The sequence below is a fragment of the Streptomyces arenae genome (assembly GCF_022343545.1).
Taxonomy (GTDB): domain Bacteria; phylum Actinomycetota; class Actinomycetes; order Streptomycetales; family Streptomycetaceae; genus Streptomyces; species Streptomyces humi.
Genome location: NZ_JAKQYH010000010.1, coordinates 228,390 through 286,060, shown reverse-complemented (window position 1 = coordinate 286,060; position 57,671 = coordinate 228,390). Strand labels below are relative to the sequence as shown.

General features: G+C 72.8%; 43 protein-coding genes, 1 pseudogene and 2 riboswitches. Of the genes and pseudogenes, 17 read left to right on the top strand and 27 right to left on the bottom strand.

Translation table 11 applies throughout. From position 1 onward, the window contains the following. The first annotated feature begins 108 nt into the window (after nt 1-108). Nucleotides 109-218, top strand: a riboswitch (SAM riboswitch). A 251-nt stretch (nt 219-469) separates the two neighbouring features. The 8 genes from MB828_RS06115 (at nt 470) to MB828_RS06080 (ending at nt 10,836) form a co-directional block, all read left to right on the top strand. Beyond that, nucleotides 470-2,119: an ABC transporter substrate-binding protein gene (locus MB828_RS06115; RefSeq protein WP_301647257.1), complete on the top strand. Its 1,650-nt coding sequence runs from the start codon at nt 470-472 to the stop codon at nt 2,117-2,119. Next, nucleotides 2,116-3,198, top strand: coding sequence for an ABC transporter permease (locus tag MB828_RS06110; protein ID WP_133023091.1), 1,083 nt, complete (start codon nt 2,116-2,118; stop codon nt 3,196-3,198). The genes MB828_RS06115 and MB828_RS06110 overlap by 4 nt, the downstream gene beginning before the upstream one ends. 3 nt (nt 3,199-3,201) lie before the next feature. Then, the gene (locus MB828_RS06105; RefSeq protein ID WP_301647256.1) at nt 3,202-4,149 is read left to right on the top strand and encodes an ABC transporter permease; all 948 of its coding nucleotides are present in this window, start codon (nt 3,202-3,204) and stop codon (nt 4,147-4,149) included. Further along, a complete protein-coding gene (locus tag MB828_RS06100) occupies nt 4,142-5,809 on the top strand; it encodes a dipeptide ABC transporter ATP-binding protein (protein ID WP_301647255.1) in 1,668 nt (555 codons plus the stop codon). Before MB828_RS06105 ends, MB828_RS06100 begins: the two co-directional genes overlap by 8 nt. Beyond that, entirely contained in the window at nt 5,806-7,026 is a 1,221-nt protein-coding gene (locus MB828_RS06095) for a dipeptidase (RefSeq protein WP_301647254.1), read from the top strand. Before MB828_RS06100 ends, MB828_RS06095 begins: the two co-directional genes overlap by 4 nt. Nucleotides 7,027-7,463: 437 nt before the next feature. Next, nucleotides 7,464-8,564: an LLM class flavin-dependent oxidoreductase gene (locus MB828_RS06090; protein WP_301647253.1), complete on the top strand. Its 1,101-nt coding sequence runs from the start codon at nt 7,464-7,466 to the stop codon at nt 8,562-8,564. Then, nucleotides 8,561-9,958, top strand: coding sequence for an NtaA/DmoA family FMN-dependent monooxygenase (locus tag MB828_RS06085; protein WP_301647252.1), 1,398 nt, complete (start codon nt 8,561-8,563; stop codon nt 9,956-9,958). The genes MB828_RS06090 and MB828_RS06085 overlap by 4 nt, the downstream gene beginning before the upstream one ends. A 53-nt stretch (nt 9,959-10,011) precedes the next feature. Further along, on the top strand, nt 10,012-10,836 hold the full coding sequence (locus MB828_RS06080; RefSeq protein WP_301647251.1) for a DUF1684 domain-containing protein: 825 nt from the start codon (nt 10,012-10,014) through the stop codon (nt 10,834-10,836). A 63-nt stretch (nt 10,837-10,899) separates the two neighbouring features. On the opposite strand, the gene MB828_RS06075 is transcribed toward MB828_RS06080, so the two are convergent. Next, nucleotides 10,900-12,231 (bottom strand): MFS transporter, encoded by a 1,332-nt coding sequence (locus tag MB828_RS06075; protein ID WP_301647250.1) that lies wholly within the window; start codon nt 12,229-12,231, stop codon nt 10,900-10,902. Between the two features lie 349 nt (nt 12,232-12,580). Further along, a riboswitch (SAM riboswitch) is annotated at nt 12,581-12,693 on the top strand. 34 nt (nt 12,694-12,727) lie between these two features. Here MB828_RS06075 and MB828_RS46635 point away from each other — a divergent pair. From MB828_RS46635 to MB828_RS06045, 7 genes are all read left to right on the top strand, one after another. Next, entirely contained in the window at nt 12,728-12,856 is a 129-nt protein-coding gene (locus tag MB828_RS46635; protein ID WP_343236152.1) for a putative leader peptide, read from the top strand. A gap of 267 nt (nt 12,857-13,123) precedes the next feature. Next, nucleotides 13,124-14,743 carry an ABC transporter substrate-binding protein gene (locus MB828_RS06070; protein WP_301647249.1) on the top strand — a complete coding sequence of 540 codons (1,620 nt, stop codon included), beginning with the start codon at nt 13,124-13,126 and terminating at the stop codon, nt 14,741-14,743. A 2-nt stretch (nt 14,744-14,745) separates the two neighbouring features. Continuing rightward, nucleotides 14,746-15,705 (top strand): ABC transporter permease, encoded by a 960-nt coding sequence (locus MB828_RS06065; RefSeq protein WP_133023082.1) that lies wholly within the window; start codon nt 14,746-14,748, stop codon nt 15,703-15,705. Further along, entirely contained in the window at nt 15,702-16,643 is a 942-nt protein-coding gene (locus MB828_RS06060; RefSeq protein WP_133023081.1) for an ABC transporter permease, read from the top strand. Before MB828_RS06065 ends, MB828_RS06060 begins: the two co-directional genes overlap by 4 nt. Then, nucleotides 16,640-18,448 (top strand): dipeptide ABC transporter ATP-binding protein, encoded by a 1,809-nt coding sequence (locus MB828_RS06055; RefSeq protein ID WP_301647248.1) that lies wholly within the window; start codon nt 16,640-16,642, stop codon nt 18,446-18,448. The genes MB828_RS06060 and MB828_RS06055 overlap by 4 nt, the downstream gene beginning before the upstream one ends. Nucleotides 18,449-18,461: 13 nt before the next feature. Further along, nucleotides 18,462-19,517: an LLM class flavin-dependent oxidoreductase gene (locus MB828_RS06050; RefSeq protein ID WP_301647247.1), complete on the top strand. Its 1,056-nt coding sequence runs from the start codon at nt 18,462-18,464 to the stop codon at nt 19,515-19,517. Continuing rightward, nucleotides 19,514-21,514, top strand: coding sequence for an alpha/beta hydrolase domain-containing protein (locus tag MB828_RS06045; RefSeq protein ID WP_301647246.1), 2,001 nt, complete (start codon nt 19,514-19,516; stop codon nt 21,512-21,514). The genes MB828_RS06050 and MB828_RS06045 overlap by 4 nt, the downstream gene beginning before the upstream one ends. 76 nt (nt 21,515-21,590) lie before the next feature. Here the strand turns inward: MB828_RS06045 and pntB are convergent, their stop codons facing one another. Both pntB and MB828_RS06035 read right to left on the bottom strand, forming a co-directional pair. After that, nucleotides 21,591-23,057, bottom strand: coding sequence for a Re/Si-specific NAD(P)(+) transhydrogenase subunit beta (gene pntB / locus MB828_RS06040; protein ID WP_301647245.1), 1,467 nt, complete (start codon nt 23,055-23,057; stop codon nt 21,591-21,593). A 6-nt stretch (nt 23,058-23,063) separates the two neighbouring features. Continuing rightward, nucleotides 23,064-24,620 carry a Re/Si-specific NAD(P)(+) transhydrogenase subunit alpha gene (locus tag MB828_RS06035; protein ID WP_301647244.1) on the bottom strand — a complete coding sequence of 519 codons (1,557 nt, stop codon included), beginning with the start codon at nt 24,618-24,620 and terminating at the stop codon, nt 23,064-23,066. A gap of 412 nt (nt 24,621-25,032) precedes the next feature. Here MB828_RS06035 and MB828_RS06030 point away from each other — a divergent pair, with 412 nt between their 5' ends. Beyond that, nucleotides 25,033-25,698 (top strand): phosphatase PAP2 family protein, encoded by a 666-nt coding sequence (locus tag MB828_RS06030; protein ID WP_301647271.1) that lies wholly within the window; start codon nt 25,033-25,035, stop codon nt 25,696-25,698. 60 nt (nt 25,699-25,758) lie between these two features. Here the strand turns inward: MB828_RS06030 and MB828_RS06025 are convergent, their stop codons facing one another. The 21 genes from MB828_RS06025 to MB828_RS05925 form a co-directional block, all read right to left on the bottom strand. Further along, entirely contained in the window at nt 25,759-27,084 is a 1,326-nt protein-coding gene (locus tag MB828_RS06025; protein WP_133023076.1) for a glutamate-1-semialdehyde 2,1-aminomutase, read from the bottom strand. Nucleotides 27,085-27,091: 7 nt separating this feature from the next. Then, the gene (gene rfbC / locus MB828_RS06020; RefSeq protein ID WP_301647243.1) at nt 27,092-27,643 is read right to left on the bottom strand and encodes a dTDP-4-dehydrorhamnose 3,5-epimerase; all 552 of its coding nucleotides are present in this window, start codon (nt 27,641-27,643) and stop codon (nt 27,092-27,094) included. Then, complete coding sequence (locus MB828_RS06015; RefSeq protein ID WP_301647242.1) at nt 27,640-28,866, bottom strand: polysaccharide pyruvyl transferase family protein; 1,227 nt, start codon at nt 28,864-28,866, stop codon at nt 27,640-27,642. The genes rfbC and MB828_RS06015 overlap by 4 nt, the downstream gene beginning before the upstream one ends. Beyond that, a complete protein-coding gene (locus tag MB828_RS06010; RefSeq protein ID WP_133023073.1) occupies nt 28,863-29,810 on the bottom strand; it encodes a glycosyltransferase family 2 protein in 948 nt (315 codons plus the stop codon). The genes MB828_RS06015 and MB828_RS06010 overlap by 4 nt, the downstream gene beginning before the upstream one ends. Further along, nucleotides 29,807-31,114, bottom strand: a complete 1,308-nt coding sequence (locus MB828_RS06005; RefSeq protein WP_430381335.1) for a hypothetical protein — start codon at nt 31,112-31,114, stop codon at nt 29,807-29,809. Before MB828_RS06005 ends, MB828_RS06010 begins: the two co-directional genes overlap by 4 nt. Next, on the bottom strand, nt 31,111-32,394 hold the full coding sequence (locus MB828_RS06000) for a DUF4910 domain-containing protein (RefSeq protein WP_301647240.1): 1,284 nt from the start codon (nt 32,392-32,394) through the stop codon (nt 31,111-31,113). The genes MB828_RS06005 and MB828_RS06000 overlap by 4 nt, the downstream gene beginning before the upstream one ends. Continuing rightward, entirely contained in the window at nt 32,382-33,407 is a 1,026-nt protein-coding gene (locus tag MB828_RS05995) for an NAD-dependent epimerase/dehydratase family protein (protein ID WP_301647239.1), read from the bottom strand. The genes MB828_RS06000 and MB828_RS05995 overlap by 13 nt, the downstream gene beginning before the upstream one ends. Before the next feature lie 3 nt (nt 33,408-33,410). Continuing rightward, entirely contained in the window at nt 33,411-34,058 is a 648-nt protein-coding gene (locus tag MB828_RS05990; protein WP_301647238.1) for a PIG-L deacetylase family protein, read from the bottom strand. Beyond that, the gene (locus tag MB828_RS05985) at nt 34,055-34,840 is read right to left on the bottom strand and encodes a glucose-1-phosphate cytidylyltransferase (protein WP_133023068.1); all 786 of its coding nucleotides are present in this window, start codon (nt 34,838-34,840) and stop codon (nt 34,055-34,057) included. The genes MB828_RS05990 and MB828_RS05985 overlap by 4 nt, the downstream gene beginning before the upstream one ends. Continuing rightward, complete coding sequence (locus tag MB828_RS05980) at nt 34,837-36,072, bottom strand: class I SAM-dependent methyltransferase (protein WP_301647237.1); 1,236 nt, start codon at nt 36,070-36,072, stop codon at nt 34,837-34,839. Before MB828_RS05980 ends, MB828_RS05985 begins: the two co-directional genes overlap by 4 nt. Next, nucleotides 36,069-37,310 carry a glycosyltransferase gene (locus MB828_RS05975; protein ID WP_301647236.1) on the bottom strand — a complete coding sequence of 414 codons (1,242 nt, stop codon included), beginning with the start codon at nt 37,308-37,310 and terminating at the stop codon, nt 36,069-36,071. Before MB828_RS05975 ends, MB828_RS05980 begins: the two co-directional genes overlap by 4 nt. Before the next feature lie 2 nt (nt 37,311-37,312). Next, nucleotides 37,313-38,569, bottom strand: a complete 1,257-nt coding sequence (locus tag MB828_RS05970) for an O-antigen ligase domain-containing protein (RefSeq protein WP_301647235.1) — start codon at nt 38,567-38,569, stop codon at nt 37,313-37,315. Between the two features lies 1 nt (nt 38,570). Beyond that, on the bottom strand, nt 38,571-40,112 hold the full coding sequence (locus MB828_RS05965; RefSeq protein WP_301647234.1) for a right-handed parallel beta-helix repeat-containing protein: 1,542 nt from the start codon (nt 40,110-40,112) through the stop codon (nt 38,571-38,573). A gap of 10 nt (nt 40,113-40,122) precedes the next feature. After that, a complete protein-coding gene (locus tag MB828_RS05960; protein WP_301647233.1) occupies nt 40,123-42,111 on the bottom strand; it encodes a heparinase II/III family protein in 1,989 nt (662 codons plus the stop codon). After that, nucleotides 42,108-44,297 carry a bi-domain-containing oxidoreductase gene (locus MB828_RS05955; RefSeq protein ID WP_301647232.1) on the bottom strand — a complete coding sequence of 730 codons (2,190 nt, stop codon included), beginning with the start codon at nt 44,295-44,297 and terminating at the stop codon, nt 42,108-42,110. The genes MB828_RS05960 and MB828_RS05955 overlap by 4 nt, the downstream gene beginning before the upstream one ends. A 17-nt stretch (nt 44,298-44,314) precedes the next feature. Continuing rightward, a complete protein-coding gene (asnB, locus tag MB828_RS05950) occupies nt 44,315-46,249 on the bottom strand; it encodes an asparagine synthase (glutamine-hydrolyzing) (protein WP_301647231.1) in 1,935 nt (644 codons plus the stop codon). A gap of 3 nt (nt 46,250-46,252) precedes the next feature. Beyond that, nucleotides 46,253-47,785, bottom strand: coding sequence for a Wzz/FepE/Etk N-terminal domain-containing protein (locus MB828_RS05945; protein ID WP_301647230.1), 1,533 nt, complete (start codon nt 47,783-47,785; stop codon nt 46,253-46,255). Further along, nucleotides 47,782-49,152: a Wzz/FepE/Etk N-terminal domain-containing protein gene (locus MB828_RS05940; RefSeq protein WP_301647229.1), complete on the bottom strand. Its 1,371-nt coding sequence runs from the start codon at nt 49,150-49,152 to the stop codon at nt 47,782-47,784. The genes MB828_RS05945 and MB828_RS05940 overlap by 4 nt, the downstream gene beginning before the upstream one ends. Further along, the gene (locus MB828_RS05935; protein WP_301647228.1) at nt 49,149-50,414 is read right to left on the bottom strand and encodes a glycosyltransferase family 4 protein; all 1,266 of its coding nucleotides are present in this window, start codon (nt 50,412-50,414) and stop codon (nt 49,149-49,151) included. The genes MB828_RS05940 and MB828_RS05935 overlap by 4 nt, the downstream gene beginning before the upstream one ends. Then, on the bottom strand, nt 50,404-51,729 hold the full coding sequence (locus MB828_RS05930) for a nucleotide sugar dehydrogenase (RefSeq protein ID WP_301647227.1): 1,326 nt from the start codon (nt 51,727-51,729) through the stop codon (nt 50,404-50,406). The genes MB828_RS05935 and MB828_RS05930 overlap by 11 nt, the downstream gene beginning before the upstream one ends. 73 nt (nt 51,730-51,802) lie before the next feature. After that, entirely contained in the window at nt 51,803-53,281 is a 1,479-nt protein-coding gene (locus tag MB828_RS05925) for a sugar transferase (RefSeq protein WP_301647226.1), read from the bottom strand. 1,030 nt (nt 53,282-54,311) lie between these two features. Between MB828_RS05925 and MB828_RS05920 the strand changes: the two genes are divergently transcribed. Then, a complete protein-coding gene (locus MB828_RS05920) occupies nt 54,312-54,974 on the top strand; it encodes a transglycosylase SLT domain-containing protein (protein WP_301647225.1) in 663 nt (220 codons plus the stop codon). A 32-nt stretch (nt 54,975-55,006) separates the two neighbouring features. On the opposite strand, the gene MB828_RS05915 is transcribed toward MB828_RS05920, so the two are convergent. The 3 genes and pseudogenes from MB828_RS05915 to MB828_RS05905 form a co-directional block, all read right to left on the bottom strand. Continuing rightward, nucleotides 55,007-56,218 carry a cytochrome P450 gene (locus tag MB828_RS05915; RefSeq protein ID WP_301647224.1) on the bottom strand — a complete coding sequence of 404 codons (1,212 nt, stop codon included), beginning with the start codon at nt 56,216-56,218 and terminating at the stop codon, nt 55,007-55,009. 127 nt (nt 56,219-56,345) lie between these two features. Next, a pseudogene (locus MB828_RS05910) lies at nt 56,346-56,768 on the bottom strand (OsmC family protein); the annotation flags it as partial. 27 nt (nt 56,769-56,795) lie between these two features. Continuing rightward, a complete protein-coding gene (locus tag MB828_RS05905) occupies nt 56,796-57,530 on the bottom strand; it encodes a hypothetical protein (protein WP_301647223.1) in 735 nt (244 codons plus the stop codon). Nucleotides 57,531-57,671 lie beyond the last annotated feature (141 nt).

Here is a 57,671-nt window from a genome sequence, read left to right as displayed (position 1 = left end):
CCCGGCCCCCGCACACCGGGGAAGGACGCACCCACGACGCGTACTGCCCGGTCGCGAGGGCAAGTACCGTCTTGACGGCGGGAAATGGGCCGATCTACGGTGTGCGCGAGCCACGAGTTCCGGTGATCAAGCCCTGGCTGGCCGGACGGCAACCCTCGACGCAGCGGGGTGCCCCAGGTGACGGCTCGGCGGATTCTCTCTTTCTGCAAGTGCGCTCACATCGACCGCGCGGTCGGTCCGGGACCTGGAGGATGGCATGGCGAACGCCGTGATGCTGTGCTCCCGGCGCCATGTCGACCTGCTGCTCGTGTCCAGCTGTCTCTGTCAGGGCTGACCCCGCCCCGCGTCCGGTCCGCGACCGGCCGCCCGTGCGCACGATCCCCTCCTCCCCTCGCGCGAACCCGACCGCGGCCGCATGCCCATGCGCCGCGACGGCCGCGCGCACCCCGACGCGGAAGCAGAGACACCCATGGCACTTCACCACCCCGCGACGCCGAACAGACCCCTGCGGTCCGGTCTCGGCGCGCTCTCCCTCGGCACGGCGTTCCTGCTGGCCCTGACCGGCTGCACCAGCAGCAAGGACGGCAGCGCCACGAGTTCCGCCGCCGCGCTCACCGTCGGCACGACCGACCAGGTGACCGGTCTCGACCCGGCGGGGTCGTGGGACGCGGGCTCCGGCACCATCGAGAACGAGGTCTACGCGACCCTGCTCAGCCAGCCGAACGGCTCCGCGAAGGTCTCCCCCGACCTCGCCACCGGGATCAGGCTGACCGGGCCCAAGGAGTACACGGTCACCCTCCAGAAGGGCCTGAGGTTCGCCAACGGCCACGAACTGACCTCCTCGGACGTCAAGTTCAGCTTCGACCGGGACCTGCGGATCGCCGACGAGAACGGGCCGTCCTCACTGCTGTACAACCTCGCCTCGGTCGCCGCGCCGGACCCGACGACCGTCGTCTTCACCCTCAAGTCCGCAGACGACACCCTGTTCCCGCAGGTGCTGTCCACGGCCGCCGGACTCGTCGTGGACGAGCAGGTCTTCCCCGCCGGGAAACTCCTCGACGACAAGGCGATCGTCGCGGCCAAGCCCTGGAACGGCCCGTACGGCATCACGAGTTACGACAAGAACTCGCTGGTGTCCTTCACCGCGAACCCGCGCTACCAGGGCCGGCTCGGCACCCCGAAGACGAAGAACGTGCGGCTCAAGTACTACACCGACGCCAGCAATCTGAAGCTCGACGTCCAGCAGGGCACCATCGACGCCGTCTACCGCACGCTCACCACCGCCGACCTCGACGACCTCGCCAAGCAGAAGGGCGTCGAGGTGCACACCGGATCCGGCAACGGCATCCGCTACATCGTCTTCGACTTCGCCACCCAGCCCTACGGCACGAAGACGAAGAACGCCGACAGCAAGAAGGCGCTCGCGGTCCGGCAGGCCGTCGCGGACTCCGTCGACCGGGCCCAACTCGCCCAGCAGGTCTACAAGAACACGTACCAGCCGCTCTACAGCTCCGTCCCGGACGGCCTGACCGGCGCCAGCCCCTCCTTCAGGTCCCGCTACGGCGACAAGAAGGGCGGCCCCGACAAGGCCGCGGCGGCGGCCCGGCTGAAGGCCGCGAAGGTGAGCACCCCGGTCACCCTCGACCTCCAGTACAACAGCGACCACTACGGGTCGTCGTCCGCCGACGAATACGCCCTGATCAAGAGCCAGTTGGAGGCAACCGGGCTGTTCCGGGTGAACCTCCAGTCCACCGAGTGGACCCAGTACGGCAAGGACCGGGTCAAGCACCTCTACCCGCTCTACCAGCTCGGCTGGTACGCGGACTACCTCGACGCCGACAACTACCTCTCGCCCTTCTACTCGGCCAACAGCTGGGTCGCCAACTCCTACGACGACCCCGCCGTGCGCAAGCTGATCCAGCGGGAGGAGACCGAGACGGACGCCACGAAGCGGACCGGACTGCTGAAGCAGGCGCAGGACCGGGCAGCCGCACAGGTGCCGCTGCTGCCGCTGCTCCAGGGCTCCACCGCCATCGTCACGCGCAGCGACGTCAGCGGGGTGCCGGCCGAACTGGACGCGACGTACCAGTTCCGCTGGGCGGGGCTCGCGAAGAAGTGAGCACTCTGACGCAGGAGACCCCGGGCGCCGTCACCACCCCGGCCGACGGCGCCGCCGGGTACGGGCTCGCCCGCTACCTGGTGGTCCGCTTCCTCCTCATCATCCCCACCGTACTGATCCTGGTCAGTCTGGTCTTCTTCCTGATGCGGCTGACCGGCGACCCGGTCAGCGCCGCCTTCGGCGACCGTCTCACCCCGGACCAGCTCCAGGCCAAGATCCATCAGGCGGGCTACGACCGGCCGTTGCTCACCCAGTACCTGGACTACCTGCGCTCACTGGCGACCGGCGACTTCGGTCACACCGTCACCGACAACCAGCCGGTGAGCCACGTGCTCACCACCTACGGCGCCGCGACCGTCGAACTGGCCTGCTACGCACTGCTGGTGGCGCTGGTGGTCGGTGTCCCGCTGGGCATGGTCGCGGCCTCCTACCGGGACCGGGCCCCGGACGCGGCACTGCGCCTGTTCGCGATCCTCACGTACGCCACCCCCGTGTTCTTCGTGGGGCTGCTGCTGAAACTGGTCTTCGCGATCCGGCTCGGCTGGCTGCCCTCGTCGGGCCGGGCGGGCACGGGTGTCCAGCTCTTCCTCCAGGACCAGACGAGCACGACCGGCATCTACCTGATCGACGCGCTGCGCAGCGGCGACGGCACGGCGATCGCGGACGTGCTGCGGCACGCCGTACTGCCGGCGGTGACCCTCGGCCTGCTGGTGGCCGGTGTCCTGCTGCGGCTGGTGCGCACGAACCTGATCGGCACGCTCGGCGCCGACTACGTGGACGCCGCCCGCTCCCGTGGCGTGGCCCCGCTGCGCCTGGTCACCCACCACGCCACCCGGCCCGCGCTGATCCCCGTCGTCACCGTGCTGGGCCTCCAGGTCGCCGGGCTGCTCGGCGGGGCGGTGCTGACCGAGACCACCTTCGAGTGGAAGGGCCTCGGCTACGAACTGGCCCACTACCTGACGGCCCGTGACTTCCCGGCGGTGCAGGGCATCGTGGCACTGTTCGCCGTCGTGGTGGCGGTGACGAACTTCCTCGTGGACGTGGTCGCCGCCCTGATCGACCCGCGAGTGAGGTACTGAGCCATGACGCTGCTTCTCGTACGACGGCTGCCGTCACGGCTGCGCACGGGCGCGGGGGTGCAGCGGGCGATGCTGCTCACCGGTGCCGTCCTGACCGGCCTGTTCGTCCTCACCGCCGTGCTCGGACCGCTGGCCGCCCCGTACGGCTACGCCCAACTCCGGGAAGGGGCCCACCTGTTCGGCTCCCAGCAGCACCCGGGCGGGGCCCATCCGCTGGGCACCACCATCGCGGGCTACGACGTGCTGTCCCGGACGATCTGGGGCACCCGGACGGCCCTGCTGATCATCGTCGCCGCGCTGCTGCTGTCCGTGCTGCCCGGTACCGTCCTCGGCCTGGTCTCCGGCTACCTCGGTGGCCGGCTGGACCGGCTGCTGGTGGGGCTGGCCGACGCGCTGTACGCCTTCCCTCCGCTGCTGCTGGCCATCGTGATGTCGATCGTCATCAGCGGGGGCAGGTCGAGCCTGGCCGGCGGCCTCGGCGCGGGGGCCTGTTCGGTCGCGGTGTCCTTCGTGCCGCAGTACTTCCGGGTCGTACGGGCCGAGGTGATCCGGGTCAAGGCCGAGCCGTTCGTCGACGCGGCCCGGGTGATCGGCACCGGGCCGTGGCGCATCATGACCCGGCACGTGCTGCGCAACTCGGTGCGCACCCTGCCGCTGATCTTCACGATCAACGCCTCGGAGGCCATCCTCACCCTGGCCGGGCTGGGCTTCCTGGGCTTCGGCATCGAACCCAACTCCGGTGCGGAGTGGGGCTACGACCTCAACCGCGCCGTCGCCGACGTCACCTCGGGCATCTGGTGGACTGCGCTCCCGCCCGGCCTGGGCATCGTGCTCACGGTGCTGGGCACGACCCTGCTCGGCGAGGGCCTCACCGACCTGGCCGACCCACGGCTGCGGCGCCGCTCAGGCACCCCCGCCGCCCCCACGGACGGAGCCGGGGACGATGAGTGACCTGCTGCGCGTCGAGGACCTGCACGTGGACTTCGCCACCGACGCCGGGCGAGCGCCGGCGGTCCGCGGGGTCAGCCTGTCCGTCGCCCCGGGTGAGGTGCTGGCCCTCGTCGGCGAGAGCGGCAGCGGCAAGACCGTCACCGCCCGGTCGGTCCTCGGGCTGCTGCCCGGCACCGCGACCGCCCGGGGCCGGGTACTGCTCGGCGACGGCACCCGCGAGCCCACGGAGGACGTGCTGACCGCGTCCGCCGCCCGACTGCGCGCCCTGCGCGGCACGCACGCCGCGATGGTCTTCCAGGAACCCGCCACCGCGCTGAACCCGGTCCTCACCATCGGCGGACAGCTCACCGAGGGACTGCGTGCCCACGGACGCGGCGGCGGCCGGGCCGGACGGCGGGCCCTCGCCGTGGAATGGCTCGACAGGGTCGGCATCCCCGATCCGGCCGTCCGGGCCGGGCACTATCCGCACCAGCTGTCCGGCGGGCAGAAGCAGCGCGCCGTCATCGCCATGGCGCTCGCCCTGGGCACCCGGCTGATCGTCGCCGACGAGCCGACCACCGCCCTGGACGTCACCGTGCAGGCGGAGATCCTGGAACTGCTGCACCGCTGCCGCACCGACTTCGGCACCGCCGTCCTGCTCATCACCCACAACATGGGGGTGGTCGCCGACCTGGCCGACCGGGTGGCCGTGATGCGTGCGGGCCGTGTGGTGGAACAGGCGCCGGCGCGGAACCTGTTCGCGGCGCCCGCCCATCCGTACACCCGCGAACTCCTCGCCGCCGTACCCGACTTCGGGACGGGCGCCCGGGAGCAGCCGGCCGCGGCGGCGGACGGCGCACCCGTCGTGCGGGCCAGCGGGCTGGTCGTCGAGCATCCGGGGCGGCTCGGCCGCAAGGGCTTCCGCGCGGTGGACGGGGTGAGTTTCGAGATCCGGCCGGGCGAGGTGCTGGGCCTGGTCGGCGAGAGCGGCAGCGGCAAGACCACCATCGGGCGGGCGATCGCCGGACTGACCCCCGTCACGAGCGGTGAACTGGAGCTGTTCGGCGCGCCGTTGACACGCAGGCGCGGATCGGCGGGACGGATCGGGTATGTCTTCCAGGACCCCGCCACCAGCTTCGACCCCCTCCTGACGATCGCCGAGAGCGTCGCGGAACCGCTCGTCGTGCACCGGCGCGAGCTGGGCGCCAAGGAGATCCGGGCGCGGGCCGGGGCGCTGCTCGAAGCGGTGCAGCTGCCGCGCGGCCTCGCGGACCGCTATCCCCACGAGCTCAGCGGCGGACAGCGGCAGCGCGCCGCCCTGGCCCGCGCCCTCGCCCTGCGGCCGACGCTCCTCGTCGCCGACGAACCGACGTCGGCACTGGACGTCTCCGTGCAGGCCAAGGTGCTGGACCTGTTCGCCGAGCTGCAAAGGGAGTTCGGCTTCGCGGCGCTGTTCGTCAGCCACGACCTGGCCGTGGTGGAGCGGGTCGCCGACCGGGTGGCCGTGCTGCACCGGGGCCGGATCGTCGAGGAGGGCTTGACCGGCCAGGTGCTGGGCAGCCCTCGGGACGACTACACCCGCCGGCTCGTCGCCGCCCTGCCCGTGCCGGACCCGGTGCGGCAGGCGAGGCGCCGGCGGCAGGCCTCCGATGTTCTCGAGGAAGGAGTGGCCGGCGCATGACGGACGGCTCACTGATCGACGAAGTACTGCGCGGCACCCCGGTCTTCGACGGCCACAACGACCTGCCGGTGGCGCTGCGCGCACGGTCCGGCGGCAGTGTCGAGGGCCTCGCGGAGGGCCGGCCCGACCTGCACACGGATCTCCCGCGGCTGCGTGCCGGCGGGGTCGGCGCGCAGTTCTGGTCGGTGTACGTCTCGTCCGGGCTGCCGGAGCCCGAGGCCGTGGTGGCGACCCTGGAGCAGATCGACGCCGTCTACCGGCTCGCCGCCCGCTACCCCGACGCGCTGCGGATCGCGTACACCGCTGCCGAGGTCGAGACCGCGTTCGCCGAGGGCCGGATCGCCTCGCTGCTCGGCATCGAGGGCGGGCACAGCCTCGCCGAGTCACCGGGGGTCCTGCGGTCGTACGCCCGGCTGGGGGTGCGCTACGTGACCCTCACCCACAACGACAACACCTCCTGGGCCGACTCGGCCACCGACGAGCCCGTGGTCGGCGGTCTGAACGCCACCGGCCGGGCGATCGTCGCGGAACTCAACCGGACCGGCGTGCTGGTGGACCTCTCCCATGTCGCCGAGTCCACCCAGCGCGCCGCCCTCGCCGTGTCCACCGCGCCGGTCCTGTTCAGCCACTCCTCCGCCCGCGCGCTCAACGACCACCCGCGCAACGTGTCGGACGGGGTGCTGGAGCTGCTGCGGGACAACGGAGGCGTGATCCAGCTGACCTTCGTGCCGTACTTCGTCTCCGCGGCGGCCGCCGACTGGAGCCGGGCGCTCCAGGACGAACGCGCGCGGCTCGGGCTGCCCGCGACACCCTGGGCCTGGCCGCGCGCGCCGCGCCCCGGCGAGGACCCGGAGCGGGTCGCCGAGGAGTACGCGCGGGCCTTCGCGGCGGGGCCCGATGACCGGCTGAAGGGCTGGCTGGACGCCCATCCCCGCCCCGAGGTGACCATCGCGCAGGTCGCCGACCATGTGGAGCACGCCCGTGCGGTGGCGGGCGTGGACCACATCGGGCTCGGCGGCGACTACGACGGGGTGGACCACCAGCCCGTCGGTCTCGCCGACGTCTCGGGCTATCCGGCCCTGCTGCGGGAACTCGCCGACCGCGGCTGGTCCCGCCCCGAACTGGAGGCCCTGACCGGCCGCAACGTACTACGCGTCCTGCGCACGGCCGAGCACCGGGCCACCGAGCCCCTGTGGCCCACGGCCCCGCTGCGCTGAACGACCGCCGGTCGCGGAGGCCCCGGCCGGTGTGGAGTGTGTCGCGTGTTCTTGACAGCTGCCGGGGCGGGGGACGTACGGTGAACCGATCGGTTTTGGACGGGTGGAGGCCCCCTGATGCACGGACCCGGAGCGGCACCGCGGAGTGCGTGCTCCGGCGTGCGGCTGGTCGTCCGCCGGCATGTCGACTACTGCCTCACCTGCTCGGCCGTCTGTTCCTCCGCGCGCCGCTGACCTCGGCCGGCCCGCGCCAGGTCCCCGCGCCCGCTCCGACGGGTCCCGCCGTCGCGGCCCCGTGAGTCCCCGCGCCGTGCCCCCGCCCGTCGGGCACCGCGGTCCGTCTCGTCCTTCCCTCTCCCTGCCAGTACGGCCGTACCCGGCGCTCCGCCGTGGGCCAGCGGTCGTGAACTCCCGTGTCCTCCCGGAAGGAACACCCATTGTCCGGCCCCGCCCTGCACCTCGCCGTCGAGATCGACGGCGACGGCGCCCATCCCGCGGCCTGGCGCCGCGCCGCCCACGCACCCGACCGGCTGCTCTCCCCGCGCCGTGTGGCCGGGCTCGCCACGACGGCCGAGAACGCCGGGTTCACCCTGATCACCCTGGACGACGGGGTGCTCCCGCCGGGGACCGCCGCGGACCCCGTGGGCCGGATCGGCGCCGTGGAGCGGGCGGCCTTCGTCGCCGCGTCCACGAGCACGATCGGCATCGCGCCCGTGGTGGCGGTCACGTACGCCGAACCCTTCCATGTCTCCGGCCAGTTGGCGTCCCTGGACCACATCTCCGCGGGCCGCGCCGGCTGGGTGGTGTCGCAGGAGGAGCACCCCGACGCGGCCCGGGCGTGGGGCCGCCCCCTGGTCGCCGACGCCGACGCGCGCGCCCGGGAGTCACGGGACGGCGTCGAGGTGGTCCGCGCCCTGTGGGACTCCTGGGAGGACGACGCGGTCATCAGGTCGGTGGCCACGAGCCGTTACCTCGACCGCGAACGGCTCCACTACATCGACTTCACCGGGGACACCTATGCGGTCAAGGGCCCGGCGATCGTGCCGCGCCCGCCGCAGGGCCAGCTCGTCGTCCTGGGCCGGCCCGCCGAGGTGCCCGCCGGGCAGCTCGACGTGGCGCTCGTCGAGGGCCGCGACCTCGCGTCGGTCGGCGCGGCCGCCACTGCCGCCGCCGCGCCCCGCGTCTTCGCCGAGGTGGAGGTGGCGCTGGACACCCCGGACGCCTCCGCCACCGAACGCGTCGCCGACCTGGAACGGCACGCTCCGTGGACCGACCGGGGCAGGCTGCGGCACATCGGGCCGGCCGAGCAACTCGTTTCTCTGCTCGGCGAGTTGAGCCGGTACGTCGACGGCGTGCGGCTGCGCCCGCTGGTGCTGGACGAGGATCTGCCGGTCCTGTCCCGGCTCGTCCTGCCGGCGCTGTCCGAGCGCCGTCTCGTCGCCCGGCCGCTGCCCGGCACGTCCCTGCGCTCGACCCTGGGTCTGGAGCGCCCCGCCAACCGTTTCGCGGCCGCGGCCGTCCAGGAGGAAGCCCGATGACCCGCACCGACCCGCTCGACGTCCCCCGGCCGCACGCCCAGCTGCACTTCGGCGTGTTCTTCCAGGGCGTCAACCACTGGACCATCTGGTCCGCCCCCGACAGCGGTTCGCAGATCGACCCCGCCTCCTTCCGGCGGGTCGCCCAGACCGCCGAGCGAGGTCTGTTCGACGCGTTCTTCCTCGGTGAGGGGCTGCGGCTGCGCGAGGTCGACGGCCGCATCCACGACCTCGACGTGGCCGGCCGGCCTGACGCCGTCACCCAGCTCGCGGCACTGGCCGCGGTCACCCGCCGGATCGGCCTGGTCTCCACCTCCAACTCCACCTTCAACGAGCCCGCCGACCTGGCGCGCCGCCTGTCCGGCCTCGACCTGCTCTCCGAGGGCCGCGCCGGCTGGAACGTGGTGACCACGGACAACGCCTGGACCGGCGCGAACTTCCGGCGCGGCGGCTATCTCGACCACGCCGACCGCTACCGGCGCGCCGAGGAGTTCCTCACCGTAGCCCGGGCGCTGTGGGAGGGCTGGGAGGACGGTGCCGTCGCCGGCTCCGCGGACGCCGCCGCATGGTCGGCGCCCGGTGCCGTCCACCGGGTACGCCACCGCGGTCCGCAGTTCGACGTCGACCTCGCCCCGACCCTGCCGCGCAGCGCGCAGGGCCACCCCGTGATCTTCCAGGCCGGTGACTCCGGTGAGGGACGGGACTTCGCCGCCCGCAACGCCGACGTCATCTTCTCCGCGCACGGCAGCGACTTCGACGACGCGCTGGCCTTCGCCGAGGACATCCGGCGCCGGCTGCGGGCGGCCGGACGGCCCGAGGACGACCTGCGGATCCTGCCCGGTACCGAGATCATCATCGGCGCCACCGAGGAGGAGGCCGAGGAGAAGAAGCGCTGGATCCGGCTCCAGCAGGTCACTCCCGCCACCGCGCTGGGCATCGCCGGGCTGCTCTGGGGCATCGACCTGTCCGGCCGCGACGCCGACGGACCGCTGCCGAAGGAGGACCCGGTGGTCGCGGAGAACGACGGCTCGTTCGGGGCCCGGCGGGTCGCCGACGCGCGCACGGTCGTGGCCGAATGGCGGGCCAAGGCGGAGGCACACGGCTGGTCGCTGCGCGAGACCGTGATCGCGCTCGGCCCGCAGCGCGGGCACGTCGGCACCCCGTCAGGCCTGGCCGACAAGTTCGCCCACTTCGTGCGGCACGGCGCGATCGACGGGTTCAACGTCACGCCGTACCTCATCCCCGACGGCCTCGACGACATCGTCGACCTGCTCGTCCCGGAGCTTCAGGAACGCGGCCTCTACCCGACCGAGTACGCCGGGACCACGCTGCGCGAGCACCTCGGCCTGCGCGAGCCCCTCACCCACCGGTCCGCACCCGAGCGGCAGGCCGGCTGACCGCTGCCGCGCCGGCCCCTGTCCGACACCCGCCCGACACCCCAGGGAGAACCATGACCACCGAGGCCACCACGACGGACCTGGAAGCCTTCACCGAGGACTGGCTGGACTGGCAACGCGCCCAGGAGGCCCGCCTCGCCGACCCGCACGGGTTCCTCGCCATCACGAGCCTGCACTTCCTCGACGAACGGCCGCAGCGTTTCCCCGACGCGCCGGGTGCCTGGCGCACCGGTCCGGACGGGGTGGTCGTCGCCCTCGACGAGGGTGAGGAACTGGTCGTCGACGGCACACCGGTGCACGGCGAACACAACTTCGGGGTCCTCCCGGAGCGCGGGGGCGTCGACGCGGTCTGGAAGGACGCCGTGATCGAGGTCGCCAAGCGCGGCGGCAACGACATCGTGCGCCCCCGGCATCCGGACGCGCCGCTGCGCACCGCCTTCACCGGCACCCCCGCCTACGACCCCGACCCGCGCTGGGCCGTGACGGGCCGTTACGTCCCCTTCGAGCAGCCGCGGCCGACCACGGTGGGCGCCGCCGTCGAGGGCCTGGAGCACGTGTACGACGCTCCGGGCCGGGTCGAGTTCGAACTCGACGGGCGTCCGCTGTCCCTCACCGCCTTCCCGGGGCATGGGGAGGGCCGGCTGATCCTGCTCTTCACCGACGCCACCTCCGGGGTCACCACCTACGCGGCCAACCGCGTCCTGGCCCTCGACCCACCCGCCGCCGACGGCACGGTCCGGCTGGACTTCAACCGCGCGGCGAACCTGCCCTGCGCCTACACGGACCTGGCCACCTGCCCGTTGCCGCCGGCCGAGAACCGGCTGCCGGTGGCGGTCGAGGCCGGTCAGACGCTGCCCCGGGAACGCGGCGGTTCCTGAGCCGCCGCACGAACCGAGGTGACGGGCGCCCGGCGGAACCCGCCGGGCGAGCCGGGGTGACGGTCAGTCATGGGGTGTTCCGCCGGTGGAGGGTTCACGGGTGGGTTCCCGGGCGGCCGTGCGGGACGGAGCGGGGTTCGGCCGGGCGACGGCCGGTGCCGTCACCGCGGCGGGCGTGGGCGTCGCGTGCGCCAGCCACCAGGCCACCGCCGCGGCCACGAGGACCGCGACGGCCGCGCCGCCGGCGAGACCCCAGCGCACCCCCACGTGCTGGGAGATCCAGCCGACGGCCGGGGCCCCGACCGGGCTGCCGCCCATCGAGATCACCGTGTACACGGCCATCACCCGGCCGCGCATGGCGTCGCTGACCTCCGACTGGACGAACGCGCTGACGGCGGTGTTCAGCGTCATCAGCGTGAATCCGACGGGCAGCAGCAGGACGAGGAACGCGGGGTACGACGGCATGAGCGCGGCCAGTGCCTCGAACCCGCCGAACAGCAGCGCCCCGACGACGACCGTCCGTACCCGGGGCGAGATCCCGCGGGTCGCGGCCATCGTGCCGGCGACGGTACCGACGGCGAGCGCCGTGTTCATGAAGCCCAGGCCGCGCGAGCCGACGTCGAAGACGCGCCCGGCGAACAGGGTCAGCGTGGTCGGGAAGTTCACCGCGAAGGTCGCGGTGAGCCCGAACACGGTGAACACGCCGACGAGTTCGGGACGGGCGGCCACATACCGCAGCCCCGCCGCTCCCGCCCCCGTCCACGGCGGCCGGTCAGGACCCGGCGCCGTGCCCTGCCGCGGCCGGATCGACAGCAGTCCCGCGAGTACGACGGTGAAGGACGCCGCGTTGAGGGCGAACACCCAGCCGGTGCCGATCGCCCCGATGAGCACACCGGCGATCGCCGGGCCGACCAGCCGGGCGGCGTTGAGGGAGAGGATGTTCAGGCCCGCCGCCTTGGGGATCAGCGGCCGTCCGACCAGTTCCGTGACGAAGGACAGGCGCGCCGGGTTCTCCACCGTGAACACGCAGCCCAGGGCGAAGGACAGGACGTACAGCAGCCACAGCGGGGCGTGGCCGGACAGCACCATCCCCGTCAGCAGCAGCGCCTGCGCCGCGTACAGCGCCTGCGTCCACAGCAGCAGGGTCCGGCGGTCGTGGCGGTCGGCCAGCACCCCGCCCCACAGGCCGAACAGCAGCACCGGGGCGAACTGGAGGCCCGCCACCCAGCCGAGCGCGGTCCCGCTGTGGGTGCGGGTGAGGACGAACCAGTCCAGCGCCACCCCCTGCATGGCGCTGCCGGTGTTCGACACCAGTCCCGTGCTCCAGTAGATCCGGTAGTCACGGACCCGCAGCGCGGCGAACACCCCTGACGGGACAGTGCTGTTGAAGGCCATTGCGGCTCTCTCTGACGGATTTCCCGCCAACCGGGGCGGGGGCGAAGGCGGTTCGCGGACGCACGGGGGCGCCCCGTCGGGCGCGGGCGTCGGGCGTGCGGGGGCCGTGAGCGGCCGGGGTGGGGAGTTCAGCTACAGGTCTGGTCGAACTGGTCGGCGCGGCGGCCCGTCCAGAACGGGTCGAGGAGCACGGTGCGTGCCTGACCTGCGGTCTCCATGGCCGGATCAAAGCACACGGAACAAGGTGCGTCCACCATGCGTCCCGGTACCTGAGACGCTGTGGCGTTTCGAACCGGGCGTCCGGTCACGGCATTGACGTACGACAAGACCGCTCCGTAGCATCGCGTCCGGCATTGAGTGTCAGCGTCAAGCCCTGGCTCGCTGACCGGCAACCCTCCCACGCGGTGGGGTGCTCCAGGTGAAAGCCCGGCGGGGTCACCGAGGATCCCGCAAGCGCGTGGCCCCGGTGGCGGGGCCGGAGAAGGGAGGGACCGGTATGCACGAACTTCATGCGGCGGTGGCCTCCTGTGCCGGTGCCATGGCGTTCTCCAGGCTCTCCCGTCGGCGCCACATCGATCTCAAGCGTTCGACCAGCTGTCTCTGTCGTACGACTCGCCGTCACTGACGAGCCCGCCCCTGGTCGGCCGGCCACATCCGGCGTCGACCCCCGCGTGCCCGGACCGCCGTCAGGCGCCGGCCGTCCTCGCTCGCCCGTGACGCTCCCCCGCCGTTGCCCGCCACCGTCTCCGGTGGCATCTCCCTGACCACCGTCTGATCAGCGCTTCCCCGTCGCCGGTGCCGACCGGCCGGGTCGCACGTCCATGCCCGCCGTGCCGCGTTCCCGACGCCCGGCACCCGGTGCCTGGGTGACACGAGTAGGAGAAAGCCCTCCGTGACCGCACTTCCGGTATCCAGATCATCCCGTTGGGCGCCGCTGGCCGCCCTGCTGACCACCAGTGTGCTGCTGACCGCCTGCGGTTCGGGCGACACCGGTTCCGGCGGCGGCAGCAGCCGGCCGAAGTCCGGCGGCACCCTGACCTTCGCGGTGGGTTCCGACGCCGGCTGCGTGGATCCGCAGCAGGTCGGCAGCAACGACACCATCTACTCGGTCCGGCAGATCGTGGACTCCCTGACCGACCAGGACCCCAAGACCGGCAAGATCGTGCCGTGGCTGGCGAAGAGCTGGGACATCAACTCCGACGCCACCCAGTTCACGTTCCACCTGCGCTCGGGCGTCACCTTCAGCGACGGCTCGAAGCTGACCGCGCAGGTGGTGAAGGACAACTTCGACGCGGTGCCGAAGCTGGGCGCCCTGGGCACCCTCGCCGAGGGCTACCTCAGCGGGGTCAAGAGCACCGTCGCGGTCGACCCGCTCACCGTGAAGGTGACCTTCGCGCAGCCCAACGCCCAGTTCCTGCAGGCGACTTCGACGCACTCGCTGGGCATCGAGTCCGCGGCGAGCGTGCGGAAGACCCCGCAGCAGAAGTGCAGTGACGGGATCGTCGGGTCCGGGCCGTTCGTGCTGAAGGGCTACGTACAGAACCAGTCGGTCACCCTGGCCAAGCGCACCGGGTACGCCTGGGGTTCCAGCCTGTGGGCCAAGAAGGGCGAGGCCTACCTGGACAAGCTGGTGTTCAAGGTGGTGCCCGAGGCGGGCGTGCGCGCCGGAAGTCTCCAGTCCGGGCAGGTCGACGCGATCAGCAGCGTCGGCAAGGCCAACGAGGCCGCGCTCAAGGGCGGTCAGGTCACTCTCGCCCGCCGGGCCAACCCCGGTGTGGTGTTCGGCCTGGGCCTCAACAACGCACGGCCGGTGCTGAAGGACGCGAGGGTACGCCAGGCGATCGAGGTCGCCGTCGACCGCGAGCAGATCGCCGGCACCGTCTTCCCGACCGGCACCCGGCCGGCCGGCAGCGTCCTGGCGCACACCACACCGGACTACACCGACCTCTCCGCGGACCTGTCCACCGACCCGTCCAAGGCGAAGTCCCTGCTGGACCAAGCCGGTTGGAAGGCGGGCGGCGACGGCATCCGCACCAAGGGCGGCAAGAAGCTGAGCCTCACCATCACCTGGTTCCCCAACTCGGCCACCAACCAGCCCGCGCTGGAACTCGTCCAGCAGCAGCTGAAGGCCGTGGGGATCGACGTGGTGCTCAAGCAGCTCCCGGTCACCCAGTTCGCGACCACGCTCCAGGCCGGTGACTTCGACGTCGTGTGGGGCAACGTGACCCGGTCCGACCCGGACATCCTGCGCAGCTCGTTCTCCACCCAGCTGGCCAACTTCTACCACCTGCCCGCCAGTTCGCTGGACACCGCGCTGTCCCAGCAGGCCGCGACGACCGACACCGCCAAGCGCGCGAAGCTGGTCGCCGAGGCGCAGCGGCTGATCGTCCGCAACGCGTACTACGTGCCCGTGGTGGAGTTGCAGACCCAGCTGGGCGTGTCGACGAAGGTGCACGACCTCGACTTCGACTCGGGCAGCCGCGTGCAGTTGCACGACACCTGGATCGGCTAGCCGTGCGGCGCTATGTGATCAAGAGGCTGGCGCAGGCGGTCGGGGTGCTGTGGGCGGCCTACACGGTGTCGTTCCTGGTGCTGGACTTCCTGCCCGGTGACCCGGTCACCGCGATGGCCGGTGCCGGGATGGACTCGGGACAGGTCGACCCGGCCCAACTCGCCGCACTGCGGCACGAGTACGGCTTCGACAAACCGGTGCTCGTGCAGTACGCGGAGTATCTCGGGCGGGCGGTGCGCGGGGACTTCGGCGACGCCGTCGCCAGCGGCCGCCCGGTCACCTCCGTCATCGGCGACGCGCTGCCGGGGACGCTCCAGCTGACGGGGGCGGCGCTGCTGCTCGCGGTGGTGCTCGGCGGCGGACTCGCGGTGGTGGCGACGTACACCTCGCAGCGGTGGCTGCGGCAGCTGTTGCTGTCGCTGCCCCCGCTGGGGGTGTCGGTCCCCACGTTCTGGGTGGGGCTCCTGCTGGTCGAGGCGTTCTCGTTCCGGCTGCACTGGTTCCCGGCGTTCGGCAACGACGGGCTGCGCGGTCTGGTGCTGCCGGCCCTGACGCTGGCCGTCCCGACCGGGGCGCAGGTCGCCCAGGTGCTGGCCAAGAGCCTGCTCACCGCGCTGGACCAGGCCTATGTGGAGACCGCGCGGGCCAAGGGCGCCGGGCGGGGGCGGGTTCATCTGCGGCACGCGCTGCGCAACGCGTCGCTGCCCGCGCTGACGGTCGTCGGCCTGCTGGTGGGTCAGCTGATCGCCGGTTCGGTGGTCGTGGAGACGGTGTTCTCCCGGGACGGCCTGGGGCGGGTGACCGCCGCCGCCGTGACCGCCCAGGACATTCCGCTGGTCCAGGGGGTGGTGGTGTTCGGCGCGCTGATCTTCGTGGCGACGAACCTGGTCGTCGACCTCGTCTACCCGCTGCTGGACCCGCGGATCGTGGTGACCCCGGACAGGAGGGCGAGCTTCGCATGAGTCAGAGCGTTGTCGACGGCACGGCCGGCGCGGCCGACGCGGCCGAGGCCGCCCTCGGTCTCGCCCGGCCGGTGACGGCGGGGCCCGCGCCCGGGCCGGGACGCCGGGCCGACGTGCGGCGGGTACTGCGGTTCCTGGTGCGCCGTCCCGGGCTGCTGGTGTCGGTGGCGGTCCTGGTGCTGGTGGTGCTGGCCGCGTTCTGGCCGGACCTGTTCACCTCGCAGGACCCGTTGAAGGGCGTGCCCACCGAGAACTTCCGCGGCCCGGGCGGCGGTCACTGGTTCGGCACCGACGAACTCGGCCGGGACGTGTTCTCCCGGGTGGTGCACGGCGCCCAGCTGTCCCTGAAGGCCACGCTGATCGCGGTCCTGGTGGCCTTCGTGGTCGGCGGACTGCTGGGTGTGGTCGCCGGGTTCGTGGGCCGGTGGGTGGACGACGTGCTGATGCGCTTCGTCGACGTGCTCCTGTCCATTCCGGCGCTGTTCCTGTCCCTGGCCCTGGTCACCGCGCTCGGCTACGGCACGGTGAAGGTGGCGGTCGCGGTCGGTATCGCCAGCGTGGCCTCGTTCGCCCGGGTGGCGCGCGCCGAGGTGCTGCGGGTGCGGCAGGCGGTGTTCGTGGAGGCGTCCCGCTCGTGCGGGGCCCGCTGGTACTCGGTGCTGGGCCGGCACGTCCTGCCGAACGCGGCCGGCCCGGTGATCGTGCTGGCCACCCTGGACTTCGGCTCCTCGATCCTGGCCGTGTCGGCACTCAGCTTCCTCGGCTACGGCGCGCCGCCGCCGGCCCCCGAGTGGGGCACGTTGATCTCCGACGGCCGCAACTACCTCGCCAACGCCTGGTGGCTGACCGCGCTGCCCGGTCTGGCGATCGCCGCGACGGTCCTGGCCACGAACCGGATCGCGCGGGCGCTGGACGGCGAATGGTCCCGGCAGCGATGACCGACGCACACGAGAACGGCGACGACGTGACCACACCCCTGCTGAGCATCCGCGGCCTGTCCGTGTCGTACCGCACCCGGGGCGGCACGGTACCGGCCGTGCGCGGTGTGGACCTGGACGTATGGCCCGGTCAGGTGACCGCGGTGGTCGGCGAGTCCGGTTCCGGCAAGAGCACCACCGCGCATGCCGTCATCCGGCTGCTGGCCGGGAACGGCGCCATCGACGCGGGCACGATCGGCTTCGGCCGGCACGATCTCGCCACACTGTCGGAGGCGGAGCTGCGGACCGTGCGCGGGGCCCGGATCGGGCTGGTCCCGCAGGATCCCTCGGTGTCGCTCAACCCGGTCAAGCGGATCGGCGAGCAGGTCGCCGAGGTGCTGCGGATCCACGGCAGGGCGACCCGGCGGTCGGCGGCGGCCGAGGCGGTCGCGGTGCTGGACCGGGCCGGGCTGCCGGACGCGGCGGTCCGCGCCCGGCAGTACCCGCACGAGCTCTCCGGCGGCATGCGGCAGCGGGTGCTGATCGCCATCGCCATCGCGGCCGGGCCCGAGCTGATCATCGCCGACGAGCCGACCAGCGCGCTCGACGTCACCGTGCAGCGCGTCATCCTGGACCATCTCCAGCACCTCGTGGAGGAGTCGGGCACCGCGATCCTGCTGGTGACCCATGATCTCGGGGTGGCCGCCGACCGGTCGCAGCGGCTGGTGGTCATGGAGCAGGGCCGGGTGGTGGAGGCGGGCGAGACCCGGTCCGTGCTCGCCGACCCGCAGCACGAGTACACCCGGCGGCTGCTCGCCAGCGCACCCAGCGCGACCTCGGCCGTCCCACGCACCCGAGCGGCGTCCACGGCCGTGGACGCGGTGCCGGGTGCGGTTCCCGGAGCAGCCGCCGGGCCGGACACGCGTCCGGTTCCCGGCGCGGACGCGGTCGCGGTCACGCGCGTGGTCCCCGGTGCGGTTCCGGGCCCGGTCCCCGGTGCGGTTCCGGGTGTGGTCCCGCTGGTCGAGGCGCGGAACCTGGTCAAGGAGTTCCGGCTGCCGCGCGCCGGCGGCGAAAGCCGGACGCTGCGTGCCGTGGACGACGTCAGCCTCACCCTGCACCGCGGCCGGACCCTCGCGCTGGTCGGCGAGTCGGGCTCGGGCAAGTCCACCACCGCCCGGCTGGTCCTCCGGCTGGCCGACGCCACCTCCGGACAGGTCCTCTTCGACGGCACCGACGTCACCGGCGCGGGCCCCCGCCAGGTCCGCGAACTGCGCCGCCGGGCCCAGCTGATCTACCAGAACCCGTACGCCTCCCTCGATCCGCGTTTCTCCATCGGCGAGGTCGTCACCGAGCCGCTGCGCGCCTTCAAGGTCGGCGACCGCGCCTCCCGGCTGGCCCGCGCCCGTGAACTCCTGGACCGGGTGGCCCTGCCCGCCGCGACCCTGGAGCGGCGTCCGGCGGAGCTGTCCGGCGGACAGCGCCAGCGGGTGGCGATCGCACGGGCCCTCGCCCTCTCCCCCGACCTGGTGGTGTGCGACGAGCCGGTCTCGGCGCTCGACGTCTCCGTCCAGGCCCAGGTCCTCGACCTGCTCGCCGAGTTGCAGGACCGGACCGGGGTGGCCTACCTGTTCATCTCGCACGACCTGGCCGTGGTACGGCAGATCGCGCACCAGGTGGCCGTGATGCGGTCCGGGCGGGTGGTCGAGACGGGGCCGCCCGAGGACCTGTTCACCGATCCGCGCCACGAGTACACCCGCGAACTGCTCGCGGCGATCCCCGGCGGCCGGGTCCCCTCCCCCGCCGTCGAGACCACCACCAGCTGAGGACCGGCATCACATGAGCACTCCCACCATCTCCTCGTTGGCCTTCCTCACGCCGGGCAACTTCGCCGACGACGACCCCCGCACCGGCCTGGAGGAGACCCTCCGGCTCTTCGGGTACGGCGAACGGCTCGGCTACGACGGCGCCTGGATCCGCCAGCGCCACCTCGAACACGGGGTCGGCTCGGCCGCGGTGTTCCTGGCCGCGGCCGGGCAGCGCACCGAGCGGATCGAACTGGGCACCGCGGTCATCCCGATCGGCTACGAGAGCCCGTTCCGCCTCGCCGAGGACCTGGCGCTGGCCGACGTGCTGTCCGCCGGACGGCTCCAGGTCGGCTTCAGCACCGGGATGCCGCACGCCGACCTGCTCGGTGACCTGGTGCACGACGGCGACTGGCGCGGCCTCGACCTGTCGTACGGCAGGATCGCCCGGGTCGTGGAGAACCTGCGCGGCGACTACCTCGGTGGCCCGGACACGGTCATCCACTCCCCGGGCAACGTCCAGCGCCCGCGCCTGCAACCGCACAACCCCGGCCTGGCCCGCCGGATCTGGTACGGCGGGGGCAGCCTGCGCTCGGTGCGCTGGGCCGCCGGACAGGGCCTCGGCCTGCTGTCCGGCAACATCGTCACCGGCGAGGGCACCGACGACTTCACCACCGCCCAGCTGGGCCTGCTCACCGAGTACCGCCGGGCGCTGCCCGCGGGCCGGGCCACGCGGGTGGCGCTGGGCCGGGTGATCGTGCCCCTGGACAGCGCCGACGCGCGCACCCGGGCCCGCTACCGCGCCTACGCGGCGAGCCGTCACGAGCGCACCCTCGGCCCGCAGGGACCCAGGCGGACCCTGTTCGCGCCGGACGTCGTGGGCACCGCCGAGCAGATCCTGGAGCAACTGGCCGCCGACCCCGTCCTGGCCGAGGTGAGCGAACTGCGGCTGGAGCTGCCGTACGAGTTCCAGCGCGAGGAGTACGAGCAGATCCTGCACGACGTACGGCACCTGGTCGCACCGGAGCTGGGCTGGCGTCCCGCCGCCGACGGGCCCGTCGCCGTCGCCGCCGGGGAGGCCGGCCGATGAGTTCCGAACCGGAGCCGGGTGTGCGGCTGGAGGTGCACACCCGGGAGCCGTTCGCCGCGGGCCACCGCTTCGGTGACGCGGGGGCCTACGAGGTGGTCACGGCGACCGCCCACTACGCCGTCGACCCGCGGGCGGCAGCCCATCGTGCCGTCCCCGATCTCGGGCTCGCGCCGCGCGACGGCTCCGGGCTGGTGCGCTTCAGCGGTGACGTCGAGATCCTGCGGCCGGTCGGCGGCGGGCGCCGCAGGCTGTTCTTCGACTGGGGCAACCGCGGCAACAAGCGGGCCGTGCAGTACTTCTGCGACGCCCCGCACACCAACCGGCCCCGTTCGCTCGCCGACGCCGGCAACGGCTATCTCTTCCGCCGCGGTTACACGGTGGTCTTCGGTGCCTGGCAGGGTGATCTGCTGCCGGGCGACGGACGGCTGCTGCTGGACCTGCCGGCCGCCCGGCAGGACGGCGGGCCCGTACGGGGCCTGACGACGGCCGAGTTCATCGTGGAGGAGCCGACCGTCTCGCTTCCGCTGTCCCGGTGGTCGAGCACCCGCTCCCATCCGGTCAGCGCGCGAGGCGTGTCCGGCGCGCGTCTCACCCGGCGCCGCTACGCGCACAGCGCACCGGAGGAACTGGCGCCGGGCACCTGGCGGTTCGCCCGGTCGCAGGGTGGCGGCGGCGACCTCAAGGGGCGGTCCACGGCTGTGGTGCCGAGCCGCCACGACCTGTACCTCGACGAGGGGTTCCGGCCGGGCTGGATCTACGAACTCGTCTACGAGGCCGAGGACCCGCTCGTCCTGGGGCTGGGCCTGGTGGCCGTCCGGGACCTGGTCAGCCATCTGCGGCACGATCCCGCGCAGCCCGCCGGGCCGGTCGACTACGCCTACGGCTGGGGGCGTTCGCAGACCGGCCGGGCCATCCGCGACTTCGTCTACCAGGGCTTCAACGAGGACCTTCAGGGCCGGCCGGTCTTCGACGGGCTGCTCCCGCACGTCTCAGGCGCCGGCCGGCTGGGCCTCGAACGCTTCACCAACCTGACCGTCCCGGGCGGCCAGCAGTACGAGGACCACCTCAGCCGGGCCGACGAGTTCCCCTTCGCCTACGCGGAGACCGTGGACCACCTCACCGGCCGGCGCGACGCGATCATGAAGCGGCCCAGCGATCCGAAGGTGCTGCACACCCAGACCGCCACCGAGTACTGGCAGCGCCGCGGCTCGCTCGTGCACACCACTACGGACGGCCTGGACCTGGGGTTCCCTCCCAACGTCCGGGGCTACCTGTGGTCGTCGAGCCAGCACGTGGCCGATCCGGCGGCCGGCGCGCCCGGCAAGGGGATCTGCAACCACCCGGAGAACGTCGTCGCCACCTCGGCGCTCTTCCGGGGCGTCCTGGACGCGCTCGACGCCTGGGTGAGCGAGGGCGTGGCGCCACCGCCGAGCGCGGTGCCCACCGTCGCCGACGGCACGCTGGTGACGATGGACGAGTGGCGGCGCCAGTTCCCGGCGGTGCCCGCCGCGTTGCTGCCGCACGGTCCCAACGAGCTGTACGCGGTGGACCGTTCGACCGTGCCGCCGTCCGTCGACCGCTCGGACCGCTACGCGGTGCTGGTTCCGGCCGTCGACGTCGACGGGAACGAGACCGCGGGGGTCCGCGCCCCCATGGTGGCCGTCCCGCTGGCCACCTACACCGGCTGGAACACCCGCGCGCCCGGCCAGGGCCACGGGGCGCTGCACGAGTTCAGCGGTTCCACGTTCCCCTTCGCCTCGACCGAGGACGAACGCCTCGTCACCGGCGACCCGCGCCCCAGCGTCCAGAAGCGCTACTGGGACGCGGCCGAGTACACGGCCCGGATCAGGGCCGCCGCCGAGGATCTGGCGGCCCGCCGGCTCCTGCCGCCCGAGGACGTCGAACGCGCCGCGGCCGGCGCGGCGCACTGGTCGGCACCACGCCACCGGGTGGAACCGGAACCCCGGGCGACCGGAGCCGGCCGGGACGAAACCTGAGGCCGGACCGGGGCCTTCGGCGCACGGGACCGTGGCCGTGCCGGTCCGTCTCCCGGCCGGCCACGGTCGTCGTACGTCAGCGGCCGGCCGTGGTCGCCTGGCGGGTGGCCGGCGTCGGTGCCGTGCGGCCGTCCGTGCCGAGCGCGGTCAGGATGTCCTCCATGCTCTGTTTGGCGTCGCCGAAGAGCATGCTGCTGTTCTCACGGAAGAAGAGCGGGTTCTGCACGCCCGCGTAACCGGAGGCCATTGACCGTTTGAAGACGATGACCTGTTCCGCCTCCCAGACCCGCAGCACCGGCATGCCGGCGATGGGGCTCGCCGGGTCGTCCATCGCGGCCGGGTTGACGGTGTCGTTGGCGCCGATCACCAGGACCACCGAGGTCGCGGCGAAGTCGTCGTTGATCTCGTCCATCTCCAGGACGATGTCGTACGGGACCTTCGCCTCGGCCAGCAGTACGTTCATGTGCCCGGGCAGCCGCCCGGCGACCGGGTGGATGCCGAAGCGGACCTCGACGCCCCGCTCCCGCAGCCGGCGGGTCAGCTCGGCCACCGGGTGCTGGGCCTGGGCGACGGCCATGCCGTAGCCGGGGGTGATGACCACCGAACGGGCCTGGGCCAGTGCCTCGGCCGCCTCCGCGGCCCGGATCTCACGGTGCTCGCCCTGCTCGTCCCCGGAGCCGGACGGTGCCTCGATGCCGAAGCCGCCCGCGATGACCGACAGGAAGGACCGGTTCATCGCCTTGCACATGATGTACGACAGGTAGGCGCCGGAGGATCCCACCAGCGCGCCCGTGACGATGAGCAGGTTGTTGTCGAGCAGGAAGCCAGCCGCGGCCGCCGCCCACCCCGAGTAGCTGTTCAGCATCGAGACCACGACGGGCATGTCACCGCCGCCGATCGAGGCGACCAGGTGCCAGCCCAGCACCAGCGCCAGCGCGGTGACCGCGATCATCAACGACAGGTCCGGGCTGATCGTGAACCAGACCGTCAGGGCCACGAAGCCGCCGAGCGCGCCGAGGTTGAGCGCGTTCTTGCCCGGCAGCGTCAGGGGGCGGGACCTGATGCGCGCCGAGAGCTTCAGGAACGCGACGACCGAGCCGGTGAAGGTGACCGCGCCGATGAAGACGCCGATGACCACCTCGGCGTGGTGGATGCCCAGCAGGTCGGCGCCGACGGCGGTCTGTGCCGCGCCGTGCGCCTCCACCTCCAGGTAGCTGTTCCAGCCGACCAGTACCGCGGCCAGGCCGACGAAGCTGTGGAGTACCGCGATCAGTTCGGGCATCTGTGTCATCTCGACGCGACGGGCGCGCCACAGGCCGAGCGCCGCGCCGAGCGCCATCGCCAGCACGACGAGGGTCACCGCCCCCGCGGTGATGCTCTGGGCCGCCAGTACGACCGTGGCGGTCAGGGCGAGCGCCATGCCGGCGATGCCGTAGACGACGCCGGCGCGGGAGGTGCGGTGCTGGGAGAGCCCGGCCAGGCTGAGGATGAACAACAGGGCGGCGACCAGGTCCGCCGCGTGGGATGTCGTCAGGGAGGTCATCTCGGCTCAGCCTTTCGAGAACATCGACAGCATGCGGCGGGTGACGGCGAAACCTCCGAAGATGTTCACGCTCGTCAGCAGGATCGCCACGCAGGACAGCACGGTGACGATCCGGCTCTCGTGCCCGATCTGGAGCAGGGCGCCGATCACGACGATCCCGGAGATCGCGTTGGTCACCGACATCAGGGGTGTGTGCAGCGCGTGGTGCACCTTGCCGATGACGTAGTGACCGATGACCACGGCGAGCGCGAACACCGTGAAGTTCCCGGCGAGTTGGGCGGGAGCGAAGGCGACAAGCAGGAACAGGGCGACCATGCCGAGCCCGATCAGGCCGAAGCGGCGCGCGGGGGTGAGCCTCGGCTCCTCGCGTTCCGGCGCGGCGGCGGCCTGCGGAGGCGGTGCGGCGGGCGCCGCCGAGACCGGCACGGGTGGTGGCGGCCAGGTGATCTCGCCGTCCCGTACGACGGTCACGGCCCGCTGCACGACGTCGTCGAAGTCGATGACCGCCCGCCCGTCCCGGCCGGGGGTGACGAGCTTGAGCAGGTTGGCCAGGTTGGTGCCGAACAGCTGCGAGGCCTGGGCGGGCAGCCGGGCCGCGAGGTCGGTGTAGCCGATGATGGTGACGCCGTTGTCGGTGACCACCGCGCGCCCGGGCACGGTTCCCTCGACGTTGCCGCCCTGGGCCGCGGCCATGTCCACGATGACGCTGCCGGGTTTCATGACGGCCACGTCCGCGGCGGACAGCAGCCGAGGCGCCGGCCGGCCGGGGATCAGCGCGGTGGTGATCACGATGTCCACGTCCTGGGCCTGCCGGTGGTACAGCTCGGCGGCGGCGCGGTCGTAGTCCTCGGAGGTCGCCTTGGCGTAACCGTCGGCGCTCGCCTCCTGGGCGACGTCCACGGGAAGGTACTCGCCGCCCAGCGAGGTCACCTGGTCGGCGACCTCGGGCCGCGGGTCGGTGGCGCGGACGACGGCGCCGAGGCTGGACGCGGTGCCGATCGCCGCGAGGCCCGCCACTCCCGCGCCGGCGACCAGTACCTTCGCCGGGGGCACCTTGCCGGCGGCGGTGACCTGTCCGGTGAAGAACCGGCCGAAGACGTGGGCGGCCTCGACGACCGCCCGGTAGCCGGCGATGTTGGCCATGGACGACAGCACGTCCATCGACTGGGCGCGGGAGATCCGCGGCACCGCGTCCAGCGCCAGGGCGGTCACCCCGGCCCGGGCGAGTGCCGTGAGCAGTTCCGGTGTCTGGGCGGGGGCCAGCAGGGCGACGACCGTGGCGCCCTGCCGCAGCCGGGTGATCTCCGCGTCGGAGGGCGGGTTGACCTTCAGGACGAGGTCGGCGTCCCAGGCGACGCCGACCTCGGCGCCGGCGTCGAGATAGGTCTGATCGCCGAAGCCGGAGGCCGCGCCGGCGCCGGACTCCACGACGACCTGGTAGCCGAGGCCCAGCAGTTGGCGCACGGTCGACGGGGTGGCCGCGACACGTGTCTCGCCGGGGGCGGACTCGGCCACGACGCCGATGCGCTGGGACGAGTGGGGTGCGGATTCTTGTGCAGACATGTCTTCTGTTGTCACCTCGGGAGGCGGGTTTGACGGGTCCGCGGTCGAAGGGCGTCCGCGGGCCGGGTGCCCGTGGACGAGGACCGTAGGAACCTACCCGCCGAAGTCGCCCCGGCAGTCGGCGCGATCGAGGTGTGTTCCACACCACGGCGGCCGTTCCGCCGTTCGGCCGCCGCACCGGCGCACGGCGGCCGGCGGCCCGTCGGCGGGTTAGCCGCGCCCCGAACGACTCCCGCCCGTCGGTTTGTTGGTTAGGGTGGCGGACGGAGACTGATCCCGATCGCCCTCGGCCAGGGCGCTACGGCGGGGGGCTCGCGTGGGATCGGCAGACGGAAGCGCACCTGCGGGTCGGGCCGGCCCGGTCCGTGACCGGCCGGGCGGTGAGCGGGCGACCGGCGGGCCGGCGCACGCGGTGCTGCCCCCGGCGTTGCGCGGGTGGCTCGGGCTGGTCGCGGCGCTCGCCACAATGGTGGTCGGCGTGCTCGGGGTGCGGTACGCGGGCCACGGCGAGCCCGGCAGGGTGGACAGGTGGTTCGTCCGGCCGACGGCGGACAGCGTCCGGCCGCCGTGGCGGTACGTCGCGCTGACCCTGGACTTCCTGGGGGAACCCGCGGGATCGGTGCTGGTGGTCGTGGCCTGCGTGGCGGGCTGCCTGCTGTTGCGCCGTCCCCGCGCGGCGGTGCTCGTCGTGGCCGGCGTCGGTGTGACCGTGGGGGTGACCACGCTGCTCAAGCACCTGGTGGGACGCACCATCCACGGCCCCGGCAACCTGTCGTACCCGAGCGGGCACACGGCCTTCTTCACCGCGCTCGCCCTCATGGCGGCGCTGCTCGCGACGGACCGGCTCGGCCTCGGCAGGACGGCCGGCACGTCACTCGTGCTCATCGCGGCGCTGGTCGCCGGCGCCGCCATGGGCTGGGCGGAGGTCGCGTTGGGCGCGCACTACCCGACGGACGCCCTGGGCGGCTGGTGCACCGCCCTGGCGGTGGTACCGGCGACCGCCTGGCTGCTCGACCGGACAGCCGACCGACCGACCGAGCGACCGACCGGCCGACGGGCCGACCGGCTGAACGGCTGACCGGCTGACCGGCTGACCGGCTGACCGGCTGAGGGTGGACGGCACGCGGCTGACGTCGGTTCACGCCAGGCGGCGGAACACGGGTTTCACCGCCCGCCCGGCCAGCCAGGGCGTGGGGTCGGCGGCGTCCAGGGCGTCCCGGTACACCGCGCACGCCTCCGCCACCACGTCGACGGTGCGGTCGATGTCCGCCTCGTCGAGGGCGCTGCTCACCACGAACGACGGGGCGAGCACGCCACCCGCGAGGAGCCGCCGCAGGAACAGCGTGCGGTACCGCTGCGAGGGCCGCAGGTTCTCGTCGAGCGTGGCGAAGACCAGGTTGCTGGCCCGGCCCCGGACGACGACGTGGTCCCCGACGCCCATGGCCGCCGCGGCGTCGCGGACACCGGCGGCCAGCCGCTCGCCGAGCGCGTGCAGCCGCGCGGTGACGCCCTCCTCGACGTAGGTGGTCTGCACGGCCATGGCGGCCGCCAGGGAGTGGGTCTCCGCGCCGTGGGTGGTGGACAGCAGGAACACCCGGTCGCCGGAATCGCGCAGTCCGCCCCGTTCCATCAGGTCACGGCGGCCGGCCAGCGCGGAGACGGCGAATCCGTTGCCGAGCGCCTTGCCGAACGTCGAGAGGTCGGGGACGACGCCGTACAGGCCCTGGGCGCCCGCCTCGGACCAGCGGAAGCCGGTGATCATCTCGTCGAAGACCAGCACGCAGCCGTGCCGGTCGGCCAGGGCGCGCAGGCCGGCCAGGTACCCGGGCGGCGGCTCGGTGTGGGTGGCCGGTTCGAGGATGAGGCAGGCGACCTCGTCCTGGTGGCGGGTGAGCAGCTCCTCCGTGGCGGCCAGGTCCCCGTAGGGGAAGGAGACGGTGAGTTCGGTGGTCGCCGCCGGGATGCCGGCGGACATCGGTGTGGTGCCGATGAACCAGTCGTCGACGGAGAAGAACGGATGGTCGGCGCACAGGGCCACCCGCGGTCGTCCGGTGACGGCGCGGGCGAGGCGCACCGCGGCGGTGGTGGCGTCGGAGCCGTTCTTCGCGAACTTCACCATCTCGGCGGTCGGCACGGTGGCCAGGAAGTGTTCCGCGGCCTCCACCTCCACGATGGACGGCCGGACGAAGTTGCTGCCCCGGTCGAGTTCCCGCCGGACCGCCTCGAGCACCCGCGGATGGGCGTGGCCGAGGCTCACCGACCGGAGGCCGGAGCCGTACTCGATGTAGCGATTGCCGTCGACGTCCCATACGTGGGCACCGCTGCCGTGGCTGATGACCGGGGCCAGGTTCTCCGGGTACTGGTCGTCGCCCTTGGCGTAGGTGTGCGCGCCCCCGGGGATCACGGCGTGCAGCCTCTCGTTGGCTGTCCGCGACAGGGGCAGGTGAAGCTCTTGGGTGTCCACGGGGACCTCAGCTCTCTCTGTGCTTCAGGACCTCGGCGAGGCTCGGCGCCTCCCGGTCCCGTTGGGACATCAGTGCCACCGGCAGCGGCCAGGGAATGGCGAGTTCCGGGTCGTCGAAGGCGACCGTCACGTCCTCGGCCGGATCGTGCTCACGGTCGATACGGTAAGAGGTGTCCGCGATTTCGGTAAGAGCCTGGAAGCCGTGCGCGCAGCCCGCCGGGATGTATACGGTCTGCTGCGTCTCACCCGACAGTTCGAAGAAGGCCCGGTTCAGGTAGGTCGGCGAGTCCGGCCGCAGGTCCACGACGACGTCGAAGATCCTGCCGTACGAGCACCGCACCAGCTTGGCCTCGCCGGCGCCGGAGCGCAGGTGCAGGCCGCGGAGCACGCCCCGGACCGAACGGGACACGCTGTCCTGGACGAAGGCGTGCGGGTCCAGGCCGACCGAGCGGAGCACGTCGGCGTCGGAGGTACGGCAGAAGAAGCCGCGCTCGTCGGCGTACGGCGTCGGCTCGAACAGGTACGCGCCGGCGATCTCCGGGACCTGGGTCGCTTTCATGGTGCCTTCCGCTGGGCGTGGACGTCCGCCGGGAACAGGTTCGTGGTCAGGGCGGTGAACTGGTGGGCGAGTTGCTGGGCCGCGACCCGGTTCCGCTCGGTGAGGGTCACCCGTAGCTCCGCCGCGTGCTTCTCGAGGTCCCGGAACTGTTCGAGCAGCCGGTCGGCGTCGACCTCGCGTGCCGGGTGGCAGTAGGCGCCGAGGCCCATCCGGTCCATCAGCGCGTCGCTCTTCGCCGCGTAGCACAGGGCGAGCACGGGCGTCCCGGTCTTCAGCGCGCAGATCAGGTTGTGGTAGCGGACGGCCACCACGGTGTCCGCGGCCGCCATCTCGTTCATCAGGTCGGCCAGCGAAGCCGGTTCGGCCGCGGTGACCAGTGGTGAGTCGACGGCGTCGAGGATCGCGTCGACCACCGACCGGTCACACCGGTCGCCGGTGAGCAGCCGGACCGGTCTGCCCTCCGCGACGAGCGCCCGGACGAAGGTGATCGTCCCGTCGAGGTACCGCCGGTGTATCTCCTCGGCCCGGTCGCGGTCGTCGTTGCCGCCGTGGAAGTCCATGACGCCGAGGCAGACCGGGCCGGGCGCGCCGGAGGGTGCGCTCGCCGGCGGGGTCGGCAGGGCGAACGCCAGGTCCGGGTAGACCTCGTCGCGTGCGGTGTCCACGCCCATCGCCCGCATCGCGGCACGGGACTGGGCGTCGCGGTACGACCGGTAGGCGGCCAGCCGTGCCGACCAGCGCACCAGGGCGCGGGTGGGCCGGTTGCCGATCCCGGCGGCGCCGACGCTGACCAGCGCGACCCGGGTGCCGAGCAGCCGGCCGCTCGCGCAGAGCAGGAACAGCGCGTACGGGAAGCCCCACGGGCGCAGCGGCAGGGTGGCCTCCAGGACGCCCATGCCGGGCACGATGACCACGTCGTGCCGGCGCACCCAGGCGGCGGTGCGGAAGACGTCGACGAGTTTGCCGAGCCCCTTCGCGGCGACCGCGCCCGCGCGGGACGCGGTCCGGTACTCCGCGCGGTTCCAGTGCAGCCGGGTGGCGGGGATCCCGAACCGGGCCGTCACGGCCTCGGGCCCGCCGCACAGCGCGTCGACGGCCGCCTCCGGGTGCTCGGCGCGGAGGTAGCCGAGGAGGGCCTCGAGCGATCCGTCGTTGCCGAGGTTGCCGGAGCCGAGCAGGCCGAACAGGCCGACGCGCACCGGCGTTCCGTCCGCGGACGTCATGCCCGCCTCCCCTCGCGGCCGGCGACCAGGGCGTCGACGGAGACCGTGAGCAGGGCCGGGTCGACCGGGGCGCGGTCCTCGACCCGTTCGCCGGCGCCCGGCCGGGCGCGGCTGGTCAGCCACGTGGCCAGGTGGCGGTAGCAGGCACGCCGGTCGGCCGGGGACAGAGGGGCACGCCGGATCGCCGACGCGAAGCCCCAGACGTACTCGGCGAGCAGCCGGGGCGTCGGGTGCAGCAGCCCTGCCCGGCGCGGGTCCAGGTTGACGCACCGGGACCGCTTGGACGGGTTCGCCCGCTCGGCGCGGGTGGGGTGGTCGCGGCGGAAGTACAGCAGTTCGGGCACCTGGTGGAAGCGCCCGTGCAGGGTGATCTCGGCGACGAACGTGCGGTCCGCGTGGTGGTAGCTGTCCATCGGCTTCACCCGGCGCAGCACGTCGGCCCGCATCACCCCGTAGAAGTCGTCGCCGCCCGGCTCGAACAGCAGACTGCGGAAGCGCTCGGGCGCGTGCGGCGAGCCGGTGTCGAGCGTGTACTCGTAGGGAACGGTGACCTGGCCGTCGCCGTCTATGACCGCCTGGTCGGTGTGGGCGAGGATCACGTCCGGATGCTCGTCCAGCGCCGCCACACAGCGCCGGATCAGGTCGCGGCCGTAGAGGTCATCGTGCGAGGCCCACTTGAACAGCTCGCCGCGGGACTCGGCGAACACCCGGTTGTGGTTCGGCGTGGCGCCGATGTTCCGGGGCAGCCGGAGGTACCGGATGCGGGAGTCCTGCGCCGCGTACTTGCGGCAGATGTCCTCGGTCCCGTCGGTCGAGGCGTTGTCGGAGACGACCAGTTCGAAGTCCTCGTAGGTCTGGCCGAGCAGGGCGTCGAACGACTCGGCCAGGTACTCCTCGCCGTTGTACACGGGCAGGCCGATGCTCAGCCTGGGTCGGGCGGTCATGTGGTCCTCACTTCGGGGAGGGGGTTGTGGTGGTGCTCGCGCAGGGCGGACCGCAGTTGCAGCCACCACACGGCCGAACTGCCGACGGTCGCGGCGGCGACACCCCAGGCCGAGCCGGCCGTGCCGGCGAGGGCCGCCCCGCCGAGCCCGCCGCCGACGTAGCAGGCGGAGGCGAACAGCTGGCAGCGCAGGCTGCGCCGGGCCGCGCCGAGCGCGCGCAGTCCGGCCGCCGCGCCGGTGCCGAGGCCCGCGCCCGCCACGCTGAGGGTGATCTGCACGACGAGGTGCGAGGAGGAGTGCCAGACGTCGCCGAGCGCCAGGTCGCCGAGCCGGCCCGGCATCAGCAGCAGCGCCGAGCCCCAGAGCAGCGCTCCGGCGGCCTGTCCGCCGCCGAGCAGGAGGCAGAACCTGCCCAGTTGGTGCGGGGCCCGGCGCAGCACCCGTGCCGCCTCCGGGACGGTGACCAGGGAGAGGCCCATCAAAACGGCGAGGAACGGGCCCATCAGGAGCTCGGCGCCCCGTACCGCGCCCACCGCGCCGACGCCGACGATCACGCCGAGTCCGTATGCCCGCAGCTGGCTCGCGCCGCTGAGGCTGACGTTCTCCACCAGGTACCGGTAGCCGAGATCACGCTGTTCGCGCAGCCAGCCGCGCGCCTCGGCGATCCGGGGCCGGATGCCGGACTGGAGGTAGCCGTAGCCCGCGGCGACGGTGGCGGACGCGCCCCAGGCGAGCACGAAGGCGGCCACGGTGTCCACGTGGGCCGCCACCACCATGGCGGGGACGAGTGCGATGCCCCACACCACGTCGTTGACGAACGCCTTCCGCCCGGCGCCCGCGGCGAAGAACGCGAACCGCCAGGCGTCCTGGAGCAGCAGCCCCGGCAGCATGACGGCGAGGGCGACGAACGCGGGCCCCACCCGGCCGCCGAGTCCGAGACCGGCCGCCAGACACACCACGCCGATGGCCGTGCCGACCCCGAGTGCCGTACCCGTCGTGCGGGCCACCGCCCCGCGCCAGGAGGCGTCCGGGACACCGCTGAAGCGCACCACGAGCGGGTCGGTGGCCAGGCCCCGGGAGACGTTGAGGACCACGCCGTAGGTCACCCAGGCCAGGCTGAACACGCCGAACGCGGTCACCCCGAGCGAGCGGGCCACGTAGATGCCCACCGCGAAGTTACTGATACTGGAGGCCGCCTGGTCGGCCAGTCCCCAGGACAGCCGGCCGACCAGGGCCCGTCTGGCGGACCGGGCCGGTGCCGCCGCCTTCCGCAGATTCTCCCCCTGGGTGGTCATGGGCGTCATTCCTTGACCAGGTCGGCGCCGCGCAGGGCGTCCGCCGCGGCGGCCACGGTGTCGAACGGCAGGCCGGACCGCTCGGCCACGTCCAGCAGAGTGTGCTCGCCGTCGGACAGGTTGAGCACCCAGAGCATGGCCAGCTGGGCCTGCTTGGTGTCGCTGCGGCCGCCGAGCGCGTCGTACAGCCCGCGCCGGCCCAGCTGCGGTTCGCCGTGGGGACTGAGGTTCACGTACCGCCGGTTGCGGTCGAGGACGGAGAACGCCTCCCGGCAGACGGCGAGGGTGTCCGCCAAGGCCGCCGGGGAGACGAGGTCCAGGTTGTCCGCCGACGTGTGGTACTCGGGGTAGCCGGCGTACGGGGTCCGGGTGAGCGAGCCGACGCCGAGGTTGAACCCGGGCGAGCAGTACTGCCGTTCGTCGTAGCCGTACGGGGTGAACTCGGTGACGCGGTGCGGGCGTTCGGAGGCGGTCAGCACGTACCGCAGCACCCGGTCGATCTCCGCGTCGCCGCGCCGGCTCTGCTTGTACGTCAGTGGGCCCGGGTCGCCGGCGCAGGCCAGCACGAGTCCGTGCTTGACCCGGTCGACCCGCTCCGCGTTGCGGGCCAGCCAGGTGATCGCCCCGATGGTGCCGGGGGCGAAGATGAACCGGTAGGTGTAGTGGGGCGTTTCCTCGGCCAGCGCCCTGGCCAGGAAGGTCGCCACCGCGACGCCGGCCATGTTGTCGTTGGCCAGCGCGGGGTGGCAGACGTGGCAGGAGACGATCACCTCGTCGGCCACCTGTCCGGGGACGACATGCTCGGCGTAGGTGAGGTGGCCGTCGGCGAGGGTGGAGTCGACGCACACCTCGTACTCGCCGTCCGGCATCGCGTCCAGGGTGTCCTGGGCCAGGCAGAAGCCCCACTCCGGCTTGTAGTAACTGGTGCGGTACGGCACCCAGGACGGCTGGTCCGGCAGGGTGTGCAGGTGCTCGCGCAGCTCGGAGAGGTGCATGGTCGCCGACACCGGGACGCTGTAGCCAAGCACGTGCAGGCTGGACGCGGCGAAGTCGACGACCCGCCGGCCGGCGCTGTCGGCGATGTACGCGTCCCGGATGTTCCACTCCTGCGGCACCGTCCAGTCGAGCACCTGCGTCCCGGTCGGCACTTCGTGCACCTGGAGCGGGATGTACTCGCCGACGATGTCCAGGGTGGCGCGCACACCGTCGCCCGTGATGCTGCGGCAGATCGGGTACAGCCGCTCCACCAGGGCGTACAGCTGGTCGCCTTGCGTGGTCACCGGCGCCACCGCAGCGTGTCGTCGACGGTGCCGGCCTCGGACGCCGCGCGCAGGACGGCGAGGCGGGTGAAGCGCTGCTCGAAGTCCTCCCGGGTCAGGGCGAACTTCTGGTAGGCGTCCGCGAGTTCGAGCGCGCCCCGCTTCACCGTCCACTCGCAGTCGAAGCCCGGGATCGCGGCGCGGAACCGGGAGAAGTCCACCCGGTAGGACCGCGGATCGGCACCGTTCTCCCCGGTGATGTTCACCTTGGCGCCGGGGACCGCCTCGGCGACCTGTTCGGCGATCTCGGCGACCGTGACGTTGTTGGTCTCGCTGCCGATGTTGAACGCCCGGTCGTGCACCGCCTCGCGCGGCGCCGTCAGCGCGGCCGTGAAGGCCCGTGCGATGTCGGCGGCGTGCACCAGCGGGCGCCAGGGGGTGCCGTCGGAGAGCACCAGGACCTCGCCGGACAGGAGGGCGTGGCCCACCAGGTTGTTCAGCACGATGTCGGCGCGCAGCCGGGGCGAGTAGCCGAAGGCGGTGGCGTTGCGCATGAACACCGGGGTGAAGTCGTCGTCGGCGAGCGCGTGCAGGTCGTCCTCCACCCGCACCTTGGACTCCGCGTAGGGCGTCACCGGGCGCAGCGGGGCGTCCTCGGTCACCAGGTCGGCGCCGCCGGCGGCACCGTAGACCGAGCACGTCGACGCGTACAGGAAGCGCCGCACTCCGGCGTCGCGGGCCAGCCGGGCGAGGCGGACGGACGCGTGGTGGTTGATGTCGTAGGTGAGTTCCGGCGCCAGCGAGCCGAGCGGGTCGTTGGAGAGCGCGGCCAGGTGGATCACGGCGTCGAAGCCGGCCACGTGCTCGGCCGTGACGTCGCGCAGGTCCACCCGGGTTCCCGGCGGGTCCGCGGGGTGCGGGCCGAGCACGGAGTCGGCGAACAGGCCGGCGTCGAGGCCGGCCACCTCGTGTCCGGCGGCGGCGAGGACCGGGGCCATGACGGTGCCCAGGTATCCCTGGTGTCCGGTCAGCAGTACGCGCATGGTTCAACCCCCCAGGTTGAGCTTGAGTTTGGTGACGGCGAACGCTTCGGCGTATCGCTCGTGGCATTCGATGCCGCGGATCCGCGCGAGGCCGAGGAAGGCCTCGCGGTCGTACCAGGGCCGGTGCCGCTGCGAGGCGTAGTGCTCCTGCAGCAGCCGCACCTTCTCCTCGGCGACCTCGGTGGACAGCGGCTGGTAGGCCGCCATGCGGCCGAGGTCACCGTCCCACTTGACGATCTCGTAGCCGAGCACGAGGTGGTCGCGGAAGGCGGTGGGTATCAGCCGCGCCAGGCCGCGGTGGTCCTGGTGGGCGTCGTCGGTGCGCGGGGCCAGGATCAGGTCCGGGTCGGTCCGCGCGCGCAGTTCCTCGACCGCGGCCTTCGCCTCGTCCCAGTGCACGGGCATCCGGCCGTCCGGCAGTTTGAGCACGGTCAGCCGCAGGTCGGCGCCCGGGCAGAAGGCGGCGAGCGCGGCCCGCTCCTCCTGCTCGCGTTCGGTGCCGCCGCCGGAGAGCACCAGCGCGTCGACCCGGAGGCCGGGCCGTGCGAGGCACAGGGCGAGCAGCGTGCCGCCGGCGCCGATCGCGATGTCGTCGCAGTGGGCCCCCACCGCGACGATCGCGTCCGGGGACCCGGCCCCGAGTCGGATCACGCGCGCACCCCCTGCTCCCACACGGCCCACGGGCGGTCGCCCCGGGCGTAGTCGGCGTCGAGCGCGGCGCGTTCCTTCACGGTGTCGGTCGGCTTCCAGAAGCCGCGGTGCTGGTGGGCCACCAGTCTGCCGCGCTTGGCCAGTTGGGCGCAGCCGTCGGCGACCAGGTCGCCGTTCTCCGGGATGTGGTCGAAGATCTCCTGGCGGAGCACGAAGTAACCGCCGTTCTCCCACAGGGGCAGTTCGCTCACCGCGGTGATGCCGCCCACCAGGCCGTCCTCACCCAGCTCCACGCAGTGGAAGGAGGACTGGGGCGGTACCACCATCATCGACGCGCCTGCGTCACGCGCGGCGAACCGGTCGATCATCTCCGGCAGCGGGGCGTCGGTGAGGACGTCGGCGTAGTTGGCGAGGAACATCTCGTCGCCGTCGAGGTGGTGGCGCACGCGGCGCAGCCGCTCCCCGATCGGTGACTCGATCCCGGTCCCCGCGAACGTGATCGTCCAGTCGGAGATGTCGGTGGACAGCAGCTCGGTCCGCCCGCCTCTGAGCACGAAGTCGTTGGACGTCGTCTCCTCGTAGTTGAGGAAGAAGTCCTTGATGTGGTGGGCGCCGTAGCCGAGGCACAGGATGAACTCGGTGTGCCCGAAGTGCGCGTAGTAGCGCATGACGTGCCAGATCAACGGGCGCGGTCCGACCATCGCCATCGGCTTGGGCACGTCGTCGGAGGTGCCGTTGCGCATCCGCATCCCGTAACCGCCGCAGAACAGGACGACCTTCACGACTTCACCTCGACAATGCTCAGTTCCGGGATGGGGAAGACGAGCCGGCCGCCCCACTCGTGCACGAAGGCCAGCTGCTCGACGAGTTCGGCCCGCAGGTTCCACGGGAGGACGAGGACGTAGTCCGGCTTGTCGGCGGCTATCCGCTCGGGTGCCAGGATCGGAATGCGGGTCCCGGGGGTGAACCTGCCGTGTTTGTAGGGGTTGCGGTCGACCGTGTACGCGAGCAGGTCGGGGCGGATGCCGCAGTGGTTGAGCAGGGTGTTGCCCTTGCCCGGGGCGCCGTAGCCGACGACCGTCGCACCGCGTTCGGCCGCCTCGACGAGGAACTTGAGCAGGTCCCGGCGCACCTTGGCCACCCGGGCGGAGAACTCGGTGTACCCGGACAGCTCCTGGAGCCCGGCGGCCTTCTCCCGGTCCAGTACGTCGGCCACCCGCCTGGTCGGCTCGCCGGCCGCCTCGGCCGGCCGCGCCCACAGCCTGATGGAGCCTCCGTGGGTCGGCAGCAGCTCGACGTCCACGAGGGCGAGTCCGCCGCTGGCCAGGGCCCGGATCGCGGACGCGACCGTGTAGTACTGGAAGTGCTCGTGGTAGATCGTGTCGTACTGGTTGTCCTCGATCAGGGTCAGCAGGTGCTGCACCTCGATGGAGACCCAGCCGTCGTCGGCGACCAGGGCGCGCAGCCCCTTGGTGAACCCGACCACGTCGGGGATGTGCGCGTACACGTTGTTGGCGACGACCAGGTCCGCCGGGCCGTGCTCGGCGCGGACGGCGGCGCCGGTGTCCGGGGAGAGGAACTCCGTGAGCGTGGGCACCCCCGCCTCGCGTGCCGCGGCGCCGACGTTCACGGACGGCTCGATGCCGAGGCAGCGGATCCCCTGGTCCACCACGTGCCTCAGCAGGTACCCGTCGTTGCTCGCCACCTCGACCACGAACGCGTCCGGGCCGAGGGGCAGCCGCTCCACCGCGCCGGCGACGAACGTGCGCGCGTGCTCCACCCAGGAGGTCGAGTAGGAGGAGAAGTAGGCGTACTCCTTGAACGTCTCCTCCGGCGTGATCAGCGGCGGCAGCTGCGCGAGCCAGCAGTCGGTGCAGACCCGCAGGTGCAGCGGGTACGCCGGCTCCGGCTCGTCCAGTTGGTCCGCGGCGAGAAAGCTCTCACACGGCGGCGTCGCCCCGAGGTCGACGACGCTCGCCATGGCTTCCGAGCCGCAGAGTCGGCATCGTGTCATCTGCTGTCCCCATCCCCCCTGCCCGCGCGGGCTTCCCCGTCGCGGGCCTGTGCTGACCGACCCGCGATCGCGGTGCGGTACTCCTCTTCCAGGCGCGCCAGGCCGACGGCCGGGCTGAAGCCCCGCTCGTAGCGCCGGCGGGCCGCCCGGCCCAGCTCCCGGCCCAGGGCCGGGTCGGCCGCGATCCGGCGTATGCGGGACGCGAGCGAGGCGGACTCGCCCGGCCGGTGCAGCAGCCCGGTGACCCCGTCCTCGACGAGTTCGACGAAGGCGCCGTGACCGGCGGCGACGGTCGGCACCCCGGCCGCCATCGCCTCCACGACCACCAGGCCGAACGCCTCCAGCCAGGTCGAGGGCGCCACCACGGCGACCGATCCGGCGACGGCCTTGCGGCACCCCGCCGTGTCCAGCAGGCCGGCGTAGCGCACGTCGTCCCGGCCCGCCGCCCAGTCGGTCACCTCGCGCTCCAGCGGCCCGGTGCCGGCGATCACGAGCGGCACGCCCACCCCGCCGCTCGCCGCGAGCTCGTCCCAGGCGGTCATGAGCAGCCGTACGCCCTTGGCCTCGGCGAGCCGGCCGAGATAGAGCACGTGCTCGCCCTCGCCTTCGCGGCACAGGCCCGGGTCGGGCACGAAGTTGTGCTTCACCGCCAGCCGCTCGGCCGGCATGCCGGACCGCACCAGGACGTCACGCTGGGCCGCCGAGATGCACAGGAACCGCTCCACACCGGACCACCAGCGCCGCCGGTTGGCCGACAGGCTGACCGCGAGCGGCACCGTCGCGAGGCGGGAGCCCCGGTAGCAGCCGTGCCGGACGGCGGGCAGGGGTGTGGAGCCGACGCACTCGGTGCACGGCCGGCCGTCCCGTTGCAGCGTGCCGGGCGGGCAGACCTGGGTGTAGTTGTGCAGCGTGGCGACGGCGGGCACCCCGGCGTCGGCGCACGCGGCGAGCACCGCGGGCGACAGCAGCGGGAAGACGTTGTGGACATGGACGACGTCCGGCCGCTCGGTGCGCAGCCGGGCGGCGAGTTCCGTGCGGACCGCCGGGTTCCACGGCACGAGGAGCGGCACCGCGACCTTGCCGAGGAGGGACCGGCCGGCGATGTCGTCGCTGCGCCGCTCGAACACCTCGACCCGGTGGCCGGCCGCGCGCAGCAGCTCCACCTCCTGGTCGACGACCTTGTTCTCGCCGCTCGGCTGCGCCGAGCCGTAGCGGTTGTGCACCACGAGGACGTGCATGGTCAGGTCACCTCCGATCGTCTGGGCGGTTCGGGCGCCGAGGGCGGCGCGGGCGCGGCGGGCGCCGCCAGCAGCGAGGCGGCGAGGGCGAGATGCAGCAGGTACGGCGAGGCGTCACCGAGACCGGCCTCGGTGTACGAGGCGATCGCGCAGTAGCCGATCAGGAAGATGGCGCAGGCCCGCTGGAGCGACGGGGGCCGCAGCAGCGCGACGGCGCCCAGTACGACGATGACCACCGCGACGAGGGTCACGCCGACCAGGCCCTGCTCGTTGTAGACGGCGAGCCAGCTGTTGTCGATGGGCAGGCCGCCGAACGACTTGTCGCCCAGGCCCACGCCGAGCAGCTGCTCCGAGGTCGACCGGGGCGCGGCCAGCAGGGCGTCCCAGACCTTGGCCCGGCCGGTGAGGCTGGAGAAGTTCTCCTTGCTCTGTCCGCGCAGGAACCAGGTCTGCAGGGCGGACGCGAACCCCACCGCGGCCACCGCGCCGCACAGCACCGCCCAGGTGAAGAAGCGGCGGGCGGCCGCGCTGGTCAGGAGGAGCGAGCCGATGGCCAGTGCCAGCCCGAGGAACAGGCCGAGCGTGGCCGTCCGGGTGTGGGTCAGCGCGAGCAGCACGAAGGACGGCACGATGACCACCACGGCGCTCGTCCTGTCGGTCCGGCCGCCCAGCAGGAGCAGCACGGTGAGTCCGATGATCACCGCCGCGTACTGTCCGATCTGCGGCGGGGTGAGCGGCCACAACGCGCCGACCAGGCGGCCGCCGTACAGGTCGGGCAGGGCCGCGCCCGGCGAGACCACGAGGCCGGCGGCCACCGATCCGAGTACCGCGAAGTACGCCCGGATGTGGTGCCGGACGAAGGTCAGGCTGCCGTCCCACCAGCGGCTGAGCAGCCACAGGGTCCCGATGAAGAGGGCCAGCCGGAAGCAGCGGAACAGCGCGCCGAACCCGGACTCCAGGTTCGCGCTGGAGATCACGCTCGACACCAGCAGCAGGGTGAGCAGCAGCAGATAGGCGCTGGGCCGGATGCGCAGCCGGAGGTTGACCGCGAGCGCCAGCGCGAACGCGGCGACCAGGGCGCCCATGGTGACCATCTGGATGAGGGAGCGGGGCAGCGGGACGATGGTCTTCGCCCCCGCGGAGCCGAGGGTGTTGAGGACCAGCAGTCCCCAGACGGCGCCGACGATCCGCGGTGTGCCGGCCGGTGCCGGTCCGGCGCCGGGCCGCGCGCCCGTCCGGGTGTTCAGCTGGCTGTCCATCTCAACCACCCGCCCTGGAACGGAGTGTGCTGCCCGCGTCCTGTCGGTAGTCCGTGCCCTGCCAGTCGTCGAAGTCGAGGACCCGGCTCGGGTCGTAGGCGACGAACTGCCACGGTCCGAGGTAGACGTTGTCGTGCCAGTGGTTGTCCTGTCGGTGGGTGATCGCCTCGGCTACCTTCTCGCCCTTGTACGGCGACCAGTCGGGATAGGTTCCGTAGTTGGACAGCACCGCCATGCGGTCGCACAGCTGCGTGCACTGGATCACGGACTTGTCGAGCACGAAGCGGTTGTCGTGGATGTCCACCCGCTGGGTCTTCCACCGGCAGTCGAAGTAGAGCGGCGCCCTGGCGATCGCCGGTTCCGTGCAACGGTCGGTGTTCTTCACGAGCAGCGTGCAGTCACCGGAGGAGGTGTTGGCCGGGCTGTTGCAGAAGCGGTCGGCGTTCTCCCACAGGGTGATCCCGGACCAGTTGTTCTCCAGCACGTTCCGGTAGATCTCGATCTTGTCGGTACGGGCTTCGACGCGTGGTTCGCCGCCGGACTCGGACAGGTAGACGGCCGCGTACGGGAAGTTGTCGCCGCGGTCGGCGTACCTGCGGCCCTCGACCCAGTTGTTCCGCCGGATCGTGTTGTTCCGGATGATCGCGTTGTAGCTGGTCTCGTAGATCAGCGCGGCACCGGCGTTGGCGTCCAGCACGTTGTTCTCGACCAGGAAGTCGTTGTTGTCGGTGTCCGCCCACAACCCGGCTCCGTGGTTGTCGTGCACCCAGTTGCCGCGGATGTCCGCGCCGTCGACGGCCCAGAACTTGATGCCTCCGGTGCAGCCGCAGCCCTGCTGCCGGCGTTCCCAGTCGTCGGTGTTGTTGCCCACGATCTCGTTGTCCTCGACCACCAGGTCACGGATGCCGCCGCCGCCCTTGTAGGCGTTCATCCCGTACTGACCGTTGTCGCGCAGGCAGTTGGCGCGCACCCGCTGGTGGGCACCGGCCATCAGCCCGGCCCCGGAGTTGTCCTGGATCGTGGTGTGCTCGATCACCCAGCCGTCGGCCGAGTCGTGGTTGACCACGCCCTCGTTCTGCGGTGCGACGAAGTGCTGCACGGTCAGGTAGCGGATGGTGACGTCGCGAGCGGTGCCCGCGAACGCGTACTGGTTCTTCTTCCGGCCGTCGAGCACCGCGCCGGGCGCGCCGAGGTAGCGGTCCCCCTTCTTGGGGACGACCTGGGCGTAGCGGTCCGGGGCGAGCCGGTGGGTGCCCGGCCGGAGCCAGAAGGTGGTGTTCGCCGGGCTGCTCCTGGTCTTCGCCGCCAGGTCGCCGACGACCGCGGGGTCGACCGTCACCGCGCCCGCCGGTGCCTTCGCCGGTCCGGCCGCCGGGTCGGCGCACACCCGGGCCACGGCACGGGCCGCGGACGTGGACGTGGACGGTGCGGCGGTCGGCCGCGCCGCCGGGGCGTCCGGCGTGCCGTCGCAGCCGGTCGCCGTCAGCAGGGCCAGCGTCAGCGGCGCCGCCGCCCACGCCCAGGGCCCTCTCTTGATCCGCACGCGCCTCTCCCTAGCCGCCGAACCTGAGCACGGTGGTGAAGCCGCCCGCGCCGCCCGGGCCGTCCGCGCCGCCCGCGCCGCCCGCGGCACCGGTGCCCGTGCCGGTGCCCGTGCCCGTGCCGACCAGCGTCGTGGTGGGTTCCTTGCGCCCGAATCCCGCGGAGTACCAGCCCAGCGGCGGCTCGGTCTCGCCGCGATGTGCCCGCCAGGACAGCTGTCCCGGCAGGTCGAGCACGGCCGAGCGGTCCTCGCCGTCCCGGGTCCAGGTGAGCCGTGCCCGGCTCCCCACCAGCTCTGCGGTGACGGCCGGCCCGAGGTGGAACGCCAGGCGCACCTGCCGGCGCGGGCCGCGCACCTCGTCCACGATCGTCAACTCCTGGGTCTCCGAAGCCAGTTCCACCCGCCGGCGGTGCACGGAGCCCGGGTAGCCGTCGTGCTCGGCGCTCCAGCGGGCCGGGGCGGCCTCCAGGACCCGGCTCCGCGCGTGCCGGGTCCACAGGAACGGGCCGCCGGAGACGGACTGGTCGCCGCCGTCCAGTTGCAGGGTGTTGTGGCCGAGGGTGGAACGGAAGTACCGCCGCCACTCGGGCTGTCCGTGGTAGCAGTACGTCCCCGGGTCGGCGAGCACGTCGACCCCGTCGTGCCGGACCTCCACGGACAGCGCGTCCGCGTGGGCGTGCGCGGCGATGGACAGGAAGCCGTGCGGACCGCCGTCGCAGCGGCACCAGATCCCGCCCGGGCCGCGCAGGATCGTCATGCCCGCGTCGGCGAAGTGCGCGGGCCGGTCCGCCGGGCGGCGCACGGACGGCGCCACGGGTTCGATGAGCGCGGCCAGCAGCGTGGTGCGCACGTCGGTGCCGGTCACCGCCGGCCACCAGTCGAGCCGGCCGAACACGGCGTCGCCGGTGGCCAGCAGCGAGCCCCAGCGGTCGGTGCCCGCGCCGTCCACGACCAGACCGTGCCCGTCGTCCGCGTCGCCCTGGCGCGGCGGCCGCAGCCGGCTGTCCACGACGGCCGCGAGCGCGTCGGTCATCCGCAGCAGCACCAGGCGGACCGACGCGGGCACCGGTACGCCGGCGGCGTCCGCCTCGGCCACGGCGGCCAGGCCGAGTTCGAGGACGAGTCCGTGGTACTCGGTGGCCAGCTCGCGGTTGAGCCCGGAGAGGTAGGTGTTGGCGCGCAGGTTCCGGTCCAGCGACCGCAGCGCGTCGGCCCGCCAGCGTCCCGACGTGGGGAACCAGTCGAACGCGCAGGCCGCGGCGAACTGCCCGGCGCTCTCGGCGATGACGTGGTTGTTCGCTGAGGACCCCCGGCTGGGGAAGGCCGCCAGCCAGCGCTGGTGGTGCCAGATCTGGTGCACCGCCACGGGGTTGTCCTCGAACAGCGCGGCCGCGCCGGACCAGCCGTCCAGCAGCCGGCGGATCCACACCCAGGACAGCAGCCGGATGCCCAGCTCGATACCGCTGAGCCAGTGGACGCCCCGCAGCGGCGGGTTCGCCCGCCACCACGACCGCAGGTGCCCGGCCACGCGCACGGCGTACCGCTCGTCCTCGGTGACCGCGTAGGCGGCGGCGAGCACAGTGAGGTACTGGTGCCGGGACGGCTCCCAGATCTGCTTGATGTCCCCGACCGCGTCCTCGCTCCGGTACGGCACGTCGAAGGCGTAGCCCGCGGGAGCCCGGCGGCCGGTCTTCGGGTCGAGCCACCAGTCCGGGTCGGTCAGGTCGTCGCGGACCACCCCGAAGAACTCGGCGTGCCCGTCCATGAGCCGGTCCGCCTCCGCGACGAGACGTTTCGCGGCGTCGGGAGGCAGGGCGGCGATCGTCCCGGCGGGCAGTACCGCGGTGAACCGGGCCCCGGTCACGTTCGGGCAGTGCGGCCGGGCGGTCCGCCACCGGCGTCTGCGCAGCGTGTCGCCGGCCCGGCCCACGACCTCCGCCGGCCCCATGGCGGACAGCCGCCGCAGGTACCAGCCCGCACTCCCCGAGCTCACGGTCATCGGGCCCGCTCCAACGTCACCGGCGCGCCGGCGGCGAGGGCGCTCCGCACGGCGAGGGTCGCCGCCGTGGTCGCGACCAGCGACTCCAGCGGCACCGGCATCGGCCCGCCGGTGCGCACGGCCTTGACGAACGCGGCCAGTTCGGCGTTCTGGCCCTTGTCGCGGGCCTTGGGCAGCCGTGAACTGACCCACCGCTTCGGGCCGTACACCGAGGCACGGACGAAGTCGTCGAGCCGCAGCACCTTGCCGTCCGCGACCAGGTCCAGCGTCTCCTTGGGGAAGCCGGGCGCGCCGGTGGTGACGTAGCTGAGGGTGGCCGTCGACCCGTCCGGGTAGCGCAGTACGACCTGAAGGTCGTCGTTGCCGGCCGCGGCGACCGCGTAGACGGAGACCGGGTCGGCGTCGAGCAGCCAGCTCGCCGTGTCGACGAAGTGGCCGCCCTCGCCCTCGAACCGTGAGCCCTCGGTGCCCTGGCGGAGGTACCAGCTGCCCTGCTGGAGCCGGCCCGCGTTGACCAGGTAGCGCAGGCTCGCCGGACCGGTGCGGACGCCGAGGCGCTTCTTGGCCTCCGTCAGCAGCGGTGCGAACCGGCGGTTGAAGCCCACCTGGAGCCGGTCGTTGCCGGACTCCTCCACCGCCGCGAGGACGCCCGCCAGTTCGTCCTCGGTGAGGGCCAGCGGCTTCTCCACGAACACCGTCTTGCCGGCCAGCAGCGCCTTGCGGGTCAGTTCGGCGTGCGAGCTGTGCCGGGTGACCACGAACACCGCGTCGATCGACTTGTCGCCGAGCACGGTGTCGAGGTCGGTGGTCGCCTCGGCGAAGCCGAACTTCCGCTGCGCGTTGGCCGCGGAGAGCGCCGTCGTGGTGACGACCGTCGACAGCTCGACGCCCTCGCGCCGTGCCAGGTGCGGCAGCAGCATCGACGTCGCGTAGTTCCCGGCGCCCACGAACGCCAGCTTCACCGGCGTCCCGGTGGCGCGGGCCGGAGCCGGCTTCGCCCGCACGGCGGGCACGGCCAGCACGAGTTCCGCCGCCTCCCGCTCCTCGCCCGTGTCCCGCGTCGGCTCCGGGTACCGGAACAGGACGGCCACGGCCTTCAGTTCGCCGTCCTTCAGACGCCGGTACGTGTCGACCGCGTCGTCGAAGTCGGCGACGTGGGAGACCAGCGGCTCCACGTCGACGCGGCCGCGGGCGACCAGGTCCAGGAAGCACGCGAGGTTGCGGCGCTCGGTCCAGCGCACGTAGCCGATCGGGTAGTCGCGTCCCTCCAGCTCGTACTCCGGGTCGTAGCGGCCGGGGCCGTACGACCGCGAGAACCGGACGTCGAGCTCCTTCTCGTAGTACGCGTTCCACGGCAGGTCCAGGCGGCACTTGCCGATGTCGACGACCCGGCCGCGGTCGCGGCAGAGCCGGGCGGCCAGCTCGACGGGCTGGTTGCTGCCGCCGCCCGCCGCCAGGTACACCTGGTCCACGCCGTGCCCGTCGGTGAGTTCGGCGACGGCGGCCTCCAGGGCCGCGGACGCCGGGTCGTCGCAGGCCACGGCGCCCAGCCGGGCGGCGAGTTCGCAGCGCGCCGGGTCGGGGTCGGCGCCGACGACACGCACTCCGGCGGCGGTGAGGAGCTGGACCACCAGCTGTCCGATCAGGCCGAGCCCGATGACCAGAGCCACCTCGCCGAGTTGCGGCTCGCCCTGGCGGACGCCCTGCATCGCGATCGACCCGACGGTGCCGAAGGCGGCGTGGCGGGGCGCGAGGCCGTCCGGCACCGGGGTGTAGAGGTTCTTCGGTACCCAGTTCAACTCGGCGTGCAGCGCATGCTCGTTGCCGGCGCAGGCCACGAGGTCGCCGGCCTTCACGTCGTCGACGCCGGCGCCGACCTGTTCGACCACCCCGCACAGCGAGTAGCCCAGCGGTGTGTAGGAGTCCAGCTTGCCCATCACCTTGCGGTAGGTGGCGGGCACCCCGTTGGTGGCCACGCTCTGCATCACCTTGGCCACCTGGTCCGGCCGGGAGCGGGCCTTGCCCAGCATCGACATGCCGGCCTCGGACACCTTCATCAGCTCGGTGCCGGTGGAGATCAGCGAGTAGGCGCTGCGGACCAGCACACCGCCCGGCTTGCACCCCGGTACCGGAACGTCGAGCACCGCCAGCTCGCCGCTCTTGTAGTTCTGTACAACCTGTTTCACCGGAACTCCCCTGATTCCTAAGCCGTTTGCCGAGTGCTCTGGCCGGACCCAGAGGTCGCGTCGCGATACCAGTACTCGAGGGTCAGTACGTGCCACAGATGCTTGGAGAAGTCCTGCTGTCCGGCGGCGTCCTCGGCGACCATGCGGGCGAGCGCGTCACGGCGCAGGAAGCCGGAACGGACCAGCTCGCCGTCGTTGACCACCTCGCGCACCAGCGGTGCCAGGTCCCGGCTCATCCAGGCCCGCAACGGGGCGCTGAACAGGCCCTTGGGCCGGTACACGATCTCCCGGGGCAGGATCGAGGTGGCCGCCTCCTTGAGGACGGCCTTGCCCTGTCGCCCGACGATCTTGCGGTCGCCGGGCACGGCGAACGCCGCCTTGACCACCTCGACGTCCACGTACGGCACGCGTACCTCGGTCGAGGCGGCCATGCTGGAGCGGTCCGTGTACGTGAGGTTCAGGCCGGGCAGGAACATCCGGGCGTCGGTCAGGCACATGCGGTTGACGAAGTCGTCGAGGTCGTTGTCCCCGTAGACGTCGGCGTGCTCGGTCAGCACGTCGTCGACCGTCCCGGCCAGGTCCGGATCGAGCAGGGCCAGCAGCTCGTCCTGGTCGTACATGGTGTAGCTGCGCCGGAAGGCGGTCTCCTCCGGCAGGTCGGCGAAGGAGAGGAAGCGCTTCGCGAAGCGCACGGAGCGGTACCCACGGCGGCTCGTCGCGACCGGCAGCCGGTCCACGGCCCCGGACACCCCGCGCCTGAGGGGCCGCGGGACCCGCTGGTAGCGCAGCGCGATCAGGTTGGCCAGGTGTTTGCGGTACCCGGCGAACAGCTCGTCCGCGCCCATCCCGGAGAGCATCACCTTGACCCCGGCCTCCCGTGCGGCCATGCAGATGAGGTAGGTGTTGATCGCGGCGGGGTCGCCGATCGGCTCGTCCAGGTGGTACGTCATCCGCGGCAGCAGGTCGAGCACGTCCGGCGCGATCTCGATCTCGTGCAGGTCGACCCCGAACCGCTCGGCGACCTGCCGGGCGTAGCGCAGGTCGTCCGGCATCGCCTCGAACCTGGCGTCCTCGGCGCGGAACCCGATCGTGTAGGCGGAGATGCCCGGCTGGTGCCGGGCCGCCAGCGCGGTCAGGTAGCTGGAGTCGAGGCCGCCGGAGAGGAAGGTCGCCACGGGTACGTCGGAGAGCAGGTGCCGCCGGGTCGACTCCTCGACGACGGCGGCCAGGTCCGGCCCCTCGCCGGCCAGGGCCCGTTCCCGGCCCTCGGCGGCGACGTCCTTCAGGTTCCAGAAGCTGCCGCGTTCCACCCGGCCGTCGGGCCGGCACCGCAGCCAGCTCCCCGGCGGCAGCTTCTCCGCCTCGCGGAACGCGCACCGGGAGTCCGGCACCCAGTAGTACAGCAGCGACGCCACCAGGGCCGCGTCGTCCACCTCCAGCTTGCCGCCGGTGGCGACGGCGAGCGCCTTGAGTTCGGAGGCGAACACCAGGCCCCCGCCGCGCCGGAGCAGGAACAGCGGCTTGATGCCGAGCTGGTCGCGGGCGAGCACCAGCTCACCGGTGCGTTCGTCGAAGACGCCGAACGCGAACATGCCGCGCAGCCGGGGCAGGCAGTCGGTGCCCCAGCGCCGCCAGGCCTCCAGGAGCACCTCGGTGTCGGAGGTGCCGCGGAAGCGCACCCCGCCGGCCGCCAGCTCGGCACGCAGCTCGGGCGCGTTGTACAGCTCGCCGTTGTACGTCAGGACGAGACCGTCCGAGACCATCGGCTGCGCGCCGGTGTCGGACAGGTCGATGATGGCCAGGCGGCGGTGTCCGAGGTTCACCTCGCCGTCGCCCGCGGGGTGGCTGTAGCGCCCCGCCCCGTCCGGGCCGCGGTGGGCCAGGGTGTCGGTGAGGCGGTCGGTGACGGCCTTGCCGTCCGGCCATCGGTAAGTGCCTGCGATGCCACACATGTGCTACCGCGCCTCCTGGTCGTTGTCCGGGCCCCGGGCGGCCCACACCGGCTGCCGCTCAGCCCGTCGCCGGCCCGTCCCCGGCTCCGGCTCCGGCTGCCGGGGCGGCCGCTCGCTGCGGCCGCGCAGCGCGGTGCCCAGTCCGTCCCACAGGGTGCCGTCGGTGCGGTCCCGGGGGTCGGGGTCGATCAGCACCACACCGATCACCGGGATGTGCTGGTCGGCGAGTTGCCGTGCCACGGTGTGCAGCCATGCGGCGCTGCCGTGCCCGGCGCGCACCACGAGCACGGTCCGGGTGCCGAGGTACTGGAGGTCGGTCCAGGCCGTTCCGGGCGCCACCGAGCCGACGCCGATCCGCCGCTCCTGGGGCGACAGGGCCGCGGCACGTTCGGCGCCGACCACCGTCGGGTCTCCCGGCTTCTGGCGGCGGCCCGAGAGCTGCGGGCGGGGCAGGGCGTCGATGACGGTCACCGGCCCCTCCGCCGCGACGGCCCTGGCGAGGTCGAGGGCGATCGCGCCCGTGCTGCGCGCGCAGCCCAGTTCCAGCAGTGACACCGGTTCCGCGGAGCCGCGCGTGGTGCGGGCCAGGGTCGCGGTGAGCCGTTCGCGGGTCAGCCGGATGCGTCGCCGCCGCCACGGCCTGCCCGACCTGCGGGGCAGCTCCGCGATGACCGAGGCGCCCAGGTTCGCCGCGATGTCCCGGCGCAGCACGGGGCGGTCCGCCACCACCGTGCCGACCGCGGCCAGCGCGAGCCCGAGGACGAGTCCGAGGACGAACCCGATCACGGCGTCCGTGACGAGGGCCTTGGGCAGGGAGTGCCGCACCGCCCGCGGGGCGTCCACGATCTGGGTGCCGGCGACGACCTGGGGGGTGCCGGTCCGGGCGTCCGCGGCGCGCTCGTCGAAGTCGGCGATGCGCGAGTTGAGTTCGGCGCGGCGGGCGAAGAGCGACTCCAGGGCGGCCGACGCCTTCGGGTCGCTGTCCGCCGACTGGCCGCCGATCTCCTTGTTGACCTGGGCGAGTTCCTCCCGCATGCGGTCACGCTGGTCGAGCAGCGCCTTGGCCTCGGCCTGCGCGGTCTCCCGCATCCGCTGCACGTGGTCCGTGACGAACGCGTCGGCCAGTGCCTTGGCGCGGGCCACCGCCTGGGCGTCGCTGTCGCCCGTGACGGTGATCTCCAGCAGGTTGTTGGTCAGGCCGGTACCCCGGTAGTCCTGCATGAAGTCCTCGGGTTTCTCCGAAGACCTGAGGGACTTCAGGGCCTTGTCGGCGATCTGCGTGGTCCCCAGCAGCTGGACGTCGGTGCGGATCAGGGTTCCGGTGTCGTTCGGCTGGTCCTCCGCGTGCGCGACCAGCACCTTGGTCGTGGCGGTCGGGGACGGCGGCATCAGCACGGCCAGCGCGGCGCCGATCAGCAGGCCGACGAGCGCCATGGCGCACCAGAGGCGGCGGCGCCTGCGCACCGACACCACCAGTGCCTGGAGGTCGAGAAGCGGAGCGGCGGGCGACGGCTCCGCGGGCGTGCTCGTGGTCACACCGCACCTCCCGTCGCCTGGCCGGGCACCGCGAGGGCGAGGGTGGCGTCGTCCGGCGGGGGGCCGGCGGACCGGGTGTCGCGGGCGTGGACCGTGTCGGCGAGGACGATGCCCAGCACCTCGTGGCCGCCGTCCGCACAGGCCTCGGCGATGCCGGCGAGTTCCTCGGCGGTCCAGTTGCCCGCGCTGAGGACGACCAGGGCGCCGGACTCGGTGTCGCGGTCCGGCACGATCGGCCGGTCCACGGAGACCTCCACCACCCGCAGCTGCGGATCGCTCCTGGCCTCGGCGGCGAGCAGTCCGGCGGCCCGGCGGGCGGCCTCGTCGCCGTCCGGTACGACCGCCAGCAGCCGTCGGGGGGCGGGCAGTTGGTCCCGGAGGCGGGCACACACCCGCCGGTAGCGGAGCCGGCGGCCTGCCTCGTCGTCGGACCGCGGCGGGGCCGGCAGGTCCCACCGGCTGTCGGTGCCGAGGAGCCGGCGGAGCCGGGCGCGCGCGCCACCGGCTCCCGGCCGGCGCGCGCCGCGCTTCTCGCCGGGCACCTCGACGGTGCCCAGCAGCGCCGAGCCCAGCGCCGCGGCGATCTCGGGTTCGGTACGCAGCCGGCGGTTCGTCCGGGCGGCGGCGAGATGGCCGACGACCGCGAGCAGGAAGAACAGCGCCGCTCCCGCGAGGACGAGCTGGAGCCGGGTGGGCGGTGCCTCGCCGGTCGGCCGGGCCGCGGGTCCCATGACGACCATGCCGGCCTTGTTGTTCGCCGGGTCGGCCTCGTCCAGCTTCGTCATGGCCTCCTCCAGCGAGGTGCTGAGCTTCTCCAGCTCCGTCCGGGCCTGCACGCCCTCCACGGTCTGTCCCGGATCGGCCGCGTTGGCCAGGTCGGTGATGCGGCGGTTGGTCTCCTCGACCTGGTTGCGCAGTGACTGGGCCTCCGTGGCCGCCGCGGAGTCGGTGCCGCCGCCCGCGATCCGCGAGGCGAACTTCACGAACTGCGCGGCCACCTGGTCGGAGAGCTGCTGGGCGCGTTTCGGGGTGTCGGCGGTGCCCGAGATCTTGATGATGTTGCCGTCGGCGGCCGCGGCGGCCACCTGGTCCTGGAGCTCGGCGCCGTCGACGCCCTTCCAGTCGAGCGCCGCGGCCGCCCGGTCGACCACCGTCGAACTGGTCGCGATGTCGACCTGCGTCAGCAGTTCGCGTTCTTCCCACTGCCCCGGCAGCAGGACCGACGCCGACGTCGTGTACCGCGGCGGGAACACCACGGACGCGCCGTAGCCGACGAGTGCGCCCACGACGGCGAGGACGGCGAGCAGCCGCCAGCGCCGACGGAATATCCGGCCTATGGTGACCAGACGTATCGATTCCTCGCTCAACTGCGCTGCCTCTTCCCTGTTCGTGCATGTTCGACCGCCGACACCGGGGTGTGGTCACGGCAGGCGGCGGTATAGGCGGCGAGCAGCGCTGCTTGCGAGTTCTGCCAGGAGAGCGGCCCGCCGACCCGCTCCTGGCCGATCTTGCCCATCCGGGCCCGCCGGTCCGGGTCGTCCATGAGCAGCGCGACGAGCGCGGCGAACTCGGCCTCGTCGTCGGCGGGCGCGTAGACGGCGGCCTCACCGGCGGAGACCCGCGCCTCCTTCAGGTCGAAGGAGACGATCGGCCGGCCCATCGCCATGTACTCGAGGACCTTGTTCATGGTCGACACGTCGTTGAGCGGATTGCGCGGGTCGGGGGAGAGACAGACGTCCGCGGTGGACAGGTAGCGCACCAGGTCGGCGTCCGGAACGCGTCCGGTGAACTGCACCTGGTCGTCGAGCCCGAGCCGCCGGGACAGCTCCACCATCGCGTCGAAGGCGTCGCCGGAGCCGACGAACACCGCGTGCCAGTCGGTCCGCCCGAGCTCGTCGCGGAGTTTCGCGAGGGCCCGCAGGGCATAGTCGACGCCGTCCTGGGGGCCCATGACGCCCAGGTAGCAGAGCAGATGGGGCTTGCCGCGCTTCAGTTCAGGCTCGGCCGGCACCGGCTGGAACCGGTCGGTCGCGGGCGCGCTGCGTACCACGAAGACGTCCTCGGGCCGCCGGCCGCCACGGCGTATCGCGACCTCGCGGTAGCTCTCGTTGGTGGCGAGGACGATGTCCGCGGCCCGGTAGGTCCGCCGCTCCAGGGCGCACACGGCCCGGTAGAGCAGGTCCTCGCCGCGGCCGAACCGGGAGAGGTAGAGCTCGGGTACCAGGTCGTGCTGGTCGAAGACGAACCGCGCGCCGCGCCGCTTGAGCCACAGCGCCGGCAGGAAGAGCAGGTCGGGCGGGTTGCAGGCGTGGACCACGTCGACCGGGCCGACCTTGCGGGCCAGCCGGGCCGTGTGCCAGAGCGCCGATCCGTACTCCTTCAGGTAGCCGGCCGGCCCTCCGGTGGCCGCGCGCAGCGGGTAGCGGTGGATCCGCACCCCGTCGATCTCCGCCTCCGGCTCGGTGTCGCGCTTGCTGCCCTGCGGGCAGATGACGTCCACCGTCCAGCCCGCGTCGCGCAGTGTCGTGCACTCCTGCCACACCCGCCGGTCGAACGGCACCGACAGGTTCTCCACCAGGATCAGCGCGCGCCGGCCGGAGCCGCCGCCGCCTGTCGCGTCACCAGGCAAGGCCCACGTACCCCGGTTCGGTCCGGCGCGTCTCGGCGTCGGGAAGGCGGACGAGGTCGACGATCACGGGTCCTTCGCCGTGGGGCAGCGCCGACAGCACCGCCGGGTCCTTCGTCCCGACCAGGCACACCTCGGCGTGTTCGAGCACCTCGTCGACGGAGTCGGCGAGCAGCTGCGCGAGGTGCGGCAGCCGGGTCTCGATGTATTCGCGGTTGGCGCCGATGAGCCGGGAGAGGCTGACGTTGGCGTCGTGGATCCTGATGTCGTACCCCTTGCCGAACAGCCGCTCCGCCAGCTCGACCAGCGGGCTTTCGCGGAGGTCGTCGGTGCCGGGTTTGAAGGACAGCCCGAACAGGCCGACCCGGCGTTTGCCGGTGCGCTCGACCAGGTCCACCGCGCGCTGGAGATGGTCGGCGTTGGAGGTCAGCACGTGGGCGAGGATGGGTACGGAGACGTCGGCGCGCTGTGCCGCGTGGACCAGGCTGCGCAGGTCCTTGGGCAGGCAGGAACCGCCGAAGGCGAAGCCGGGACGCAGGTAGGCGGGGCTGATGTTCAGCTTGCGGTCGGCCAGGAACACGTCCATCACCTGGTGCGAGTCGACGCCGAGCGCCTGGCACACCGCGCCCAGCTCGTTCGCGAAGCCGATCTTGAGGCCGTGGAACGCGTTGTCCGCGTACTTGATCGCCTCGGCCGTCGGGACCGGCACCCGGAACACCTCGCCGGGCAGGCCGTCGTACAGCTTCAGCAGCGTGTCGCCACTGGCCGGGTCGAGTTCGCCGATGACGGTCTTGGGCGGGTCGAAGAAGTCCCGCACGCTCGTGCCCTCGCGCAGGAACTCCGGGTTGACGGCGACCCCGAAGTCCACCCCGGCGGTGCCGCCGGTGTGCTTCTCCAGGATCGGCACCAGCAGGTTCAGGCAGGTGCCCGGGAGCATGGTGCTGCGGAACACGACGGTGTGCCGTCCGCCCTGCCCCGCCTTCTCGGCGAGCGCGGTGCCGATCTGCTCGGTGACCCGCTCCAGGTAGGTGGTGCACAGGCTGCCGTTGGGTTCCGACGGGGTGCCCACGCAGATCAGCGACACCTCGCTGCCCATGACCGCTTCGCGGACGTCGCCGGTGGCGCGCAGGGCTCCAGTCCGCACGCCCTCGGCGACGAGGTCGCCGATACGTTCCTCCACCACCGGGGACCGGCCGTCGTTGACCAGGTCGACCTTCACCTGGTTGACGTCCACCCCGATGACGTCGTGCCCCATGCCGGCCAGGCACGCGGCTGATACGCAGCCCACGTAGCCGAGCCCGAAGACGCTGACTCTCATGTTCCGTCCCTCCCCCCAGGCAGGCCCTTGTGGCCTGCGGTCCGCGCGCCGGCCGGCCGGCGCCCCCCGAGCATCAGTAGGCCCCCTGTCCGTGGAGCACCGCGCGCATGGTCTTCCACAAGATCACCGTGTCGAGGGCGAGCGACCAGTCCTCCACGTACCGCAGGTCGAGGCGGACCGCCTCCTCCCACGGCAGGTCGCTGCGTCCGCTGATCTGCCACAGGCCGGTGAGGCCGGGCTTGACCAGCAGCCGCCGCCGGATGTCCGGGTCGTACGCGGCGCACTCCTCCGGCAGCGGCGGCCGCGGGCCGACCAGCGACATCGCTCCGGCCAACACGTTGAACAGCTGCGGGAGTTCGTCGATGGAGTACCGGCGCAGCACTCCCCCGACCCGGGTGACCCGTGGGTCCCGGCGGACCTTGAACAGCAGTCCCGCGCCCTCGTCGCGGTCGGCGAGCTCGGTACGGGCCCGGTGCGCCCCGGCGACCATGGTCCGGAACTTGAGAATCGTGAACTCCCGGCCGTCCTTGCCGACCCGGCGCTGGCGGTAGAAGGCGCCCCCCTTGCTGTCCGCCAGCACGAGCAGTGCGACGAAGACCATCAGCGGTGCGAACAACATCAGCAGGACCGCCGCGCCGACCCGGTCGACGACCTCCTTGATCGCCCGGCGGCCTCCGGTGAAGGTCGGCAGGCTGACCCGCAGCAGCGGGATCCCGAGCACCGCGTCGACGTGCAGCCGCGGACCGGCCACCTCCATCAGCACCGGGGCGACGACCATCTCGGCGTCGCTGCCTTCGAGGTTCCAGGCCAGCCGTTGCAGCCGGTCCGGCGTCCAGTGCGGGTCCGGCGTGACCGCGACGACGCGGTAGCCGTCGTGCCGGACGTGCTTGGCGACGTCCGTCAGGCGGCCGACGACCGGCACGCCCTCGAGTTCGTCACCTTCGAGCCCGCGGCCGTCCGGCGTGCACACCGCCTCCACCCGCCAGCCGATGTGCGGGAACTTGCGGGTCCGGGTGATCAGGTCGCACACGGTGGCGGGGCTGCCGGCGGCGAGCACCGGTCTCAGGCAGCGCCCTTCCTTCCGCCGTCTGTGCAGGCACAGGCGCAGCAGATACCGCGCGGTCATGGTGACGAGCGCGATCGCGGGGATCGCGACGAAGATCCAGAGCTTGATGTTGCGCGAGGTGAGGGCGATCCCGCCGAGCGCCAGGACGACGGTCGCCGCGAACAGTGAGCGGCCGAGCCGCCGGAACTCCTCGGCACCCTGGCCGAGTACGGCCGGCGCCCAGGACCGGCCCACGGCGAGCGATCCCAGCACCAGCAGTTCGGTGCCGAACGCGAGGATCCCCCATTTCTCGTGCCAGTTGGCCGCGTCCCTGGCCCCGAAGAACTCTCCTATCCCCGCCACCACGAAGGCAGTGGCCAGGGTGTCGCTGACGATGACGGTACGGCGGTACCGCTGCTCCCACTCGATCGCCGGCCCGCTGCTGATCCCTTTCGCCAGGCGCCCTCGCGCCGGCGGAAAAGGGCCGACTAGTCCCCCCTGCCGCACAGAAACCCCCCGGTCCCCAGTGGTTCGACATGGTGCCCTGACACGGTTCCTCTCCGGGAGGCCCCCGCCTCCCGCACGCTTCCGCCCTGCGGAAGGCCCCCCGGCTCCCCGCGCCGCACTGTTCTTCCCGCGGACGGCCCCCGCCCTCCGCGTACGACATCCCGGCTGCTTCAGCGCTTCCCGACCGGACCCGCCCGTTGCCCGCGGCGGACCCGCATGCCTCCCTGGCTCTCGAAACACCTCCGGAACCCGTCGCGGCCCTGGATGCTCCCCGCATCCGAAGCCCCTCCCGGGCCCCGGGAGTTGATCACCCTCACGTCCGACGCCGGAGACGCGGCTACCGGTCCTCCGTACCGAAGGACCCATAGATCATCATTTGTCGCCCCGTGTCCCAGCATGCGAAGCACGGTCAATCTAGACCATCAACGCCCGTATGAAGAGGGGGGTGTGTGGAATTTGTGGTCATGATTTGAAGTCTGGTCAACAGCCGGCGACCGCCCACGCGTCCTCCGGCGACGCACGACGCACCCTGTGACCTTCGGTGACTCGAGGTCACCGGGCTGTCGGCAGCCGCGTCCACGAGCCGAGTCCGCTCCGCCAACTGACCGACATACACCCCCTGTTCGGCCGATTCTTGCCGGTGAAAACGGGGCGGCGGTCACGACGGCCGGCAGGCGGCGGGCGCCCGTCCGGGATCATGGAGAGGACAGCCGCCGAGCGGACGCGGGTCCGGCCACAGCTCCACAGTCGATCGAGAACGGCCCCGCTCCGCACATCTGCCACACATTTGCCGCGCCTTAGCGGCGCATTCGCGGCCCATGCTCCGAACCGAAACGATCACTGAAGGACAGCGCCGTCGCCTCGGCACGGCGCCGCCCTGTCGCTGCCGTGTGAGCATCCACACTTCCTCCGCGATTGCGCGGGCCGGGCAGGCGCGCAAGAGTATGCCAACTGTGTTGCCCGGCAAGCCGGATGCTTCCATCGTTCACCACGCAGCGTGGGGTGACACGGGTGAAGAGGAGGGACGCGCGTGAGCCGTATGTCAGTCCGGGGACTCGCGGTCGTCTCCGCCACCGCGGTCACCGCTGTCGGCAGCGTCGCCGGTGTCGCCTCGGCCAGCAGCACGGACACCGGTGCCGGTGAGGCGCCGACGGCCGATGCCACCCTCCTCCAGGACATCCCCGTCGGGCAGCAGGCCCGGGTGCAGACCGCGTCCGTGACACAGCAGGCCGAGGCCATGGCCGTGCAGGCGGACGTGAGCGCCAGGAAGACGGCCGAGCGCACCGCCCGGGCGGCGGCGGCCAGGGCGGCCGAGGCCAAGCAGGCCGACGCCAGGAAGCGGGCGGCGGCCAAGGCCGCGGCCGGCGATCCCACGGCCGGCTTCGCGGTGCAGAGCTCCTACACCGTGGCGCAGCTCAAGGCGATGGCCGCGCAGATCGTGGGAAGCGGCCAGTTCCAGTGCTTCAGCAACATCGTGGACCACGAGTCCACCTGGAACTACCTGGCGGTCAACCCCTCCTCCGGCGCCTACGGCCTCGTGCAGGCGCTGCCCGGCTCGAAGATGGCCTCCGTGGCCGCCGACTGGCAGACCAACCCGGCGACCCAGATCAAGTGGGGCCTCAACTACATGAACACCACCTACGGCAGCCCCTGCCAGGCCTGGGCCTTCTGGCAGGTCCACCACGCGTACTGACGCGCACGCCCGCCGGCCGGCGACCCCTACGTTCAGGCCGGCGTGTCCCACCGCACGTGCAGGGCGGCCGGCTTTCGGAAGACCAGGCCGTACGGCGCGGCGGGCCGGGCCGGGTCGAGGCGCAGCCCGGGAAGGCGTTCGAGCAGGCGCTGGAGGGCGACACGGGTCTCCAGGCGGGCCAGGTGCGCGGCGACGCAGTGGTGCGGCCCGTGGGCGAAGGCCAGTTGGAGGCGGGCCTCGGCACGGCGGACGTCGAAACGGTCCGGGTCGGAGAAGACCGCCGGGTCACGGTTGGCGCCCGTCAGGGAGACGCTGACGAGGTCGCCGCGGCGGACGGCGGCCGGGCCGAGCACGGTGTCGCGGGTGGCGTAGCGGTCCACCACCGCCGCGCCGGGCTCGAGGCGCAGGGACTCCTCGACGGCTCCGTCGAGGAGACCGGGGTCGGCCTGTACCAGGGCGAGTTGGCCGGGGTCGCCGAGCAGGTGGAGCAGGGCGTTGGTGATCATCGCCTCGGTCGTCTCGATGCCGCCGAACATCATGACCGCCGCGTTGGACGCCACTTCGGCCGCGTCCAGCCGCCCGGCGGCGGAGACGAGGAGCGAGGCGGCGTCCCGGTCGGCCACGGTGGCCTCGACGGCGGCCCGCAGCTCCGCGTACGCGGCGGGACCCGCCGGGCCCGCGGCCAGCCCCTGCGTGATGTCCGAGACGGACCGGACGATCGCGTCGTACCAGGCCAGCACCGTGTCGGTGGTCGTACCCACCAGACCGAGGGCCTCGGTGACGACGGACACGGCGAGGGGTCCGGCGAAGGTGCGGCGCAGTTCGGCGGCGCCCGCCGGTTCCAGGGCGGTGATGAGCCGGTCGGTCTCGCGTTCTATGAAGTCCGCGAAGCCGTCGTGCACCCTGCGGGGCCGGAAGGGAGCGGCGAAGGGCTCCCGGTGCCGGGCGTGCTCGGCGCCGTCCAGGGACAGCATGCTGGGCCCGACGACCTGCGCGGTGGTGAAGCGGGGGTCGTCGACGGTGAAGGTGACGGAGTCCCGCATCACGTCGAGCGCGAGGTCGCGGCGGGTGACCAGCCAGCCGTTCAGTTCGGGCAGCCACGACACCGGTTCGTGGGCGCGCAGCCGGGCCAGGCGCGGGTGCGGGTCCCGGGCGAGTTCGGCGAGCGTGGTCGAGGCGCCGAGGGGGAACGCGACGGCGGTGCTCGGCGCGCCGTCCGTCCGGGACGAGGGGAAACCGTTCACGCGCCATCGTAACCACGGCACTTCGACCGCCCGGTCAGCGGCCGCCCGGCCGGTGCTCGGCGGGCCCGTCCGTGACCGGCCCGTGCTCGGCGGTCCCGTCCCGGGCGGGATCGTCTCCGGCGGGCCGGTCCTCGATCGACACGGTGACCGGTGTCCCCGCCTCGATCGTGCGGCTGACGGTGCAGAGCCGGTCGTGGGAGACGGTGACCGCCCGGGGCAGGATGGCACGGGCGCGGTCGCCCGAGGCGCCGTCCGGGAAGGCGACGTGGAAGCGGACCGCGAGGTCGGTCAGGCGGTTCCCGTCCTCGTCGGTGACCTTGTGGCCGCTGACGGTGACCGTGAAGGCGGTCGGTTCGGTGTGGCGGCTGGTGGCGACGTCGACGTCGGCCACCGTGCAGCCGCCGATCGCGGCAAGCAGCAGCTCCACCGGGGTGAACTCGGTGCCCTCGCCGGTACCGAAGGCGATCGTGCCGCCACGGGGGTTCGTCGCGGTGTAGCGGCCGGTGGCGGTGCGCTGGACCGTCACGAGCCGCGAGGTGTCTTCGCTCATGCCCAAGAACCTAGGACACCCCTGCCGTCAGTGCAGAATGTTGACGGCCCGGGCCACCACCAGGACCACCGTCACCAGGGAGACCGAGGACTGCAGCATCATGAGCATCTTGGCCCAGCGCGACAGCGGCATCACGTCGGTCGGGCTGAAGGCCGTGGAGTTGGTGAAGGACAGGTACAGGTAGTCCAGGAAGGCCGGTTCCCAGTCCGCCGGCGCGATCTCGGGGCTCTGCATCTGCACGAAGAGGAAGTCCGCGTACTGGTGGCGGCCGCGCACCCGCTCCATCGGCCCGCCGCGGTCCCACTCCCAGTACCAGAGGGCGAACACGATGACGTTCGTCAGCCAGATGCCGCCGCCGGTCAGCAGCAGCGGCCCGGCGTCCTCACCCTCGGTGCCGTTCACGAGGCCCACCACCAGCCGGGCCGCCGCCCAGCCGTTGGCGAGGCTGATCAGGCCCATCAGGGCCAGCCCCACCAGGCGCAGCCACCGGGTACGGGGCTCCACCCGGCGGGGGTTGCCGGCGATCAGGCCGGCCAGCAGCGCGATCTCCAGGGCCGGCAGGACCCAGTACGGCTGGAGGGCGAGCCGGTGCGGCAGCATGAGCTGGATGGCCACGGCGACCAGGATGACGGCGGTCACGGCCCACCGCGGCTCGCCGTGGGTGGCCCTGCGCCACGCGGGCACGACGTCGTGCCCGCCGGTCTCCAGCCGCCGCTCGATCCTGGCCAGCCTGTCCTCGGCGTCGCTCATACGGTCGCTCATGGCGTTCATTGTCCCGGCGCGACCGCCCGGTCCGTCGTCCGGCATGGACGTCACCGGAGACGGACCGGGGACAGGCCGGGGGCGGACCGGGGACAGGCCGGCGCAGGGCGCGGATGCGGTGGTCCGCGGGTGGTGGTGGGA

Bases quoted from the DNA above. Each gene is read 5' to 3' on its own strand.
- MB828_RS06085 (WP_301647252.1), top strand. From the start codon at position 8,561: ATGACCCGCACCGACCCGCTCGACGTCCCCCGGCCGCACGCCCAGCTG.
- MB828_RS05930 (WP_301647227.1), bottom strand. From the start codon at position 51,729: ATGAGAGTCAGCGTCTTCGGGCTCGGCTACGTGGGCTGCGTATCAGCC.
- MB828_RS06080 (WP_301647251.1), top strand. From the start codon at position 10,012: ATGACCACCGAGGCCACCACGACGGACCTGGAAGCCTTCACCGAGGAC.
- MB828_RS06055 (WP_301647248.1), top strand. From the start codon at position 16,640: ATGACCGACGCACACGAGAACGGCGACGACGTGACCACACCCCTGCTG.
- MB828_RS06075 (WP_301647250.1), bottom strand. From the start codon at position 12,231: ATGGCCTTCAACAGCACTGTCCCGTCAGGGGTGTTCGCCGCGCTGCGG.
- MB828_RS06035 (WP_301647244.1), bottom strand. From the start codon at position 24,620: ATGTCTGCACAAGAATCCGCACCCCACTCGTCCCAGCGCATCGGCGTC.
- MB828_RS06010 (WP_133023073.1), bottom strand. From the start codon at position 29,810: ATGACCGCCCGACCCAGGCTGAGCATCGGCCTGCCCGTGTACAACGGC.
- MB828_RS06100 (WP_301647255.1), top strand. From the start codon at position 4,142: ATGAGTGACCTGCTGCGCGTCGAGGACCTGCACGTGGACTTCGCCACC.
- pntB (WP_301647245.1), bottom strand. From the start codon at position 23,057: ATGACCTCCCTGACGACATCCCACGCGGCGGACCTGGTCGCCGCCCTG.
- MB828_RS05995 (WP_301647239.1), bottom strand. From the start codon at position 33,407: ATGCGCGTACTGCTGACCGGACACCAGGGATACCTGGGCACCGTCATG.
- rfbC (WP_301647243.1), bottom strand. From the start codon at position 27,643: ATGAAAGCGACCCAGGTCCCGGAGATCGCCGGCGCGTACCTGTTCGAG.
- MB828_RS06095 (WP_301647254.1), top strand. From the start codon at position 5,806: ATGACGGACGGCTCACTGATCGACGAAGTACTGCGCGGCACCCCGGTC.
- MB828_RS05975 (WP_301647236.1), bottom strand. From the start codon at position 37,310: ATGCACGTCCTCGTGGTGCACAACCGCTACGGCTCGGCGCAGCCGAGC.
- MB828_RS06005 (WP_430381335.1), bottom strand. From the start codon at position 31,114: ATGACGCCCATGACCACCCAGGGGGAGAATCTGCGGAAGGCGGCGGCA.
- MB828_RS05980 (WP_301647237.1), bottom strand. From the start codon at position 36,072: ATGACACGATGCCGACTCTGCGGCTCGGAAGCCATGGCGAGCGTCGTC.
- MB828_RS05960 (WP_301647233.1), bottom strand. From the start codon at position 42,111: ATGACCGTGAGCTCGGGGAGTGCGGGCTGGTACCTGCGGCGGCTGTCC.
- MB828_RS05970 (WP_301647235.1), bottom strand. From the start codon at position 38,569: ATGGACAGCCAGCTGAACACCCGGACGGGCGCGCGGCCCGGCGCCGGA.
- MB828_RS06045 (WP_301647246.1), top strand. From the start codon at position 19,514: ATGAGTTCCGAACCGGAGCCGGGTGTGCGGCTGGAGGTGCACACCCGG.
- MB828_RS05905 (WP_301647223.1), bottom strand. From the start codon at position 57,530: ATGAGCGACCGTATGAGCGACGCCGAGGACAGGCTGGCCAGGATCGAG.
- MB828_RS06015 (WP_301647242.1), bottom strand. From the start codon at position 28,866: ATGACGTCCGCGGACGGAACGCCGGTGCGCGTCGGCCTGTTCGGCCTG.
- MB828_RS06050 (WP_301647247.1), top strand. From the start codon at position 18,462: ATGAGCACTCCCACCATCTCCTCGTTGGCCTTCCTCACGCCGGGCAAC.
- MB828_RS06115 (WP_301647257.1), top strand. From the start codon at position 470: ATGGCACTTCACCACCCCGCGACGCCGAACAGACCCCTGCGGTCCGGT.
- asnB (WP_301647231.1), bottom strand. From the start codon at position 46,249: ATGTGTGGCATCGCAGGCACTTACCGATGGCCGGACGGCAAGGCCGTC.
- MB828_RS46635 (WP_343236152.1), top strand. From the start codon at position 12,728: ATGCACGAACTTCATGCGGCGGTGGCCTCCTGTGCCGGTGCCATGGCG.
- MB828_RS06105 (WP_301647256.1), top strand. From the start codon at position 3,202: ATGACGCTGCTTCTCGTACGACGGCTGCCGTCACGGCTGCGCACGGGC.
- MB828_RS06060 (WP_133023081.1), top strand. From the start codon at position 15,702: ATGAGTCAGAGCGTTGTCGACGGCACGGCCGGCGCGGCCGACGCGGCC.